The sequence below is a fragment of the Actinoplanes utahensis genome, assembly GCF_016862455.1.
In the GTDB taxonomy this organism is placed as follows: domain Bacteria; phylum Actinomycetota; class Actinomycetes; order Mycobacteriales; family Micromonosporaceae; genus Actinoplanes; species Actinoplanes utahensis.
The window spans coordinates 1-56,695 of sequence record NZ_BOMZ01000103.1 but is presented as its reverse complement, the minus strand read 5'-3'; the positions used below and the strand labels follow the sequence as shown (position 1 = coordinate 56,695).

The window sequence follows — 56,695 nt, the reverse complement described above, 5'->3', positions numbered from 1 at the left end:
GCCCAGCCGGGCGGGATCTACGCCTCTTTCGCCGCTCTGGCCGCGGCTTTGGCTTCCTTCTTGTAGGCGCGGACCTTACCCAGCGACTCGGCGTCGACGATGTCGGCGACGGATCGGTAGGAACCCTCCTCGCCGTATCCGCCGGCGGCCTCCCGCCAGCCCTCGGGCCGTACGTCGTAGAGCTTGCCGAGCAGCGCCACGAAGATCTGCGCCTTCTGCTTGCCGAACCCGGGCAGCGCGAGGATGCGCCGGTAGAGTTCGGCGCCGGTCTTCGCGTCCCACCAGAGGTTGGCGGGGTCGCCGTCGTACTCGTCGGCGATGATCCGGCAGACCTCCTGGGCCCGCACCGCCATGGCTTTCGGGAAGCGGTGCAGGGCGGGCGGCTCGGCGAAGATCGCGATCAGCCGCTCCTGGTCGAAGTCGGCGATCTCGGTGGCGGTGGGCTCGTGCCCGAGCCGCTGGGCGAGCACCCACGGCGAGGTGAACGCCTTCTCCAGGGTGATCTGCTGGTCCAGCACGATGCCGAGGGTCACCGCCAGCGGGTCGCGGTTGAGCAGGTCGTTGGCTTCGGTCGGCACCGGCAGGGAGAACGTCACGGCATCATGATGTCAGGTTCGGCGTCGGCCTCGATCCGGCGGACCGCCTCGTCGGCGAGGCTCTGCAGTTCGCCGAGTTGCCCGGGGGCGAAGTCCCGGGGCCGCACGTCCAGCGCGCACAGCCCGCCGAGGACCAGGCCGTCGCTGGTGATCAGGGGCGCCGCGATGTACGACCGCACCCCCTCGACCGTGACCAGCGGATTGGTCCGGAACCTCGGGTCCTCGGTGAAGTCGTTGACGTGCCAGGCGGCCCGGGTGTGCAGCATCGGGAGGCAGAACGCCCACTCGATCGGGGTGCCGCCGGCCTCGCCGATCCACGCCGGGATCGGGCCACGGCCGGCGAGGAAGACCTGGGCGCCGTTGAGCAGGACGGTGACGACGGCGAACGGGGTCTCGATCCGCTCCGCCGCCGCCTCGACGATCTCGGTCAGGTAGGGCCGCTCGGCCGGCCGGTCGACGCCGATCCGGGCCAGGTCCCGCAGCCGCTGCCGATCACGCAGTTCGGGGTAGTCCATGTCCAGGCTCACGCTTTGACCGTCCGTGCCAGAGCCTCATAGGTGATGATGCGCACCTTGAGGGATCGGCCGGCGACCCGGCTGAGCTCACCGACCTCCATCACGTGTTCGGCGACCCGGCGCAGGTCGGCCGGTGTGGCGATCGGCCGCCGCAGTCCGAGCGCCTGCACGGACAGGGTCCATAGGCCCTCGGCCATCTGCGGCCCGACCAGGTCCGCCAGGGCCTTGACGGCGTCCTGCTCGGTGGGCTGGTCGTTGCCGTAATTCTCGATGCGGGCCATGGCGGCACCTCTCGCTGGCACGGTCAGAACAGTTCGATGAGGGGTTCGGCGTCCTCGTGGGCGGGGCCGCCGGTCTGCGCGGCGTGGGTGGTCCGCTGCCGGGACATGACGTGCTTGGCCCGCAGGTCCTCGATGCTGATGACCCGGGCCAGAAGCTCCTCCTCGGTGAGGGTGCCGCGGGCGTAGGATGCGACGTCCTCGGTCTGCCGGCGGACGTCGGCGACCGCTTCGGCGACGTGTTCGAGCATCTGCCGGCTGATGTCCTGGAACTGGACGTGCCCGACGGCGCCGGTGGTCTCCACGGTCAGGGCGCCCGAGCTGCGCTGGACCTGTTCCGCGGCGCTCACGGTGTCCTTGAGGATGCCGCTGACCATCTCCGACATCTCCCGCTGGGCGTTGGCGATGCCGCCGAGCCGGCGGGTCATCGCCGTCTCCTCCGTCGTCGCCGGAATGTCCTGGTCCCGGTCGAACTCGCTGTCGTCGGAGAGGACCGAGTCCAGCCGGGCTGTCAGGTCGCCGATGCTGGAGCCGATGCCGTGGGCGGCCTCGGCGGACCGTCGCGCGAGCTTGCGGACCTCGTCCGCGACCACGGAGAAGCCCTCGCCGGCCTCACCGGCCCGGACCGCCTCGATCATCGCGTTGAGCGCGAGGATGTTGGTGGCCCGGCTGACCTCCTCGATCTGCTTCACGTGCTGATCGAGATCGCGCATCTGGTCCACCAGCGCCCGGATCTGGTGGTCGCGGTGCAGGAAGTAGGAGATGAGCCGCCCGACCAGCTGATCGTTGCTGGAGCTGACCTGGCTCAGTTCGGTCTCGGTGCGGCTGAGGGTGCCGGCGAGCTGCGCCACGTCGCCGGCCATCACCTCGGCCAGCGAGTCCACCTTCACGAGCTGTTCGACGATCGCCTGGGCGGCGTCCCCGGTCTGCTCGATGACGTCGTGGACGTGGGCGTCCACGACGTCGCAGTACGACGGGACCGGTTCGAGCGCGGCGACCAGCACGTCGGGGCGCAGGCTCTCGTCCTCCGGCTCGGCCGAGGCCTTGCTGAGCTTCCGGAGAATGCTGGGCATGCGTTACCTCCGTTACGGATCTCGGCCGATCAGGCGCCGGGCAGAACCTGCTTGATCACGCCGAGGAGCTGGTCCGGTCCGACCGGCTTCACGAGCCAGCCGGTGGCACCGGCGGCCTTCGCCTCGGCCCGCTTGGTCTGCTCCGACTCGGTGGTCAGCATCAGGATCGGCGTGAACCGCATGCCCGGGGCCTTGCGGGCCTCGCGGGCGAAGGTGATCCCGTCCATCTGCGGCATGTTGACGTCGCTGATGATCAGGTTCGGCTTGACACCCTTGCCGAGCTTGTCGAGCGCCTCCTTGCCATGGCCGGCGGTCTCGACGGTGTAGCCGGCCTTGGTGAGGATCGACTTGAGGCTCATGAGCATGGTGGCGGAGTCGTCGACGAGCATCACAGTGGTCATGGAGGATCGCTTCCCTGCTTGTTGGCTGGGCCACCACTCACTCCGAGTAGTGGCAGCACCTGCGTCGCCAGGAAGGCGTCACTCGGTGCTGAAGAAATCTTCGGACGGAAAAGAAGCAGGGCCTGGAGCGCGCCGGTATGCAGATGGTTGCACCGTCGCAGGCCGACCTTGGGCCGCTTGGCCGTGCGCAGCCAGCCGGTCAGTTGCTCCACCTCGTCGACGGTGACCACCCCGATCAGGTTGGCGGTCTCCTCATGCAACTCGAGCGGCAAGACCGAGCACCTCCTTCATGTTGAGCACCAGCAGGACCAGACCGTCGCCGAGCAGGGCGGTTCCGGAGAACTCGTCGGCGTACGCGAGCAGGCCCTCCATCGGCTTGAGGATCACGTCGACCTCCCGGTGGAACGCCTCGACGAGCAGGCCGATCCGCTGGCCGTTGACGCTCACCACGAGGATGCGCCGGTCCTCGCCCTCGCCGGGGGCCCACGGCATGTCGAGGACCCGGGCGAGGTCGATCACCGGGACCACTTCGCCGCGCATCATCACCACGTCCTGGTGCAGCACCCGGCCCATCTCGGCGACGGGCACCCGGACCGTCTCGACGACCAGGTCGACGGGGATGCCGAACCGCTGCCCGGAGACGCTCACCACCATCACCTGGGTGACCGCCATGGACAGCGGCAACCGCAGCCGGGTGTACGTACCCTGCCCGAACTTCGACTTCATCGTCACGGCGCCGCCGAGCTTCTCCACGCTGGCCCGGACGGCGTCCATGCCGACTCCCCGCCCGGAGAGATCGGAAACCTGGTCGGCGGTGGAGAAACCCGGGCGGAACACCAGGTCGACCGCTTCGCTGTCGCTCAGCGTCTCCAGCTCTTCTTCGGAGATCAGGCCTTTCTCGTACGCCTTGCGCTTGACCCGCTCCGGGTCGACGCCCCGCCCGTCGTCGGACACCTCGACGATGACCGCGTCGCCGTCGGCGACCGCCGCGAGGGTGAGCCGGGCAGCCGGCGCCTTGCCCGCGGCGACCCGTTCGTCGGACGGTTCGATGCCGTGGTCGAGGCTGTTGCGGACCAGGTGGACCAGCGGGTCGCCGAGCGCCTCGATGACGTCCTTGTCGGCCATCGTGTCCTCGCCCTCGGTGACCAGTTCGATGGTCTTGCCGAGCCGGCGGCTGAGGTCGCGGACGAGCCGCGGGAACCGGCCGAAGGCCACCGACAGCGGCAGCATCCGGACGTCCATCACGGCGGCCTGGAGCTCTTCGGCGATCCGGTGCAGGCCGGCGTACTGGTCCTTGATCCGGCGGCTGAGGACCCGGCTGCCGAACTCCTCCTCGGCCGCGTCGGCGAGGAAGGTGAGGCCGTTCTTGGCCACGTTCAGTTCGCCGACCAGCTCCATCAGCCGGTCCACCTTCTCCTGGTCGACCTTGAGGACGCGGGTGCCGACCTGGCCGCCCGGGTCGTCGGCCCGTCTCTCGTCGGCGCGTTCCTCGCGCCGTTCGACCGGCTCGACCGCCACCGCGGCGGGGACCGGGGCCGGCGCGGCCTCGCCGGCCAGCCGCACCACGGCCTCGATCAGCTCGGCCGGGCCGGCCTCGGCCAGGGCGACCGGCACTCCCAGCGCTCCGGCGGCGGCGGTGACCGCGTGCCGGACCGACCGCAGCCGGGTGCCCTCGGTGACGACGCCCTCCATGGTGAGCGCGCGGTGGGCGGCGTGCAGCACGGCCCGGGCGTCGGCGGCCAGCTCCGAGTCGATCATCGGGACGAAGGCGGCGGTGACCGGCTCCTCGACGTGCAGCGGCGGCTCACCGCTGAGGTGCCGGGTGATCGCGTCCGCGTCGAGCTCGACGATCTCGATCTGGTCGGGCACGTAGCGGAAGAGGTACTCCAGCTCGCCGACGGCGGCCCTGGTGGCGACCGCGAAGGAGAGCAGGCAGGCGTACTCGTCGTACTCCTCCGGGGTCGGCCAGGTCTGCGGCTGCACCACGTTGAGCTTGTCCAGGGCGGGCACCTGGCGGATCAGGTGCAGCGGGTCCTCGGCGCGGAAGAAGCAGTCGGTGTCCGGGGTGTACCAGACGAACCGCAGCGTGGACGCGGTGGTGGCCAGCCAGCCGGCGGTCTCGGTCAGCCACTCGGCGTCGAACCAGGCCAGCCACTGCGGCGCCGCGCTGATCACCCGGGCCGGGCCGGCCGACGCGGAGGTCGGGCCGGCCTCCTCGCCGCCGAGCGGGGCGCGCAGGCGGGTGATCAGGCCGGCCGCGTCGTTGCCGGCGCTGGCCGGGAGCCGTTCGTGCGCGGTGACGTGGGCGAGCCAGCCGCGGATCAGGTCGAACGCGGCCAGCAGGTCGTCGGTCATGCCGGAGTCGAGTGCCAGGCGGCCGCCGCGTACCTGGTCCAGCAGGTCTTCGGCGGCGTGGGTGAGCCGGGTCAGCTCCGGGAAGTCGAACAGGCCGGACGAGCCCTTGAAGGTGTGCGCGGCCCGGAACACCTCGTTGACCAGCTCCGGGTCGCCGGGCACCCGCTCCAGTTGGAGCAGGCCCTCGTCGACCGAGGCGAGCAGGTCGTTGGCCTCGGCGAGGAACTGGGACAACAGCGGATTCATGCCGCCTCTTCCCTTCCCGCGGTCAGCATCGTCGCCACCCGGACCAGCCGGTCCCCGGCGACCGGTTTGACCAGGTAGAGGTTCGCGCCCGCCTGGTACGCCCGGTCGGCGTCGCCGGGCCGGTCCTCGGTGCTGATCATCACGACCGGCGCGGCGGTGCCTACCGTCTCCGAGCGCAGTGTCTCGACGCAGGTGTAGCCGTTCATCTTCGGCATGTTCACGTCCACCACGTACAGATCGAACTCGGCGCTGAGCGACGCCTCGACCGCCTCCAGGCCGTTGGCCGCCTCGCTCACCTCGAACCCGGCCTCGCTGAGCAGACTGTTGTGGTAGAGCCGCACCGTGGCGGCGTCGTCGACGACGAGCACCCGGGCTCTGGTCGCGGTATCCGAGGTCATCACTTGGCTCCGGTCGGTCGCTGGTAGACGAGGCCCTCCGGCAGGCGGCTCGGCGTGAAGATCGGCGAGATGCGGCTCATCGACTCCGAGTGGCCGAGGAAGAGGTAGCCGCCGGGACGCAGGGCGGCGTACAGGTTCTCGGCGGCCCGGCGGCTGGACAGCTCGTCGAAGTAGATCAGGACGTTGCGACAGAAGATCACGTCGAAGTCGCGGAACGACCGCATCGACGGGGTGTCGCAGATGTTCACCTTGTGCAGGGTCACGGCGCTGCGGATGCCCTCGTCGACCTGGTAGCGGCCGGCCCCGACCGCGACGAAGTACTTGTTCATCCAGGCTTTCGGCACCCGCTGCACGGACCGCTCCCCGTAGCTGGCGTGGGCCGCCTTGGCGAGGACGTCGCTGTCGATGTCGGCGCCGTGGATCTCGACGTCCACGTGGTCGATCTGGTCCCACTCCTCCAGGAGGCGGAGTGCGATCGAGTACGGCTCCTCGCCGGTGGAGCAGGGCAGCGAGAGGATCTTCACCGGGCCGACGATCCGGTTCACCCCGCCGCGGGCCGCCAGCACGTTCGGCAGCACCGTGCTGAGCATGGCGTCGAACTGGTAGTCCTCGCGCAGGAAGTACGTCTCGTTGACGGTGAGCTGGTTGATCAGGTCCTGCAGCATGCCGCCGGAGTCGGACATCCGCAGGGCGGCGAACCAGCTCGCGAACGTGTCGTACCCGGAGTTGCGGATGCAGGTGTCGATCCGCTTGTCGACGAAGTACCGCTTCCCCGCGGTGAAGTGGATGCCGGTGCGCTTGTAGAAGTACTCACAGAACCGGGTGAAGTCGGCGTCCGAGAGCGCGACCGGGGTGGTGCTCGCCATCACGCCGTCCCGGTCAGCCGGGGAAGCGCCGAGTTCACCGTGAACCGCAGGAACGGGTCGTCGGGGAACCGCGCCATCGCGTCGCGCAGCAGATCGGCGTCATCCTCGGTCGCCGACGGCAGCAGCGCGTCGATGGCCCCGGTGACCACGTTGGGGTGCGGGTCCTGGCAGATCATCCGGACCAGCCAGTCGTGGGCCTCGGGATGTTGCAGGTCGGCCAGGATCATCGCGGTCATCACCCGGACGTCGTGGTCGGGGGCGGCCAGCAGATTCGGCAGCAGCGCCGGCACCGAGCGGGGCATGGTGGCGAGCGCGGCGGCGACTGCGGTGCGCAGGCCCGCCTCGTCGCTGGTCAGATGCACCGCCAGGCCGCCGGCGACGTCTTCGGTGTCGTGCGCTGCGAGCGTGGTCAGCATCGACTCCAGGACCCGCGGATCATCCTCGGTGCCGACCCGGGCGAGCAGGTCCGGCACCGCTGTGGTGATGTCGGCCAGGCCCAGCGCCGCCTCCCGCCGGCAGTCGGGGTCCGGATCGTCCAGCTGGGCCAGAAGCGTCTCCACCGGCGGCCTGTCCGGCAGCGCCTCCTCCGGCTGCTGCGGGGCCTGCTTGCGGACGAGTCCCATGGTGCTCAACCTCTTCCTTGCGCAGGGTGGTCAGCGGACCCAGTCGGCCAGCCGGCTCGCGATCTCGTACGCGGGCAGTACCTCGGTGGCACCGCCCCGGCGGGCCAGCTCTCCCGGCATGCCCCACACCACGGCGGTCTCCTCGGATTCGGCGATGGTCCGGCCGCCGCCCTCCTTGACCGCCGCCATCTCGGTGGCGCCGTCGTCGCCCATGCCGGTGAGCAGGGCGCAGACCAGCCGTTGCGGGTCGATGTAGCGCCGGGCGGAGGCGACCAGCCGGTCCACGCTCGGGTGCCAGCGGTATTCGGCGGCGGCCGGCACGGTCTTGACGATCAGGCCATCGGTACGCCGAGCGACCACGACGTCGGCGTTCCCCCGCCCGATGTAGATGTTCCCCCGCTGCACATTCATGATCCTGTCGACCTCGTGCACCCGGAGGGGGCAGATCTCGTCGAGGCGGCGCGCCAGGGCCGCGGTGAACGACGCCGGGATGTGCTGGGCCACCACCACCGGCGCGCCGAGCGTGGCGGGCAGCTCGGGCAGCAGGTCGGAGAGGAGCGCTGGTCCGCCGGTGGACGATCCGATCAGGAGCAGGTCCACCGAGCCGACCGGGCTCAGCTGCCGCCGGCCCGGCGGTGCGACGGCGGCCCGCTGGGTCTGGGCGCGGAGCCGTGCGCTGAGCCCGCCGGCCCGCTTGACCCGGGACTTGGCGGCGCTGCGGACCTTGCCGACCAGCTCGGTCGCCACGTCGTCGATGTTCAGCGACACGGTGCCCCCCGGCTTCGGCACGTAATCGACCGCGCCGAGCTCCAGCGCCTCGAGGGTGACCAGGGCGTTGTGCTCGGTCAGCGAGGACACCATCACCACCGGTACGGGGTGCTCCTCCATGATCTTCGAAAGGCAGGTGAGGCCGTCCATCTCCGGCATGTTGATGTCCAGGGTCACCACGTCCGGCTGGATCCGGCCGAGCTGCTCGAGCGCGTCCACGCCGTTGCGGGCGGTGTGCACCTCGAAGTCCCCGGCCTCGGCCAGGATCCCCTTGAGCGCACGCCGCATCAGCGCCGAGTCGTCGACTACCAGAACGGAGGTGGGGGGCATCGGGAACTCCGATCAGACGGCGGCGAGTGCCTCTTCGACGAGGTTCTCGCACAGTTCTGCGGCCTGGCCCGCCTGGTCGGCGGCGAGCAGTTGGTCCACCTGGACGAGCAGGAGCATCCGCTGCTGCTCGGGCAGGTTGGCCACCCGGGACACCACCCGGGCCTGCTCGGCCGACAGCTCCGGCGCCGGTTCGAGGACGTTGCGGCCGACCCGGGCCACCTCGGCGACCGAGTCGACGATGAACCCGGTCCGGACCCCGCCGATGATCAGCACCACGATCCGCTGGCGTTCGTCGCGCTCGGAGCGGCCCAGCCCGAGCCGGGTCCGCAGGTCCACCACCGGCAGCACCGTGCCGCGCAGGTTGACCAGGCCCTCCACGAAGTCGAACGACTTCGGCACCCGGATCAGCGCCTCCGGCACCCGGATGATCTCCTGCACCGCGTCGACGTCGACGGCGTACTCCTCGTCGTCGAGGCGGAACACCACGAACAGCTCCTCGTCGCCCCGGCCGTCGTCAGCCAGGCCACCCGGTCCGTCGGCCATCTCGACCTCGTCCTCCCGCCGGTATTCGGCGATCTCGTTGCGTACCTCCGGCGAGTCGAACATCCGGTTCACGCTCAGCACCGAGACGAGGCGTTTGCCGTCCTCGAGCCGGCACACCGACTCCACCTCGGTGCTGCGCCCGTCGCCGGTCACCACGGTCGGCAGCGGGGCGACCAGCTGATGCGGCACCCGCAGCACCTCGCGCACGGTGTCCATCACCACGCCCACCACACCGCCGTCGATGGAGACCACGACGATCCGGTTCTGCGGCTCGAGCGGCGTCACCGGCAGCCCGAACACGTGGCGCATGCTCACGACGGGCAGCAGCCGGCCCCGCAGGTCGATGACGCCGAGGACGCGGCTGCCGGCGTTCGGCACATGGCTCACCGACTCCGGCGCCTGGACGATCTCCTGCACCTGGTCGATCGGGAGCGCGTACTCCTGGCCCTCGACCGCGAAGCTGACCAGCTCGAGGGTGTCGTCGAGCTCGGCGTCGGCGTCCGACTCGGCGGAGACCCGGGCCGCCGCGGCGGCGTCACGCCCGGAACGCTTCTCCGAGAGCCGGGAGAACTGACTGCCGATCAGCTGGTCCACGTCCAGCACGGTGGTCATCTCGCCGCCACCGGACTTGATCACACCGACCAGCACGTCCGAGCGGACCGTCGCCTGCACCGAGTCGGCCGGCTCGACCTGCTGCGGGTCGATGCTGATCACGCTGGACACCCGGTCGACCACGAAACCGAGCGGCACTCCGCCGTCCACCACGATCACCCGCGTGGTCTCGTCGTGCCCGGTCCGGTCCATCGCGCAGCAGCCCCGCAGGCTCACGATCGGCAGCACCCGGCCACGCAGGTTGGCCAGTCCCTCCAGGGACGGTGGGCCGAGCGGCACCTTGACCACCGCGGGCATCCGGATGATCTCCTGCACGCGGCGCATCGGGAAGGCGTACCGCTCCCCCGCCATGTCGAAGGTGACGTAGTCGCTGTTCTCGTCGAACTCGTCGGCGAGTTCCTCGTCGGCGTCCATCGGGTGTCCTCCCCTTCTCGCCGGTCAGGCGGCGTTCTGCAGCTCGTCGGCGAGCGCGGCGATCTCCTCGACCGCGGCCGCGAGCTCCTCAGCGCCCTGCGCCTGCTCCTTGGCGGCGGTGGAGGACTGGGCGGCGAGTTGCTCGGCCTCGTTCGCCGACGAGGCGATCTGCTCCAGGCCGATCTTGACCTCGCCGAGCACGCTCACGATCTGCTGGGCCGACTCGCGCACCTCGTCGTTGCCGCCGCGGACCTGCTGCATGTCGCGTTCGATCTCCTCCAGCCGGGCGGTGGTCGCCTTGGCCGACTCGACCTCGGCCAGCGACAGCCGGCTCGTCTCCTCCAGGTCGGCGCGGACCTCGACGATCCGGTCCTGCACCGCCTTGACCAGGTCCTTGATCCGGTCGGCGTTGTCGGCCGAGTCCCGGGCCAGGTTGCGGATGTCGGTGGAGACCACGGCGAAGCCCTTGCCGAACTCGCCGGCCCGGGCCGACTCGACAGACCCGTTGACCGCGAGCATGTTGGTCTGGATCGACACGTTGGCGATGGCGTCGACGATCTTGTCGATCCGCCGGGAGATCTGCTCCAGCTCGCTGACCTTGCGGACGTTGTCGGCGCCCTCGCGGGCGGCCTGACCGATCGCATTGATCATCGAGTCGACCGATTGCTTATTGGTGGACAGCAGCTCCAGGATCACGTCGGCGCGTTCCACCGCGGACCCGCCACGGTTCGCCGAGAGCTGGGCGCCCTGCTCGATCTGGCCGACCAGCTCGGAGGTCTGCTGGCCCTTCTCAGCCGCCGTCCGCGCCCCGGTGTTGATCTCGTTGATCGCCACGTTGATCTGGGTGGCGGCCCGGTTGATCTCCTCCACCGCCGCGGACAGCTCCTCCGCCGCGGAGGCGACCTCCTCCGCGCTCTTGGCGATGTCGGTGCTGCTCCGCAACGTCTCGGAGACCTCGGCCAGCGCTTCGGCCGCCTGCTCGCTCTGCCGCAGCGCCTGGGTCTGCTGCGCCACCGTCTGCAGCGACTCCTCGCACGCCGCCGACTGCTGCTCGGCCGCCGCGGCGATCTCCTCGGACCGCTGCTTGGCGGTCGCCGCGGCACGTTTCGACTCCTCGGCGGCCTTCGCCATCTCCACCGCGCCGGCCATGATCGTGCCCATGTCGGCCCGGATCGTCTCCAGCTGCGAGGTGATCGTCTTGCCCTTCTCCACCTCGCCCCGGGCCACGTCGGCGGAGTTCTGCACCGCACCGGCGATCTCGGTGACGCTGGTACGCACCTCGTCGATCAGGTCACGGATCTGCCGGGCGCTGCGCTCGCTCGTCTCGGCGAGGGTGCGCACCTCGTCGGCGACCACCGCGAAGCCCTTGCCGTGCTGCCGGGCCCGGGCCGCCTCGATCGCCGCGTTCAGGGCCAGCAGATTCGTCTGATCGGCGATGTGCGCGACCGTCTTGACGATCTCACCGATCTCGTCGGCCTGTTTCTCCAGCTCGGTGATGGTGACGACCGAGGTGGTCTGCCGGGCCGAGGCGCTCTCCACGTTGGCCAGCAGGTTGCTGATCCCGGTGCGGGTCTCGTTGAGCAGGGCCTGCAACGCCTGGCTGAGGTCGGCGACCTGGCGGGTGGTCTGTCCCTGCTGGCCGACACGCTCCTCGATCTGATTCATCGCGGCCAGGCTCTGCTGGGTGGCGCCGGAGGCCTCCTCGGCGCCCGCCGCGATCTGCTGCATCGATTCGGACAGCTGCCGGGACGCCTCGGCGGCCTCGGCGTTCTGCGCGGAGATCTCGGCGGTGGCCGACGCGATCCGCTCGGCAGCCTGCTGCTGTTTCGCCACCGAGCGGGCCTGCCGGCGACTCGCGTCCGGATCGGCGCCACGAGCCGGGCGCGCCGCAGCCGACGACGCGGGCGGCCGGGCCGTCCGGGCCGTGTCGGTGCTGCGCCCGCTGGCGGTGCTGGTGAGGGGCATGGGTGGGTCTCCCATCTGAGTCCGGCCGAACCGGCACGCGAAGGTCGGTCGCCGTGCATACATGGGGGTAGCGCCGGGGTGCTCACCAACGGGAGCTCACATCTCGACAACCCCTCCGACCAGGCAAATCCTGGCACCGCCGGGACCGTGCCGGAGAGATATTCACGTACTTGACAGCCGTGCAGCGGGGTTTGCGCGGGCCGGAGCGGGGCAAACCGGGGCGTTGACACCCCACGAACCGGAAGGTGGACGATGAGCGACCCCCGTACCGAAGGCGAACTGTCCAACACGATTCCCGCCGGAACCGACCCGGAGGAGCTGCGCAACGGCGGGCCGGCCGGCGAGGGCATCATGACCACCACCGGGGGCACGGCGGGCCCGGCGAGCTTCCCGGACCGGCCGCGCACCGGACCGGGCGTGGCGAACACGACGACCGGCGACGCCACCACCGGCGCCCTGCACGTCGAGGACGAGTACACCAGCGACAACGCCGGCTGAGGCGGTCGGCTACCGTCCACACCCATGCGCGCACTGGTACAGACCGTGAGCCGGGCGAGTGTGACGGTCGACGACGAGGTGATCGGCAAGATTGAGGACGGCCTGCTGGTCCTGGTCGGGGTCACGCACGACGACACCCCGGCCAAGGCCGCCGAGCTCGCCCGCAAGACGTGGGAGCTGCGGGTCCTGGACGACCGGTCGGCCGCCGACCTCGGCGCGCCGCTGCTGGTGATCAGCCAGTTCACGTTGTACGGCGACGCCCGGAAGGGCCGCCGCCCGAGCTGGATCGCGGCCGCGCCCGCCGAGACCGCCGAACCACTGATCGACGAGTACGTGACAGCACTGCGCGCCCGGGGAGCGACCGTGGAGACCGGCCGCTTCCGGGCGCACATGCTGGTGGAGTCGGTGAACGTCGGACCGTGCACGGTCCTGCTGGAGCTCTAGAAGATCTAGAAGAACATGCCGCGGCGCTGGGCGGACTGGCGCAGCCACTGGTCGAGGCGGGACACCCAGTCGATCTGGTCGGCGGTCGCGTAGTCGACGTCGAAGCTGCCGAACGCGTCACGCCCCTCGGTGAAGACGCCGCCGCGCTTGTCCAGCTCCAGCACCACCTGCAGTTTCTGCGGGGTCGGCAGGAACGTGAGCTCCAGCTGGTTGATGCCGCTCGCGTACTGCGGGGGCGGGTAGAACTCGATCTCCTGGTAGAACGGCAGATGCTGCTCCACCCCGTAGATCCGGCCCTGCTCCACATCCGCCTTGCTGAACCGGAAGCCGATCTGCAGCAGCGCGTTGAGGATCCGCTCCTGAGCCGGCAGCGGGTGCACGGCGACGGCGTCCAGGTCGGACTTGTCGACGGCGCGGGCCACCTCCAGCTCGGTCGCCAGGCCCATGGTCATGCCGTGCAGGCGCTGCCCGTACAGATCGGTGATCGGGGTCTGCCAGGGGACCTCGAAGCGGAACGGGACGTCGTGGCGGGCGCCGGGCTCCAGCTTGAACGAGCCGGTCAGCCGCTGGCGGTGGAACTCCTGGTTCGACTGGAACTCACTGTCCCCGCTCTCCACCTCGACCCGGGTGGTGAGGCCGATCGCGACGTACTCGATGTCGGTGGCGTGGTCACCGCCGACCACCTGCACCCGGCCCTCCAGGAAACCGCCCGGATAGGTGTTCGGGTTGGTGAGCACGGTGTCGACCGACGGGCCGCCGACCCCGAACGCCTGCATCATTCGCTTGAAGACCACGCTGGCTCCCTTTCCTAGGCCCCCGCACGATATCGAGTTCCGGCAACACGCGCAGGTGACCCGAAGGTCTGAGTTGTCGGCTTGTCGACGTCAGGGTTCTCCCCGATTCATGCCACCTGGACGCTGGCCTCACCTCCGCTTAACGCGCCGCGGACGAAGCTTGCCCTCACACCGGCACGAATGCGGTTGGCACGAACGAGACGTTATCGCGGGGAGGGGACTCAAAGTGGTCCTGGAGATGAAGGCGTCGGATTCCATGACGGTAGAGACCAGCATGACCGACGATGTCGAGCAGCTTGCCGACCTGGACGCCACGGACGAGCGCGGTGTCTCAGCCGACCTGGTTCGCGCCTACCTCAACGGCATCGGGCGCACCCGCCTGCTGACCGCCGTCGAGGAGGTCACACTCTCCAAGCGCATCGAGGCGGGGCTGTACGCGGAGGAGAAGCTCCGCACGGCCGCCGCCGACCTGGCGCCCCTGCTGCGTGTCATCGCCGCCGAGGGCCGCGCCGCCAAGAACCACCTGCTCGAGGCCAACCTGCGCCTCGTCGTCAGCATCGCCAAGCGGTACACCGGCCGTGGCATGGCCTTCCTCGACCTGATCCAGGAGGGCAACCTCGGCCTGATCCGCGCGGTCGAGAAGTTCGACTACACCAAGGGCTACAAGTTCTCCACGTACGCCACCTGGTGGATCCGCCAGGCCATCACCCGGGCGATGGCCGACCAGGCCCGCACCATCCGCATCCCGGTGCACATGGTCGAGCAGGTCAACCGGATGGTCCGCTGCCGCCGCGACCTGGCAGCCAGCCTGGGCCGGGAGCCGGGCATCGCCGAGATCGCCAAGGCCATGGACGTGCCCGAGTTCCAGGTCATCGAGCTGATCTCGTACGACCGGGAGCCGGTCAGCCTGGACCAGGCCGTCGGCGAGGACGGCGAGAGTGCCCTCGGTGACTTCGTCGCCGCCGTCGACCCGAACGTGCCCGGTGAGGGCCACACCCAGGGCGAGCTGCGCAGCGAGGTCGAGATCGTGCTCGCCACCCTGTCCGAGCGGGAGTCCGCGGTGATCCGGCTGCGCTTCGGCCTGGACGACGGCCGGCAGCGCACTCTGGACGAGGTGGGCCGCGAGTTCGGTCTCAGCCGCGAGCGGATCCGCCAGATCGAGAAGGTGACGATGCTGAAGCTGCGTGACCCCGAGCGGGCGTCCCGGCTCGAGGCCTACGCGGTCTGATCACACACTCCGCAATCGCCGGGGGCCGGTGTCCGGCCGGGCCCCCGGATCGCCGAACTCGACGGCCGCGTGCAGCACGGACCAGCCGTCCGGCCGGGCCAGCACCGGGTTCAACGTGAGCGACCGGACCCGCGGCTGCTCGTCGGCGAGGCGGCCCACCCGCAGCAGCAGATCGATCAGGGCGGCCCGGTCCACCGGTGTGGCGCCCCGGTAACCGTGCAGCAGCGGCGCCGCCCGCGGCTCGTCCACCAGGGCCTCGGCGGCCCGGTCGGTGAGCGGCGCGGCCCGCCAGGCCAGATCGCCGAGCAGTTCGCTGGCGACCCCGCCCAGGCCGAAACCGACCACCGGGCCGAACGCCGGGTCCTCGACCGTCTGGACCGTGCAGGCGACGCCCGGCGGCACCATGGTCTGCACCAGGACACCCGGGCCGAACTCGCCGGCCAGTTCGCGGTACGCCGCGCGTACCCCCGGCTCGTCAGCGACCGCGAGGCGCACCGCGCCGAGGTCGATCCGATGCCGCAACGCACCGCCCGCCGCCTTGAGCGCGACCGGATAGCCCAGCTCAGCCGCCGCGGCGACGGCCTCGTCCGCGCTGCCGGCCAGGGTGGACGGAACCACCGGGATGCCGTACGCGGCGAGCAGCGCGGCCGCCGACTCGGCCGCCACCGCCGCCTCCGCGGCGACCGGGTCCACGCCGGAGAGAACCGGCATCACGCCCGGCGGCCGGCGCAGCCAGTCGGCGTAACCGACCACCCGGGACAGCGCGCGGACCGCCTCCTCGACCGACGGATAGGCGGGCACCCGCGGCGGCGCCTGACCGAAGACCATCGTCGCGACAGTCGGTTTCTCACCGGCCAGGGCGACGCTGGCGAGCGCGGCCGTGAAGTCCGCGTCCTCGTCGGCGTGCCGGCCCGGCATCGGTGGCGCGAACACCACCACCAGCGCGTCCACCGACGGGTCGACGGCCGCGTCGGCGAGCGTGTCGGCGAGATCGTGGGCGCCCGCCTCCGGGCCGGTGTCGCGGGGATAGCCGTCGGCCACCTCCAGCCCGGCGGCACGGCAGGCGACCACCGCCAGCTCGGCCAGCGCGGACGAGTTGCCGACCACGGCGACCCGGCGGCCGGCCGGCAGCGGCTGGTGGGCCAGCAGCATGCCGACGTCGAAGAGCTCCTGCACGGTGTCCACCCGGATCACGCCGGACCGGGCGAACAGGGCGGTCACCGCGTGCGCGTCCGGGCCGGGCGAGTCACCGGCCAGGCCCGGCGGGCGGGTCGCCGAGGCCACCGCCACCACCGGTTTGACCCGGCTCATCCGGCGGGCCAGACGGGCGAACTTGCGCGGGTTGCCGAAGGTCTCCAGGTAGAGCAGGACGACGTCGGTGCCGGGGTCGTCCTGCCAGTACTGCAGCAGGTCGTTGCCGGAGACGTCGGCCCGGTTGCCGGCCGACACGAAACTGGACAGGCCCAGGCCACGCCGGTCCGCCTCGGCCATCAGCGCGACACCGAGGGCGCCGCTCTGGCTGAAGAAGCCGACCCGGCCGGCGATCGGCAGGCGTGGCGAGATGGTGGCGTTGAGGCGTACCCCCGGGTCGGTGTTGGCGATGCCGAAGCTGCTCGGGCCGATCACCCGCAGCCCCGCCGCGCGTGCCGCCTCGACCAGGTTGCGCTGCCGTGCGGCGCCCTCGTCGCCGGTCTCGGCGAAACCCGCCGAGACCACCACACCCCCGCCCGCCCCGGCGCGGGCGGCATCCCTCCCGGCCTCCGCGACGCGGTCGGCCGGCACGGCGATCAGGGCCAGGTCGATCGGGACACCGGCATCGGAGGCGTTGCGGTACGCCGGGAGCCCGGCCACCCGTTCCGCGGTCGGATGCACCGGCACGACGTGACCGGTGTAGCCGCCGTCGCGCAGGTTGCCGAGCATGTGGGCGCCGATCCCGTGCCCGGTGGCGCTGGCGCCGTAGATCGCGATGCCGCGGGGCGCCAGCAGCCGGGCGATCGACCGCGCCTCGGTCAGGTGCTCGCGGGACTCCTGCACCTCCCGCGACTTCTCGGTCGGCTCGATCGGGAAGCTGAGATGGACCACGCCGTCGGCGTACCGGCGCTGCACCTGGAACCCGGAGTCGCCGAAGACCCGCAGCATGCCGCCGTTCTCCGGGAGCACCTCGGCGACGAACCGGCTGATCCCGTTCTGCCGGGCCGCGTCGGCGAGATGTTCCAGCAGCACCGAGCCGATGCCCCGGCCCTGGTGCGCGTCCTCGACCACGAAGGCGACCTCGGCGTCCGGCGAGTCGGGGCCGAGCCGTTCGTACCGCCCGACCGAGGTGATCCGGCCGTCGGCGAGGGTGACGAACGCCTCCCGGTCACGGTGGTCGACGTTGACGAACCGCTGCAGGTCACGCTCCGGAATGCGCGGATAGGGCGAGAAGTAACGGAGGTAGCGGGTGCGGTCGCTCATCCGGGAGTGGAAGTCCACGATGGCCGGCGCGTCCTCCGGCCGGATCCGCCGCAGGTGCACGGCGCTGCCGTCGGCGAGCAGAACGTCTGCGCTTCGGTTCACGGCGTCAGTCCCTGGGGTCGTGCGGGTCCAGGCCGTGCAGCGGGAAGACCGCCGTCCGGGTGGCGAGGATCGCCCGGTCCACCGGGTCGTCGCTGGTCCCCGGCCAGGACTCCACCGGTGGCTCGGTCCCGTCGGTCATCGTCTCCGGGACGGTCTCGCCCGGGCGGCGGGCGGCGGCCAGCGCACGCCACTGCAGCGGGGTCGGCGTCCCGGGCGCCAGCGGTTCGCCGGTGGCCACCGCGAGCAGGTGCGACCAGGCCCGGGGCACCACCTCGACGAGCGCGTACCCACCGCCGCCGGTGGCCACCCAGCGGCCGTCGCAGAGCTCGTCGGCCAGCCCCCGCATGGCGATGTAGGCGGCCCGCTGACCGTCCACCGACAGCTTCAGATCGGCGAGCGGGTCGAGCCGGTGGGCGTCGGCGCCGCACTGGCTGACGATGATCTCCGGCGCGAAGGCCCGGACCACCGACGGCACGATCGCGTGGAACGCCCGCAGCCAGGCGGCGTCGCCGGTGCCCGGGGGCAGCGGCACGTTGACGGCGGTGCCCTCGGCGTCCGGCCCGCCGGTCTCGTCGGCGAACCCGGTGCCGGGGAACAGGGCCAGCGGCGTCTCGTGCAGGCTCACCGTGAGCACCCGCGGGTCGTTGTAGAAGGCGGCCTGCACCCCGTCGCCGTGGTGCACGTCGACGTCGATGTAGGCGACCCGCTGCGCGCCCTCGGCCAGCAGCCAGGCGATCGCCACCGCGGGATCGTTGTAGACGCAGAACCCGGCGGCCCGGGCCGGCATCGCGTGGTGCAGGCCGCCGGACACGTTGACCGCGCGCCGGGCCGTGCCGTGCCAGACGGCGCGGGCGGCGGCGAGCGTGGCGCCGCAGATCCGGGCGGAGGCCTGGTGCATGTCGTCGAAGACCGGGTTGTCCGGCGTGTTCAGCCCCCAGCCGCTGAAGAACGGGTCGATCGGGGCGAGGCGGACCGCGTCCAGGTAGTCGGCGCGGTGCACCCGAGTGAGATCGGTCTCATCAGCCTCCGCCGGAGTGATCATCTGCACCCCCGGCCGGTCGAGGATGCCGAGATCCCGGGCCAGCGCCATGGTCAGCTCGACCCGCACCGGATTCAGGGGATGATCGCCCATGTCGTAGTCGAGCAGGGCGCTGTCCCACACCACCGCCGTCGTGTCGTCCGCCATGACCGACATGCTGCCACGGCCGGCTGTCCCCCGGTCGTGGGCGATGCGTGGTTAGCACACGTATTCCGCCGTCGGGTAGGGTCGCCTGGCACTTGTCCGGGGCGGAGGTCAACCCCCCGCAACGCGGTATTATCGCTGCTGGGAGGACCGCATCGTGAACGATCTCGTCGATACCACCGAGATGTACCTTCGCACCATCCTCGAACTCGAAGAGGAGGGTGTGCCCGCACTCCGCGCCCGCATCGCCGAGCGCCTGCACCAGAGCGGTCCCACGGTCAGCCAGACCGTCGCCAGGATGGAGCGTGACGGTCTGCTGACCGTCGAGGGCGATCGGCACCTGGTGCTGACCGACATGGGCCGCAGCAGCGCCGTGGCCGTCATGCGCAAACACCGTCTCGCCGAGCTGCTGCTCGTCAACGTCATCGGGATGCCCTACGAGGAGGCCCACGAGGAGGCCTGCCGCTGGGAGCACGTGATGAGCGACGCCGTCGAGAAGCGGGTCTACGAGCTGCTCAACAAGCCGACCCGCTCGCCGTACGGGAACCCGATCCCCGGCCTCGACCAGTTCGGCGAGCTCGACGACCCCGCCGAGATCCTCACCCAGGGCGAGCGGAACCTCGCCTTCCCCGGGCTGAGCGGCAGTGTCGTCATCCGCCGCATCTGCGAGAGCGTCCAGACCAACTCCGACGTGCTGCGCCAGTTGCACGCCGCCGGCATCAACCCGGGCACCACGGTCACCGTGGCCCAGGAGCGCGACGGGGTCACTGTGGACCGCTCCGGCGACAAGATCCGTCTGCCGCGTGAGGTCGCGTCCCGCGTCTTCGTGGCGGCGCGTTAGCCGTCGGTCGTGTTCAGCGCTTTGGCGAGGTTGAGCAGCTTCGCGTTCATGGCCGTCACCTTCGCCTGATCGGCGCCGCCCCGGGCGAAGGTGAAACGGAGGGTCCGGAGCTGCTTGGCCTGGCTGAGCCAGCCGATCTCCACGGTCGGGCCGTGCTGAGCGGTGGCCTTCGCATTCAGCCGGTACGCGGCCCGTCCCAGCCCGGTGAGCTTCGCCGCGCCCGCCGGCACCCGCTCGCCGAGGAAGATCTCCGGGCCGGCCGTGGTCGTCCGCACCACCGACAGCGACAGGTCCGGCCACGCCTGCCGGTCCGGCTGCACCACGCACGTCGACGTGCCGCCGGCCTGGTCGGAGGCCGCCACCGAGAAACGGACCCCGATCGTCTTCTCGATGACGTCGTAATCCCAGAGGGCGCAGGCCCCGCCGGCCGTCGCGGCGGGCACCTCGGCCACCGGCTCGACGGCCGTGCTGGGCACGGCGACGGGGGCGGGTGCGGCCGTCTCCGCCGCCTCGCTGCAGCCGGAGACGGCGAGCAGCACGGTGGCGCCGAGCACGGCCAGACGCGTGGGCACTATCGATCCTTCCCGGTGCGGGCGCACCCGACCGTACTGGCCGTGCGGGTCCGGCGGAAGAGCCTGATCACGGCTCATCCACGTACGGACAGTGACGGCAGCCGCGGGTGCAGCAGGTGCCGCGATCGGCCAGGAAACCGGCGGTCAGCACGAACAGACCGGTGCCGGGATCCGGATATCCGGCCTGCCCCGCGGCGAGCGCCCCGGCGTGGGCGGCCAGGATCTCCGCCCGGCGCGGATGGTCGGGTGGCAGACGGCTCGGATGCGGCTCGGTGAGGGCGCGGGGCGCCAGCGGGAGACGCTTCACGCCCGGAACCCTATCGGCACCGCCGACTTGACACCTGCTGTCAAGTAGCGGAACGATGGGCCGATGGACCTGGCCGAGCAGTTGCACCGCCTGCTCGACAACCGCCTGCTCGACCCCCTGGAGATCCTCCTCGAGGACGACCGGCCGGTCGGCGCGGTGCGCGACCTGCTGCGGCTCCGGGTGGCCGGCTGGACCCGGACCCTGGAGGGCGGCGACGACGCCGCGGCCGTCCGGCTCATCGCCCGGCTGATCGGCACCCTCTACCCCGGTGACGAAGCCTTCCTGCCACCGGCCGACTGGTGGCGCACCCCGCTCGGGCAGATCGTGGTGCGCCGTGCCGGCCACCCCTATGCGGCCTCGGTGTCCTACGCGACCGCCGGCGCGATGCTCGGCATCACCCGGCAGGGCGTGCACGACCTGGTGCGCCGCGGCCGCCTGCCCCGCCATCCGGACGGCGGCGTCCCCGTCTCCGCCATCCGCGACCGGCTCCGCAACGAGGAGAACCCATGATCAACGACCGTCTGATCGACGCCGGTGAAGTGCAGCTGGCGACCCGCGACTTCGGCGGCGACCAGCCGCCCCTGCTGCTCCTGCACGGCGCCGGCGGCAACCTGGCCCAGATGACCGGCCTGGCCCGGGAGCTGCGGCCCCGGCACCGGGTCGTCACCGTCGACCTGCGCGGGCACGGCCGCTCCGCCGACGGCCCCTGGACGTGGGACGCCGCCCTCGGCGACCTCGCCGCCGTCTGCGTCCAGCTGGAGCTGGAGCGGCCCGCCGTCGTCGGCCACTCGCTCGGCGGCATGCTCGCCGCCCTGTGGGGCCAGCGGCACCCGGAGTCCCCCGGCGTGGTCAGCCTCGACGGCAACCCGCCGCCCACCCACCCCGAGCAACTGCCCGGCCTCGACCCGGAGAAGGCGGCGGCCGAGCTGGCCCGGCTGCACGCGATCTTCGACGGCATGCAGGCGGCCGCCGGGCAGACGATCCCCGCCGAGCAGCTGCCCGACCTGGTGGAGCGGCAGCGGATGGCGGCCCGCGACATGGGCGCCAACGAGAAGGTGTGGATCGAGGGCTTCCGGCGCAACCTGGTGCACGCCGGCGGGGAGACGTCGATCCGGCCGTCCGCGGCGCTCACCGCACAGATGCGCGACGCGATGAACGAGCTGGATCTCGGGCCGGTCCACGCCGCGACGACGTGCCCCCAGCTGCTCGTGCTCGCCACCCGCGACCTGCCCGAGCAGGAGCCGTTCGCCGAGCTGTACGCGGCCTACCGGCGGTACCTGGTGGAGCGGGCGCGTGCGGTGCCGCATCTGCGCCACGTGCAGCTGGCCGACGCCTCCCACGCCATGGTGATCGAGCAGCCCACCGCTCTGGCCGCGCTGATCACCGACTTCCTCGCCTGATCCCCCACCGGGACGTCGGCGGCACCTCCATGAGGCGGTGCGCAGCGGCTATCCCGTCACCGGCCGGACGCACGGCGCTCGACCCTTCACTGGCCGGATGCACGGCGGCCGACCCTTCACCGGGATGGGCGCGCGGCACTCGACCCTTCACCGGGATGGGCGCGCGGCACTCGACCCTTCACCGGGGCGGGTGCACGGCCGCCCGGCCCTTCACCGGGCGGTGCGCAGCCAGACGCCGAACTCGACGGCGGTGCGCACCTCGTGCTCGAGGACCGCGGTGTAGATGTCGAAGCCGCCCACCTCGTCCGGGTACTCCGGCCGCCGATGCCACACCTGCTTGATCGCGAGGATCGCCTGGCGCTCCTCCTCGGTCAGGCGGGCGGCGAGCGCCCGGTGCCACTCGGTCACGTCGGCATGATCGTCGTGCAGCCAGATCGACAGGTCGACCCGCCACGCACCCACCGTCAGGACGACGTGAAAGCGCTCGTCGCGCTGCTTGCCGGTGGGCGACCGGTCCCCACGCTGGTCGGCGACGCTGAAACCGGTCAGGCCCGGGATCGTCACCGCCCGGCCGAGCAGCGCCACGACATCCTCCGGCCGATGATCCGGGCCGCCGGTCAGCATCACGTCGAGATCGCGCCACACCATCAGGCCCGACACGAAGCTGCCGGTGGGCGTCACCGGCCCCAGCGGCTCCAGCAGCGCGAGCACCGTACGCGCCTCCGCCTGAAGGTCCTCCGGGCTGCCCATCCTGCTCTCCTCCCCGACTCGGTCCTGGCCCCGTAGACGCCCATTGTCGGATGCGGCCGAAACGACGAAGCGACCGCCCGGCCCCTGAGGGCCGGACGGTCGCTGTCGTCAGCGCGGCAGGAGTCAGCTGCAGCCGGAGGTGGAGCCGCAGCCCTCGCAGACGTAGCAGCTGCCGGCGCGGCGCATCTTCGTGCCGCAGGTGAAGCAGAGCGGCGCGTCGGCGGCGTGGCCGGTGACGATCTCCAGCAGCTCGGTCGAGGAGCCCGCGGTCACCGGGGCGTCCTTCTCCACGGGAGCCGGGGCCGCCGCCGAGGTCGAGGCCTTGACCTCGGCCACCGTGACGCTCGCCGAACCGGCCGGGGAGACCGGCGCGGACGCGGCCATGCCGGCCAGGTCCACCGCGGCGGCGTCGGCGGCCGCCTCGGCCTGTGCCTGGGCCAGCCGCTCCTTGGCGGTGAAGATGCCCAGCTCGGAGCGGGTCTCGTAGGGCAGGAAGTCCAGCGCCAGGCGACGGAAGATGTAGTCCATCACCGAGGACGCCATGCGGACGTCCGGGTCGTCGGTCATACCGGCCGGCTCGAAGCGCATGTTGGTGAACTTGCCGACGTACGTCTCCAGCGGGACGCCGTACTGCAGGCCTATCGAGATGGCGACCGAGAAGGCGTCCATCACACCGGCCAGCGTCGAGCCCTGCTTCGACATCTTGAGGAAGACCTCGCCGAGACCGTCGTCGGGGTACGACGAGGCGGTCAGGTAGCCCTTGGCGCCGGCGACCGAGAACGACACCGTCTCGGACGAGCGCTTCTTCGGCAGCCGCTTGCGGACCGGGCGGTACTCGACCACCTTCTCCACGACCTTCTCGACGACCTTCTCGATCGCCTTGGTCTCCTCGGCCGCCGCCTCGGTGGCCGCCGGCTTCTTCTTGGCGGCCGACAGCGGCTGGCCCACCTTGCAGTTGTCGCGGTAGATCGCCAGCGCCTTGAGGCCCAGCTTCCAGCCCTGGAAGTGGATCTCCTCGATCTCCTCGACGGTCGCCGACTCCGGCATGTTGACCGTCTTGGAGATGGCGCCGGAGATGAACGGCTGCACCGCGGCCATCATCCGGACGTGGCCGAGCGGGGCGATGACCCGGTCGCCCATGGCGCAGTCGAAGATCGCGTAGTGCTCCGGCTTGAGACCGGGCGCGTCGACGACGTTGCCGTGCTCGGCGATGTGCTCGACGATCGCCTCGACCTGCTCCTCGGGGTAGCCGATGCTGCGCAGCGCCCGCGGGACGGTCTGGTTGACGATCTGCATGGAGCCGCCGCCGACCAGCTTCTTGAACTTGACCAGGGCCAGGTCGGGCTCGATGCCGGTGGTGTCGCAGTCCATCATCAGGCCGATGGTGCCGGTCGGCGCGAGAACCGAGGCCTGCGCGTTGCGCCAGCCGTTCTTGGCGCCGATCTTGTTGCCGTTCTGCCACTGACGGGTCGCCTCGCGGACGATCTCGCCCGCGACCGGGCCCTGCGGGCGCAGCTCGTCGTTGGCGGCGGCGTGCTTGCGCATGACGCGCTGGTGACCCTCGGCGTTACGGGCGTAGCCGTCGTAGGCGCCGACGACACCGGCCAGTTCGGCGGAGCGCCGGTACGCCGTACCGGTCATCAGCGAGGTGATCGCCGCGGCGACGCTCCGGCCACCCTCGGAGTCGTAGGGCAGACCGGACGCCATCAGCAGGGCGCCGAGGTTCGCGTACCCGATACCGAGCTGACGGTAGGCGCGGGTGGTGACCCCGATCTTCTCGGTCGGGAAGTCGGCGAAACAGATCGAGATGTCCATCGCGGTGATGATGAACTCGACGCTCTTGACGAACTTCTCCACCTCGAAGCCACCGTCGGCCTTGAGGAACTTCATCAGGTTCAGCGAGGCCAGGTTGCAGGACGAGTCGTCCAGCGACATGTACTCCGAGCACGGGTTGGACGCGGTGATCCGGCCGGTCTCGGGGTTGGTGTGCCAGTCGTTGATGGTGTCGTCGTACTGCAGGCCGGGGTCGGCGCACTCCCAGGCGGCCTGGGCGATGTCGCGGAACAGCTTCTTGGCGTCGATCTCCTCGATCACATCGCCGTTCAGCCGGCCGCGGAGGCCGAACTTCGTGCCCTCCTCGACGGCGCGCATGAACTCGTCGCTGACCCGTACCGAGTTGTTGGCGTTCTGGTACTGCACGCTGACGATGTCGGCGCCGCCCAGGTCCATGTCGAAGCCGGCGTCCCGCAGCGCGCGGATCTTGTTCTCCTCGCGCGCCTTGGTCCAGACGAACTCCTCGACGTCGGGGTGGTCCACGTCGATGATGACCATCTTGGCCGCGCGCCGGGTGGCGCCGCCGGACTTGATGGTGCCCGCGCTGGCGTCGGCACCGCGCATGAAGCTGACGGGGCCGCTGGCGGTGCCACCGGAGGAGAGCAGTTCCTTGGAGGAACGGATCCGGGAGAGGTTGACGCCCGAGCCGGAGCCGCCCTTGAAGATCAGGCCCTCCTCCTTGTACCACTCGAGGATGGAGTCCATCGAGTCGTCCACGGAGAGGATGAAGCAGGCGCTGACCTGCTGCGGCGACTTGGTGCCGACGTTGAACCAGACCGGCGAGTTGAAGCTGAACACCTGGTGCAACAGCATCCAGGTCAGCTCGTGCTCGAAGATCTCGGCGTCGGCGGAGGTGGCGAAGTAGCCGTAGTCGTCGCCCGCCTTGCGGTACGTCGTGACGACCCGGTCGATGAGCTGCTTGAGCGACCATTCCCGCTCCGGCGTGCCGACCGCGCCGCGGAAGTACTTGGTGGTGACGATGTTCGCCGCGTTCACACTCCAGAACGCGGGGTACTCCACACCGCGCTGCTCGAAGTTGATCGAGCCGTCGCGCCAGTTGGTCATGACGACGTCGCGGCGTTCCCACTCGACCTCGTCGTACGGGTGAACGCCCTCGGTCGTCCAGACCCGCTCCACTCGCAGCCCCCCGGCCGCCGCGCCGTTGCCGCCGTTCGTCCGGCTGCGCTGGCGACCTGCAGTGATGCCGTCTCCGGCCATATGGATGTGCTCCCCCTCGTAGGTACCGCTACAGGTGTGTCGGTAAGAAGTGCTCTCGGCTTAGGCCGTCCGCCATGGCGCCTCAGCCGTTGAGCTTGGGTGCGCGTCCCCCGGACCGTGGCGCGACGGCGTGTCGCGTCCCGGTTTCCCGGACGGGGCCGGCATCGCGCAGCGCGGCGATCTCCTTCTCGAATTCGTCGAGAGAGTCGAACGACTTGTACACGCTGGCGAATCGGAGGTAAGCCACCTGGTCCAGCTCACGCAGTGGCGTGAGGATGGCCAGGCCCACCTCGTGGCTGGGGATCTCGGCGGCGCCGCGTGCCCGGACGGCCTCCTCGACCCGCTGCGCGAGCAGGGCGATGGAGTCCTCGTCGACCGGCCGGCCCTGACAGGCCTTGCGCACGCCACTCATGATCTTCGTCCGGCTGAACGGCTCGGTCACGCCGCTGCGTTTCACGACCGCGAGAACAGCTTCCTCGACGGTGGTGAACCGCTTGCCGCACTCGGGGCACGAGCGGCGGCGACGGATCAGCTGACCGTCGTCGGCCTCTCGTGAGTCGACCACGCGCGAATCGGCATGGCGACAGTACGGGCAGCGCACCGAGATCTCCCTCCGGGCCCTGCTCGACGGGATCCGGGCACGGCAAAACGCAGCGCGACCATTGCGAAGACAACGGGCTGCGCTGTGGATGACGTGTGGATAACCGGGGAGAAGGAACCCCAACCTGTGGACGACTTACATCCGTGTAACCACTAGATGTTGGGGTAGACGCTAGGCCCCGGCGGACGCCGACGCAAGTTCACCGGGATGCCGACGCGCCGTATTTCTCACCTCACCACCCGAGGTGATGACACGATCACGCGGAGCGGCCGGATCGCCGCCTCGACGCGCCGGGGAATCGGTCGGAGCACCCGACGGAGATCAACCCGGGAGGACCGGAACAGGCCCGGTCAGACGTGCGAGGCGGTCACGAAGAGGATCACACTGGCCGTCGCCGCCAGGGCCAGGAAGAGACCGCACAGAACCGTGCGACCACGGCGGGTGAGGCGCACCGGCGGCTCGGCGTGTCGCGCACCACTGACCGTCATGACAGACTCCTTTCGGACACCCGTTCGATAGAACGCCCGTACGACGGTCTATCAGAACACAGGTACGGAAGTCGAGCACCGGAGAGCGACACGCCGGGGAAATCTCGTACAGATGTTTGAATATGTCGGACCTGCACACTAGGTTTTCCGTCAAGAGGGGTCAGCCGGACGTTCGCCATCCCCACGGCACTGTCCGGCTCCGCGACGCACCACGTGCCGACGAGGCACTGGCCGACAGGGAGGGCGGACGTGTCGACCGACGACCGGACGAGCCGACAGCAGCATCAGACCAGGAAGCCCGAAGCCGCCCGGCGCCGCACTACGGGCCGTTCGCGCGGCACCGACGCACCCCAGTTACGAGCCGTGACACCGGTCAGCCACCTTCCCGAAGTGGTCGCCGCCGACCTGACCGCCCGGCAGCGGCGCATCCTCGAGTTCATCCGGGACTGGGTGGAGCGCTACGGCTATCCGCCGAGCGTGCGCGAGATCGGCGAGGCGGTGGGCCTGGTCTCCCCCTCCAGCGTGGCCTACCAGTTGAAGGCCCTGGAGTCCAAGGGCTACCTGCGCCGTGACCCCAACCGCCCCCGGGCTGTGGACGTCCGTGCGCCCGGGGAGCTGGTCGACGACGAGAGCCTGCGGGCCGCCCGTCCGCAGCCCGCCTACGTGCCTCTGGTCGGGCGGATCGCCGCCGGTGGGCCGATCCTCGCCGAGCAGGCCGTCGAGGACTTCTTCCCCCTGCCGCGCGAGCTGGTCGGCGAGGGCGACGTCTTCATGCTCGAGGTCAAGGGCGACTCGATGATCGACGCCGCGATCTGCAACGGCGACTGGGTGGTCGTGCGGCAGCAGCCGAACGCCGAGGCCGGCGACATCGTGGCCGCGATGATCGACGGTGAGGCGACCGTGAAGAGTTACCGCCAGCGGGACGGGCACGTCTGGCTGATGCCGGCGAACCCGGCCTTCGACCCGATCCCGGGCGACGACGCGACGATCATGGGCCGCGTGGTGGCGGTGCTGCGGCGGGTCTGAGGACCCACGGACACGAAAGGCCGGTTCCGTCGCAACGGAACCGGCCTCTCACGGTCGTCACAGACGGCCGGACGGACCTCCGCCGTACACCCCGCCGCCCTGCTGCGGGCCACGGCCGGACGGCGGTTGCTGCTGGCCGCCGTAGACCCCGCCACCCTGCTGCGGGCCGCGACCGGGCGGCGGTCCCTGCTGGCCGCCCCGGCCGGGCTGCTGCTGTTGCGGGCCACGCGGCGGCTGCGGGCTGCGGGGCGGCTGCGGGCTGCGGGGCGGCTGCGGGCTGCGGGGCGGCTGCTGCTGGGGCCCACGTGCGGGCTGCTGGGGGCCCCGGCCCGGCGGCGGGCCTTGCTGACCGCCACGGCCCGGCGGCTGCTGCTGACCGCCACGCCCCGGCGGCGGGCCTTGCTGACCGCCACGCCCCGGCGGCGGACCCTGCTGACCGCCACGGCCCGGCGGCGGACCCTGCTGACCGCCACGGCCCGGCGGCTGCTGCGGACCGCGCGGAGGCTGCTGCGGATTACGCGGAGCCTGCTGCGGATTACGCGCGGGCTGCTGCGGGCCACGGGCGGGCTGCTGAGGTCCGGCCGGTCGCCCGTACTGCCCACCGGGCTTGTTGCCGCCGGGACCACCCGGGCCACCAGGCTTGGCGCCCCCGGGACCGCCGGGCTTGGCGCCGCCGGGACCGCCGGGGCCACTGGGCTTGGCGCCGCCCGGACCGCCGGGCTTGGCGCCACCGGCGCCGTAGACCGGCCCGTTGCCACGCTGCTGACCACCGGACGCCGGACCGGACTGCGCTCCGTAGACCGGGCCGCCGCCACCCGGACGGCCGGATCCGTAGGAGGCGCCGCGCTGCGGCAGCCCGCCGACCCCGATCAGCTCGGTCTCCGGATCGTCCACGTTCAGCTTGCCGGGCTCGGCGTCGTCGCCGTCCGCGGCCAGCGCTGCCGGCGACCGCCGGAACCGCACGATGCCGAAGACGCCGGCGGCCACCAGGATCAGGCCGAACACGCCGACTCCGCCGATCGCGTAGGCGAGGTTGTCGGTGTCCAGGTACCACGGGCTGCCGGTGTCGCCGTTGCCCTGCTTGTCGGAGATCTTGGCGACCGTGGTGGCCGGCGTGTACTCCCGGATGTGGTTGGCGTCCTTCGTGACACCGCTCATGTCGGAGACGGTGTAGAACAGCTTGCCGTCGGGGCTGTAGGCGATCGCCTCGCCGAGCGTCTCGTTGGGCAGGCCGGTGGTGCGCGGCTCCTTGGCCAGCGCGCCCAGCACGTCACCGCCGGAGACGTCCCACTCGAGCGCGTCGGTGTAGGTGCGCAGCACCACCTTGGTCAGGCCCTGGGTGACCGCGCCGCCGGTGACCGTCTTGTTGCCGATCCGGGCGTACGCGTTACCGGCCGTCTCGGTGGCCCGCAGGGTGATCTCGCCGACCCGCTTCAGCGGCACACCGGTCTCGTTGTCCTTCTTCAGCGCCGCGGCCGGCTTGTAGATCCCGGTCGGGCCGCCGATCTCCTTCGTCACGATGAGCGGGACGCCGTCACCGTCGAAGATCAGCGCCTCGGCGTCGTGATAGTCGCCCTTGGGGTAGGTGAGCCGGTGCAGCACCGCCTCCGCATCCGACTTGGCGTCCACCGGCAGACTCCAGAGCACCACCGACGGCCGCGGCTCGGGCGGCGAGGTGCGGACCCGGTTGTCGCCGGTGTCGGCGATCCACAGGGTCTTCCCGTCCGGGGAGAGGACGATGTCCTCGGGGTCACGCGGGTCGGAGCCGAACTTGACCTTCTTGGTCACGTTGCACTGCCGGTCGAGGAAGTAGATCCGCGCCCCGCTGTTGTCTTCCTTGCCGTCGTTGACGACGATGAAGCCGGTCTTGGTGGCGACCAGGCCGGAGACCTCGGCGAGCGCCGGGTCCGCGATCTTGCAGAGCTTCTTGCCGGGCGTCGCCTTCGCGCTCACCGTCGGCGCGGGTGTCGGATCGTCAGCCGACGCGCTGGAGGAGCCGACCATTACCAGACCGATGGCCACGATGGTCGGAAACACGAGACGCCGCATCCGCACAGTGTCGCACGCAACGTCTCATGCCGGTATCACGTGTGGATCAAAGCACGGCGGCGGGGAAGCCGTGGATCAGGGCAACCGCAGAGAAAGGCCGCGACCAGCCCCTTTCGGGACCGGCCGCGGCTTTTCGCATCGACGCGGAGATCAGGCCCGGAAGCCGGACAGCTCCGCGGCGAACTGCTCGTCGACCCGGACGGTCAGCTCGGTGCCGTCGTCCAGGTGCCGGGACTGCAGCACCTGGCCGGATCGGTGGATCCGGGCCACCAGGTCGCCCCGGTCGTACGGAATCAGGATCCGCATCTCGACCGCGGGCCGCGGCAGCCGGTCGGCGATCGCCTTGTGCAGCTCGGCGATCCCGGTCCCGGATCGGGCGGACACGAAGACCGCGTCCGGCCAGGCCCGCTTCAGCCGGAGGACGGTCTCCTCGTCGGCCGCGTCGACCTTGTTGATCACGAGCAGCTCGGGCAGCCGGTCGGCGCCGACCTCGCCGAGCACCTCGCGGACCGCGCTGACCTGACCCTCCGGGTCCGGGTGGGCGCCGTCGACGACGTGCACCACCAGGTCCGACTGGGCCACCTCCTCCAGCGTCGAGCGGAACGCCTCGACGATCTGGTGCGGCAGGTGCCGGACGAAACCGACCGTGTCGGAGAGGGTGAAGACCCGCCCGTCCTCCGCGGCGGTGCGCCTGGTGGTCGGGTCGAGGGTGGCGAACAACGCGTTCTCCACCAGCACGCCCGCCTGCGTCAGCCGGTTCAGCAGGCTCGACTTGCCGGCGTTCGTGTAACCGGCGATCGCCACGGCCGGGATCCCGTTGGCGACACGACGGGAGCGCTTCGTCTCCCGTACCGTCTTCATGGCCTTGATCTCACGCCGCAGTTTCGCGATGCGGGTGTTGATGCGCCGGCGGTCGGTCTCCAGCTTGGTCTCACCGGGACCACGCGTGCCGACGCCACCGCCGCCCGAGCCGCCACCCGCGCCGCCGCCCTGACGAGACAGCGACTCACCCCAGCCGCGCAGCCGGGGCAGAAGATATTGCAGCTGGGCCAGCTCGACCTGGGCCTTGCCCTCGCGGCTCTTGGCGTGCTGGGCGAAGATGTCGAGGATCAGGGCGGTCCGGTCGACCACCTTGACCTTGACCTGCTGCTCCAGGTTGCGCAGCTGGGACGGCGACAGCTCGCCGTCGCAGATGACCGTGTCCGCGCCGGTCATGACGACCACGTCGCGGAGCTCGTCGACCTTGCCGCGGCCGATGAAGGTGGCCGCGTCGGGCTGCTTGCGGCGCTGGATCAGACCCTCCAGCACCTGGGATCCGGCGGTCTCGGCGAGCGCCGCCAGCTCGGTCAGGGAATTGTCGGCATCTTCCACACTTCCTTCGGTCCACACTCCGACCAGCACGACTCGTTCGAGCCGCAACTGCCGGTACTCGACCTCGGTGACGTCGGTCAGCTCGGTGGAAAGACCGGCCACCCGCCTGAGCGAGTGCCGCTCCTCGAGCTCCAAATCCCCGGTCGTGGGATCCAGCTCGTCAAGGACGGGTGTCTGGTACGTGTTTCGCAAAAGTGACCTCCTCCGCACGATCGTGGCACGTCGTGCGGGCGCTTGCATCCAGATAACGGGGCCTAACTCACGGGTAACCACCGCGAGGGGATCGAACATTCCGCGCGAGCGACAATTCACTCTGCTCATCACCCACCAACGTCGGAGGGAAAACCGTGGTGACCACCCGCCTGCCCAGCGCAGGATTCTCGATCACGATCCGTATCGCTGTGACCGCGGACGCCTCGTCCATCGGCCGGCTCACCACCTGTGTCGGCGAGGCCGGTGCGATCGTGACGGCCCTGGACGTGGTGGACTCCGACGCCACCCATGTGATCGTCGACCTCACCTGCGACACCGCCGACGCCGCGCACGCCGACCAGGTCGTCAAGCAGCTCGAGGACCAGGACGGCGTGGACGTCCGGAAGGTCTCCGACCGGACCTTCCTGCTGCACCTGGGCGGCAAGATCGAAGTGTCGTCGAAGGTCGCGCTGCGTAACCGGGACGAGCTGTCCCGGGCGTACACCCCGGGGGTCGCCCGGGTCTGCATGGCGATCGCGGAGAACCCGGCGGACGCCCGCCGTCTCACCATCAAGCGCAACACGGTCGCCGTGGTCAGCGACGGCTCGGCCGTCCTCGGACTGGGCAACATCGGCCCGGCCGCCGCGATGCCGGTGATGGAGGGCAAGGCCGCGCTGTTCAAGCGGTTCGGCGGGGTGGACGCCTGGCCGGTCGTGCTGGACACGCAGGACACCGACGAGATCGTGGCGATCGTGAAGGCGATCGCCCCGGCCTACGGCGGCATCAACCTGGAGGACATCGCGGCGCCGCGGTGCTTCGAGATCGAGGCGCGGCTGCGCGAGCTGCTGGACATCCCGGTCTTCCACGACGACCAGCACGGCACCGCGATCTGCGTGCTGGCGGCGCTGACCAACGCGCTGCGGGTGGTCGGCAAGCGGATGGAGGACGTCAAGGTGGTGGTCTCCGGCGCGGGCGCGGCCGGCACGGCGATCATGAAGCTGCTGATGCGGCAGGGCGTGGGCGACATCATCGCGTACGACCGGAAGGGCGCCCTGCACCGCGGGATGCCCGGCCTCAACGAGTCGATGCAGTGGCTGGCCGACCACACCAACAAGGAGAACTACTCCGGCGACCTGCCCGGCGCGATCGTCGGCGCGGACGTCTTCATCGGCGTCTCCGCGCCGAACCTGCTGACCGGCGACGACATCGCCCGGATGGCGGACAGGTCGATCGTGTTCGCGATGGCCAACCCGGACCCGGAGGTCGACCCGCGGGAGGCCCGCAAGCACGCCGCGGTCGTCGCCACCGGCCGCTCCGACCAGCCCAACCAGATCAACAACGTGCTCGCCTTCCCCGGCGTCTTCCGCGGCATGCTGGACGTCAGCGCCGAGGAGTTCACCGAGGAGATGGCGCTGGCGGCGGCCCGCGCGATCGCCGACGTGGTCGGTGAGGACAAGCTCAACCCGACGGTGATCATCCCGAGCGTCTTCGACGCCCGGGTCACCCCGGCGGTGGCGGCGGCGATCCGGGCGGTGGTCAAGGGTGGTCAGGCCCCGGCCAACCCCGCCGCGGTTCCGGAGAGCGAGCTGGCGCAGGCCCCGGAGACGACCTTCTGAGACCTTTCGGGGGTACGGGTGCGAGCGCTCGTACCCCCCGCGGTCGTCAGAGAACCGCGTCCGGATCCACGTCGCCCTCGGCGACCAGCACCGCCGGGCCCTCCAGCCACCAGGACCCGTCGGGCTCGCAGGTCACCACGAGCCGGCCGCCGAGCACGTCCACCGCGACCGAGCCGGTGGTCAGGCCGGCGTCGCGCAGCGCGACCGCGCCGACGGCGAGCGCGCCGGTGCCGCACGACTGGGTCTCGCCCGACCCGCGCTCATGCACCCGCATCCGGACGTGCAGGTCGAGGCCGTTGAGCGGCTCGGCGGGCTCGACGAACTCGACGTTGACCCCGGCCGGGAAGACCGCGAGGTCGTGCAGCGGCGCCCGGGTGAGGTCGAGGGCCGCCAGCGCCACCCCGTCGTGCAGGCCGCAGACCAGGTGCGGGTTCCCGCAGTCGACGGCGACGCCGGGGACGGTCAGGGCTCCGATGGTGGCGGTGCTTCCGGCGTACACCCGCGGGGTCGTCAACCGGGTGCGGATCGTGCCGTCACCGATCTCGGTGCGCAGCACCCCCGCCCTGGTCGCCACCGGCAGGCCGGACGGGCCCGGCGTGGCGAGGCCGTGGGTGAGCAGGTAGCGGACGAAGACCCGCAGGCCGTTGCCGCACATCTCGGCGATCGAGCCGTCGCTGTTGCGGTAGTCCATGAACCACTCGGCCTCGGCGGCCTGCTCGGCCGCCTCCGGGTGCTTGGCGCTGCGCACCACCCGGATCACGCCGTCGCCGCCGATGCCCTTGCGGCGGTCGCAGAGCGCCGCGACGAGGCCGGGCGTCAGCTCCAGCTCGCCGTCGGGATCCGCGACGACGACGAAGTCGTTGCCGGTGCCGTGCCCCTTGGTGAAACGCATCGGACCATCATCGCGCAAGCCGGAGAGCGTCCGCCACGAGCTTCTCGTCGCCTCCGTCCAGCCAGGTGATCGAGGGGTCACGGCGGAACCAGGAACGCTGGCGGCGCACGAACCGGCGGGTGCCCTGGACGGTGTCCGCTTTCGCCTGCTCCTCGGTGAGCAGGCCGTCGATCTGGGCCAGCGCCTGCTGGTAACCGAGCGCCCGGGAGGCGGTCCGGCCGTCGCGCAGGCCGTCCAGGCCACGGACCTCGCCGATCAGGCCGGCCGCCCACATGAGATCGACCCGCAGCGCGATCCGCTCGTCCAGGACGGCGGTCTCCCGGTCCACGCCGATCTGCACCGTGTCGTAGACCGGCCGCGGATCCGGCAGGCTGGCGGTGAACGGCCGCCCGGTCAGCTCGATGACCTCCAGCGCGCGGACGATCCGGCGGCCGTTGGACGGCAGGATCCGCTCCGCGGCGTCGGGGTCGCGCTCGCGCAGCCGGTCGTGCAGGACCGCCGGGCCGGTCACGGTCAGCTCCTCCTCCAGCCGGGCGCGGACCGCGGGGTCGGTGCCGGGGAACTCGAAGTCCTCACACACCGCCCGCACGTACAGCCCGGATCCGCCGACCAGCAGGGGCACCCGGCCCCGGGCGAGGATGCCGTCGATCGCCGCGCGGGCCAGCCGCTGGTACTCCGCGACCGCCGCGGGCTCCCGGACGTCCCAGATGTCGAGCAGATGATGGGGGATTCCCTCGCGCTCGGCGGGGGTCAACTTGGCGGTGCCGATGTCCATGCCCCGGTAGAGCTGCATGGAGTCGGCGTTGACCACCTCCCCGCCCAGCTCATGGGCGAGCGCGATGCTCAGCGCGGACTTGCCGGCCGCCGTCGGGCCGACCACCGTGACGACTCGCTGACCTGTCCGGAACGACACCGGCCAACCGTAGGACACCGTTTCGTCACGGTCGTCAGCGGGAGCTTTCCCCTGACCGGGTTGGACCTGTGACAATGCGCGAGAAAGAATGCCGGTTGGAGATTGGCATTCAGACTGCGCTATGGCGGTTGCCGCGGGCCCGGGCTCCGGGTCGTGACGCCGGGAAGAACGAGGATGAGCTCATGAACGACTGGACGGCCTTCGGGCGCGTGGATGCCGACGGCACCGTGTACGTGAAGACCGCCGAGGGCGACCGGGTGGTCGGCTCGTGGCAGGCCGGCACCCCCGAGGAGGGCCTGGCCCACTTCGCCCGGCGATTCGAGGACCTGGTGACCGAGGTCGACCTCGTCGAGGCTCGCCTCAAGTCGGGCGCGGCGGACGCGGCCCATTCCCTGACCAGCGTCAAGCGGCTGCGCACGACGCTGGACGAGGCGCACGTCGTCGGCGACATCGACGGTCTCGCCACCCGGCTGGAGAAACTGGCCGCCCTGGCCGAGGAGAAGGCCGGTGAGGCCCGGGCCGCTCGCGAGGTCGCCCGCACCGAGGCGCTCGCCCGTAAGACCGCCCTGGTCGAGGAGGCGGAGACGATCGCCGCCGAGGCGACCGGGTGGAAGACGGCCGGCGACCGCCTCAAGGAGATCCTCGACGAGTGGAAGACCATCCGCGGCGTCGACAAGAAGACCGACGGCGAGCTGTGGAAGCGTTTCGCCGCCGCCCGGGACGGCTTCACCCGCCGCCGCGGCGCCCACTTCGCCACCCTCGACGGCCAGCGCAAGCAGGCGCAGACCGCCAAGGAGGAGCTGGTCAAGGAGGCGGAGAGCCTGGCGTCCTCGACCGAGTGGTCGAGCACGGCGAACCGGCTCAAGGACCTGATGACCGAGTGGAAGGCGGCGCCGCGCGCCGCCAAGGAGGCCGAGCAGCGTCTCTGGGAACGCTTCCGGGCCGCTCAGGACGCGTTCTTCACCCGGCGCAGCGAGGTCTTCTCCGCCCGTGACGCGGAATACCAGGGCAACCTGGAGAAGAAGCAGGCCATCCTGGCCGAGCTCGAGGCCGTCGACGTGGACGCGGACGCCCGCGCCGCGCAGAACAGGTTGCGCGACGCCCAGGCCGCCTGGCACGAGGCCGGCCGCGTGCCGCGGGAGGCGTCGGCTTCGCTGGACCGCCGCTGGCGGGCCGCCGAGGAGCGGATCCGGGTCGCGATGGACTCGGCGTGGCGCAAGACCGCACCACAGGACAACCCGCTGCTGCGCCAGATGCGCGACCAGGTGGCCGAGGCCGAGCAGCGGCTGGAGCGGGCGAAGGCCGCGGGCGACGCCCGGCGGATCAAGGAGGCCGAGCAGGCGCTCGCCTCGAAGAAGCAGTTCCTCGCCCTGGCCGAGCAGGCCAACTGACGCGAGTCGAGTCGGCGAGACGAAGGCGGTGGCCCGGTGGGCCGCCGCCTTCGGCGTTCACGGGGTACACCGTGGGCTTTTCCGGGGCCCCTCAAGGGGTCGGCGGAACGGCTCGATCCGCTTGCCGCACATCTGGTCCGTTTTGCGGATAGTGGCAGGTATTCGCCCTCAGTAGATGATCTTGAGGGCAAATCACGGCTCTGTCTCATTCTGTGCATCACGCGATCCGGTCGTGCCCGTTCGGTCGTTTGCTTGACTGATGCGCCATCATGGGTTCGTCGGCCGGTTTGTCGGCCATCGGCACCGACCGCCAAGAGTTTCCGCCTCAGCTCCGCGGCCGGCCGACCCGACGGCACGTCGGGACACCCTCGGTATTGCCCTGTAGTCAGCGGAGATGGTGGTGCGCCCCGGTGAGGATGGAACCGCGCGAGCATCTGCTCGAGATCTGGCGAGCGACCGCCCGTTCGTGCTGGCGGGACGGCGAATGGCACTGGGGCGGCCGGGACGGCTCGAACTCGATCAGTGACGCCGAGCAGTTGCTCTGCGTGCTGCTGCCCGCCACCCAGATCCCCAGCTTCGGCCTGGACCGGCCGGACACCACGGTGGAGAGCATGCTCGAGGCGCTGCGGCCGCTGGGCGACGAGAAGACCATCCCGATGGAGCTGGTCCGGATCGCCACGCAGTACTTCTCGCGGTACTCCGAGAAGGAGACCGGGCGCCCGATCTTCGCCGGCGGCAGCTACTACACCACCCTGACCGACGGCGAGATCCTCACCGCGGAGCAGCGCGACCGGGACATCGTCGACTCGTACGCGATCTCGGTGACCCTCTCCCTGGCCACCATCGGTTTCGTCCGGATCTTCCGGCAGGCGGTCTCCCGCGAGGAGCGCCGGCGCGAGCTGCGACGGCTGGAGCGGTTGGCCAGCGCCCGGCTCACCGCCGCCATGGTCGGCCTGCTGCGCAGCTTCTCCACCCACGTCTTCGAGCCCGAGGACGATCCGGGCCAGGTCCTGCTCCGCACGCTCAACCGCACCGGCGAGCCGACCAAGACGGTGGTCCGGCGGTTCCGCGACGCCCTGCAGGAGACCATCGCGTCGTTCGGCGAGGTGCTCATCGGATCGGGGCAGACGAAGGAGCTGGAGAGCGGCAACCGGCTCTTCGAGTGCGGCTGGTCCTGGAGCGTCGTGCGCGACGCCCCGGAGGTCGAGCTGGAGCAGAAGAAGACCGAGCCGACCGGCCCCGACGACGTCGGCCAGGAGATCTACGACGAGATCGGCGAGCAGCCCTCCGGCATCGCCGAGAACAAGCCGTACCTGTACTTCACCGTGGTGGCGGTCGACGCCATCGCGGACCTCTTCTCCGAGCGGACCCGTGTGCTGGGCCTGCTCAACGAGGAGCAGCAGCGGCTCTCCCGCGCCCTCCAGCTGCGCTGGGACCTGACCCTCAGTTACTGGGCGACGGTCGCGACCTTCGGTGACGGGCAGGTCTGGCCGCTGGAGGACCCGCCCTGGCAGACCACCGACCGACTGCGCAGCGAGTACTACACCCTCCTGGTGACCTCCATCGTGGTCAAGGACCTGGAGCGCCGCCGTGGCGCGGACAACCTGCTCGCCCGGATCGGCACGGTCCTGGCCGACCTGGCCAACGAGGGGCGGGTGACCCGGCAGTCCCGGGACAGCGACTCCGGGATCCGGCTGCACTCCCCCGGCCTGCTGGTCCCGCTCGAGCGGGGCGACGAGGACCAGCCGAACGGCAAGGTCAAGAAGGGCGAGGTCCAGCCGGTCTGGCTGGTCACCGAGTTCGCCTCGCTGCTGCTGCAGCGCGCGATCGTGATCGCCGGCCTGCTCACCGACGTGGAACAGCGCGCCGTCCTGATGCGACTCGCCGACCGGATCTGGGACCACCTCGTCCGGCGCCGGCTGACCGGGCCCGCCCACCTCAACCTCTGGGATCAGCCGTCCAACGTCTTCGAGGGAATCTCCGACTTCAAGGAGCCCTCCTGGTACTACACCGAGCGCGTGGTGCAGGGACTGGTCAGCACCGCGAACCTGCTCAGCCGGGAGCCGCTCGTCAACGATCGTTCGGTGATCCGCAGTTACGACCTGCTCTACGAGGCGGAGCACCTGTACGACATGGAGCTCATGAGGGGCTCCTCGGAAGCCAGCCCCCGAGTGAAGGACACCTTGACCAATATCCGGAGCAGATTAGAGCGGGCGCGCAGGATCATCGCGATTCGCCCGGGTTCCGCCGGGGCCCTCGCCACCGGCATCCTCCAGGACCTCGACGGACTCGACGCGGTCCGCCGGACGGACGGCACGGGGTTCTGATGTTCATCTTCGCCGCGTCCGACAAGGGCGGCACCGGGCGGTCGGTGACCAGCAGCAACCTGCTGTACCGGAGCGCCCTGCAGGGCAATGACGTCTGCTACCTCGACTTCGACTTCGGTTCACCGACCGCGGGCGCGATCTTCGGGATCGAGCGTGCCGAGAACGGCATCACCGACGGCACCGGCATGCACAGCTACCTGCAGCGCACCGTCTACCAGCCCGCCAAGATCGACGTCTGGGCGGAGACCGACCGGCCCGCTGTCCGGCACCGCCCGGCCGGCGCCGGCCGGCTCATCCTGCTGCCCGGCGACGTCGGCGGCGGTGACTTCGTCGACGTCGGCGGCGACGCGGTGAGCGTCAAGCGGCAGGCCCTGGTGGACCAGTGTCTCGACCTGTTCCTCAAGCTGAACGCCGAGTTCAGTCTCTGCCTCATCGATCTGAGCGCGGGCCGCAACCTGGCGGTCGAGCTGGCCCTCCGGGTCACCGCGGCGCCGGCCATGCGCAACATCACCAGCCGGTGGCTGGTCTTCCACCGGTGGACCCGGCAGCACGTGGTGGCCGCCGGCAACCTCGTCGCCGGCCCGCGGGGCCTTCGGGAGAGCGCCGAGAAATTCGGCCACGACCCGGAGGAGTTCATGGACAATCTGCGATTCGTGCGGACCGCCATCATCGACCCCACGACCGAGACCCAGCGGGGCCTGAGCGCCAAGCAGGGCATCTGGCTGCACGACAGCAACGAGCGACTGAACAAGCTGGCCGGCGATCACCACGTCGGGCGCAGTCGCCTGTTGGGCTCCGTGCCTCTCGATCCCATGCTGCAATGGCAGGAGCAGTTGATTACGGACAGCGAGGTGGCGGACGGTATCGCCAACCCGAAGACGCGGGACGCCTTCAACGAGCTGGCCGGCCGCATCGTGGAGCAGAAGGCCTGGGAGACACTATGACGACGATCACAGCCCAGCCGTTGGTCACCTTCCGTGAGAAGAGCGCCGGGGAGGCTCCCCAGTCGGTCCCCTTCTCCCACCTGTCGCTGGAGGTGGGACACCTCTACATGGAGGACTTCGCCCTCGGGCGCAAGCATCTCGACGCGTACTTCAAACGGGTCGCCCGCTGGGTCGACGCGGCCCGGGACATCGGCGCCGACCGGCACGGCAAGAGCCGCCCGCGGATCTCCACCTGCTTCCTGATCGACGACTACTTCAGCCAGCTCGGCACCCCGGCCGACCTGATCGAGATGGTCCTCGCGGCCGCCGGCGAGAACGGGCTGACCATCGACTACCTGGCCCGGGAGTCGGCCTGCGCCAAGGCCGGCGACATCGACCTGGCCCGGCTGGTACGCGACCAACTGGTGGCCGAGCCGATCCCCGGGGCGAACGGCAGCCGCCCGCCGCTGATGGACACCGGATGGCTCTCCAACGGCCAGAACTCCTCGGTCCTGGAGAGCCCGCTGGCGATGTCGGCCAACCGGTGGCGGCCCGCCCTGCAGAACGCGGTGAACCGGCATTCGATCTTCGTCGACGTCGAGCTGTGGGACGACGAGAACATCTGGTCCTGCGCCTACCTCGCCGCGGTCTGGCAGTTGCTGCGCCTCGGCGTGCTGCGCAACAAGGACCGTCAGGTGGTCGAGCCGGTGCGGATGCCGGCGTCCCTGCCCCGGGACTGGACCGAACTGCCGGCCGTGATGCAGGTCAACGAGCGGGCCACCCCGTTCACCGCGTACCGCACCTTCTCCATCCTGGGCAGCCGGTTCGTGGAGACCGAGGTCGCCACCCGGGTGGTCCTCGGCCAGGTCCCGATCGCCGAGAAGGTGATGAACCAGGTGCTCACCCGCAGCCGGGCCGAGGGCATCGACCTGCCCAAGGACATCCTGGAGCGCACCGAGTACCTCTTCATCAGCGACTGACCCACCCCCGCCGGGCTGCCGGGGGACGGGCTCAGACCGCGTCCCCCGGGCGCCCGCCGAGCAGGCGCTTGGCGGTGGCCCGGACGAAATGGTCGGTGTCGTCGGTCCGCTCCGCGAGCACCGCGCGGACCTCGGGCAGGTCGGCCACCACGGTGAGCGCCTCCACGGCCGCCCGGCGCACCTCACGGTTCTCCGTCCGCGCCTGCCGCAGCACCGCGTCGCGGCCCTCCTCGTCGGTGGCCAGGCGGGCGGCGAGCAGCCGGATGATCGTGCACCGCAGATGCGCGTCCGCGTCGTCCAGCCGCGGGATGAGCAGGCGCGGAACCTCGTCCATGCCGAGCGCCAGACCCGCCTGCGCGGCCGCGACGACCACCTCGGTGTCGCCGTCCCGGCGCAGCCGATCCTGGATGATCTCCTGCGCCCCGGCGAACCCGGCGGCCGAGGCGAGCAGGGCCACCGCGGCCGAACGGACCTGCGGATTGGGGTCGTCGGCGGCCCGGGCGGCGATGATCGGCCACAGTTCCGCGGCGCCGCCGGAGTGCGCGAGAGCGGCCACCGCGGCGGCGGCGAACACCTCGCCCACGGTGTCGCTGGTGGTGCGGTCCTGGAAGACGGCGACCAGGTCGATGCCGCGTGGCCGGCTCTCCTCGAGCGCCTCCACCGCGGCCAGCCGGATCTGCGGGTGGTGCCGGGCCGCGGTCAGCTCGACCAGTCGCCGCCCGACCGTCTCGTCGAGGTCCCGGCCGGCCAGGCCGCGGGTGGCGGCGGCCCGGACCCGCATGTCGGTGTCCACCATCGGGACCCGGGCCAGGATCGCCGTGGCGGCCAGGTCCGGATCCCGGCTGAGCGCCTGCACGGCGACCAGCCGGACCTGCGCCGACGAGTCGTGCGTGACGATGTGGCCGAAGACCGCGCGCCCCCGGTCGCCGGGCGAGCGGCTGCTGAGCGCCTCGGCGGCGGCCAGCCGCACCGCCGGGGCCGAGTCGTGCTGGGCGGCCACGGCCAGGACCTGATCGGTACGCCGGTCGGTCTGGCACACCTCGTTGAGCATCCGCACGACGACCAGCCGGATCACTTCGTCCGGCTCGCTCTCCCATCGGTCCACCAGGGCACCGCAGAGCGCGGTGTACGGCCCGTCGACGCGCGCGCCGAGCACCCCGGCGGCCTCCCGCACCACCGCGCCGTCCGGGTCGCGCCGAACGCGTTCGACCAGCTCCGGTTCGTGCCCGAACTGCCCGAGCAGGCGGACCGCGACCCGGCGCACGCCGCCGGCCGGATCGTCGCCGAGCCGCTCGGCCAGCACCCGGCGCACCTGGTCGGTGACCGCCCGGCGGGGTAGCAGCGCCCGCGCCGCCAGCTCGACCACCTCGGCGTCGTCGTCCCCCCGCACGGCGGTGAGCAGCGCGGTCTCCACCGGCGTGCGGATCTGGCGGTCCCGGGTGAGGACCTGGACCGCGGCCACCCGCACCGCGGTGTGCCGGTTCTCGTGCAGCAGGCCGAGCAGCACGTCGTCGGTCTCCCGGTCGGCGTGGAAGCGGTCGCCGAGGGCCTGCACGGCGGCCAGCCGGGCGTCGGCGAAGCTCTCCTTCAGGACCATCTGCAACAGCACCGCGTGGATCTTCGGGTCGGTGCCGGCGACGGCGCCGAGCGCCCTGGCCGCGGCGAGCCGGACCACCGCCCGGGGATCGGCGCGGTCGCCGCTGGCCGTCTCGATCAGGCGGCGTTTCGCCAGCGTGACGTCCACCCGGTACTCCCCGCGGTAGGAGCGGCGGACCAGTTCGCCGAGGCCGGCCACCGCCGCGCACACCACCCGGACGTCGTCGGCGGTGTCCATCAGGTCGGTGAGCACCTCGTCGATGCGGTCCTCCTGACTCGCCATCATGGCGGCGACCCGGGCCGCGTACGACGCCGCGGGGTTCACCACCAGACGGCAGCCGTACTCGGCGTACCAGGCCAGGTAGGTCTGCGCCTGGCGGGCCGGCCACTGCGGGCCGATCGCCTCGATCGCGGGCAGGATCTCCTCGCCGAGCAGGGCGATCGCCGCCGGGTCCTGGGCCCGGGCACAGTAGTCGATCACCTTGATGATGTGATGCAGGGTCAGCTCCACGGCCCGGCCGGTCTGGCTCAGCGGGCGGATCACGGCCAGGCACTGCACGGCGAGCGCGACGTTCCACGGCGGCGGGGGCGGGTCCTGGGCGGCGGTGGTCCGGGGCGGCCACTCCGGGTAGGCGCCGGTGACCAGGAACCGCACCAGATCGGCGGCGAGCGGGGCGTGCAGCTCACCGGCCACCAGCCGGAGCACCTCCCGCCACGCCGGGTCGTGCCAGCGCTCTTGGAAGAGCTGGACCACCCGCTCGAACGACCACTCGCTGGTGTGCTGCACCTTGCGGACGATCGCCCAGGCGCAGAAGAACTCCAGGAAGGTACGGTGCACGAAGCCGTACCCGCCGTCGGTGTACCGGCTCAGGATGAAACTGCGCTCGCGGAGCTGGCCGATCACCACGACGGCCGCCTCGACCGCGGCGGTGGTCCGCAGGTTGTAATGGTCCTCCAGGTAATCGGCGAGGCGCCGTTTCAGCTGCTCACGGCCGACGTAACCGGCGTTCAGGCCGTCCAGGCCGAACTGCATCGCGTAGGCGAGCTGGCGCAGCACCTCCCGCTTGTCCTCGGCGTCGACGAACGCCGCGCCGGGCACCCGGTCGTCCAGGTGCCGGATGTTGTCCCACCGCTCGACCAGCGCGTTGGCCGCCTGGTTGTAAAGCTGCCAGCGGTGTTTCGGCAGCATCCGGTGCTGGCCGATGATGGCCAGGATGCTCAGCAGCATCGGGTTGCCGGCCAGCTCGGTCAGCTCGCGGGACTGCCGGATCGCGGCGCCGACCAGGTCCCGGCGGCGGGCCGCCTCCACCGGACGGTCCGGCTGGGTCAGCCGGAACCAGCGGTCGAGGAACTCCGAGGTGTGCCGGGAGTCGAAGTCCTGCAGCGTGTAGTGGGCGAAGCCGGCGCCGCTGAGGATGCGGCGCTGGTACTCGGCGAGGCGGGAGGTGACGATGATCCGGGCCCGGGGGAAGGTCCCGGCGAACGCGGCGATCTGGCCGGCGATGTCGTCGCGGACCCGAGCGTCGAGGATCTCGTCCAGCCCGTCGAAGATCACCACGGCCGGCTCGTTGCGGCTCAGATGGTTGCGCAGCGCCTCCGGCTCGTGCTGGTAGCCGTCGGTGTCGGCGCGCCGGGCCAGGTAGTCCAGGAAGGTCCGGCACTCACCGGAGGAGTACGCCGCCGCGTAGAGCCGGACCTCGACCAGGATCGGCAGGTGCCCGGCCAGGTGCCGGAGCCGGTCGTCGGGGCGCTCCCAGGTCAGCGCGAGGGCGAGGTAACGGACCACCGCCGACTTGCCCGCGCCGGGCTCGCCGAGCAGCACGAACCGCTGCTGCTCCACGCCGGGCAGCACGTCCAGGACCAGTTGCAGGGGCCGGTTCTGGTACGCCGTGTAGAAGCGCACCAGGTCGGCCACCTCCGGGTCCTCGGCGACGGCGCCGCGCCCGCGGACCGTGGCGTCCAGCTCGTGCCGCAGCGGGCGGGGCAGCTCCGGCGGCTGTTCGGCCCGGACGTACGGCTCCACGAAGACCGAGGAGAGCTGGGCCCGGGCGTACCCGTCCGGCTGGTTCTCGGAGAGGGCGTCCAGGTCGAGGTCGCCGTACTGCTGGCGGAGCCGTTCGAAGTAGCGCTCGCGGGACTCGTCGTCGAGCCCCTCGCCGGGAACCGGGCCGGGCGGGAGCGCCGGCTCGGGCACGGCGTGCGAGAGATAGCGGGTGACCGCGGCGACCACCTGGAGGGCCAGGTTCTCGTCGTTGGTGAAGAAGCTGCACAGGTGGTCACGGGCGACGGTCTTGCGCAGATCGGCCACGGCGGCCGCGTCGGCGCCGCGGTCCACGTATTTCACCGGCCACAGTGCATCCTCGTCGAGGAGGAAGATCAGGCACTGTTTGCCGAGGTGGACAGCGTGCTCGTACTCCAGGTGGGTGATCGATTTGGTGTGGCCGGGCGGGCGGTAACCGTACCGCCAGGCGAAGATGCCGATGTAGAGGTCGCATCCGGCGACGTCCTCCAGGCAGCGCTCCAGCGGGGCCCGGCCCTCGGCGACGTACACCTCCATCGTCCGATAGTTCATCTCCAGCTGGGAGAGGGCGGACTGGACCGCGGCCCGGCATTCCCGGAGATCCTCGAACGTGGCGGAGATATACGCTCTGGTCAACCGCTTCCCCCCTCGGCGGAGCACACGCGAGTCCAGCGTATGCCGCCTGCGCCAGGATCGGGGACCGTCATCGCCGTCGATGCATGGCTCATGCCACGCGGGACCACACGGCATGCTCCTCCAGCAGCGCCGCGACCTCGTGGGCGCATCCCCAGGAGACGGTCACCCCGCCACCGCCGTGCCCGTAGTTGTGGATCACCAGGTGACCGTCCACGACGGCCGGCTCCACCCGGATCCGGCGGCGCATCGGGCGGTACCCGGCACGGGATTCGAGCACCCGGGCGTCGGCCAGGCCCGGTTTGATCGCCGCGCACCGGGCGATGATGCCGTCGACCACCTCGGGAGCCGGGCGCTGCGGCTCACCCGGCGGCTCCAGCGTGCTGCCCAGCACCACCCGGTCGCCGTGCGGGATGAAGTAGGTGAGGTCGGGGGCCTCGCCGTGCTCCGCGAAGAACTCCTTGATGCCCGGGTTCTCCACCACCACGATCCGGCCGCGCATCGGGCGCACCTCGTCGTCGGCGGCCAGTGTGCGGGCGCCGCCGCCACTGCAGTTCACGATCACCCGGGCCCGGCCGTACAGCTCCCGCAACGACCGGATCGCGGTCCGCTCGATCCGGCCGCCGGCGTCCCGCAGCCGGGCGAGCAGATAGCGCGAGTACACCGGCATGTCGGTGGCCGCCGTGGTGTAACGCCAGCCCGAGCGGAACCCGTCGGGAAGCTGCGGCACGTCGCAGACCTCCAGGTCACCGGTGTACCGCAGCCAGGAGTGCGGGCGGATCTCCGCACGGGCGGCCTCGATCCCGCGCACCATCGTCACCCCGGACGCCGGGTCGGCGGCCAGCTCCCGGAACACCGCCAGGGACTCCCGGGCCCACCGCTCGGCGTCGGTGTGGTCGACCAGGAACGGCCCCCACATGGCACCGGCCGCGCACGAACTGGTGGCCGGGGGGAACTCGCGGGCGACGACGGTCACCTTCACTCCGCGCCACGCCAGACACAGCGCGGTGGTGAGGCCACAGACGCCGGCGCCGACCACGATGGCATCGACGTTCGTATAGGTCACTCCATGACACTAGATGGTTACTCCACCGCGGGGGTACTGCCCAAATTTCGCCCCTCCGGCTGACCCTCCCACCGCCTGCGGTGGCCAGCGCTTATGCTCCCTTGCGCGGAATCGCGCCCGGCCAGGCCCTGTCTGATCCGCGTTTGCCCCGCCGGGTCCGGGACCGTCACGATGGAACCGGCGGCCGCCTGCCCGGCGCTCCATCGCCGTACGCGGAGGAATCATGTTGGCCTTCGGAGAAGTCCAGACCGGACTCCTGCAGCACTCGACGCCGCTGTCCCGCGAGCGCACCGGCGAGATCCTCGACCTCGTGATGGGCGAACGGGTCCGGCTGTCCGACCGCCCCATCGCCTACGCCCTCTCCCCCGACCGGCTGCACGGCGTCGACTGTCCCCTCCCGACCGTGCCCGGCAGCCGCACCCGCGCCGTCGGCACCGTCGTCGCGCACGCCACCATCGTCGGCGGGCATGTCGCCCAAGGCTCGTCGTACGCCCGGGTCACCGCCTCCTCGACGACCCGCCGCCTGGCCTGGTCGCACTATCTGGCGAACCCGGGCCGGATCGAGACGATCGGCCGGTTCCGCCAGCCCGCCCTGGTGGCGGGCGTGCTCAACCCGGCCGAGGGCAGCCCGGCGCTGGACGTCGGCGCGGTCGCCGGCCGGATGCTGGACACCGTGCAACGCTCACCGCTGCTCGACCACCGGCCCGCCGTCCGCGCCCCGCGGGTCCGCCTGCGCTGGGTGGCCGAGCTCGATCAGAGCGAGATGAGCGGCACGTACACCATCGACGCCGACGACTTCCGCACCCTGCACATCACCACACCGGGTGACGACCTCGCCTCGGTGGTCGCGCTCTGTGAGGACCTGGCGCTGCACGACTGGCTCCTGACCACCCTGGTGAGCCTGCTCGACTCCACCCTGACCAGCCATCGCAGCCGGGCCCAGAAGATCGCCCGGCTCCAGCCCGCGGTGGATCACCTGCTGCACCTCTGGATGCCCGCCGCCCGGGTGGCCGACCATCTGGCGCCGATGTGGGAGGCGCTGGAGCACCGGCCGGGCTTCTCCCGGCAGTGGGAGGCGTCGGTGACGCGGGTCCGGGATCAGCTCACCATGAGCGCGCTGACGATGCTGCGCCCCTCGGGCGGCTACGTGGATCAGCCGACCGGGACGGGCGCCACGGTGACCCCACGCCGGGCGCCGGCCGGCCAGACCACCTGAACCGGCTTGTCCATGGCACGGGCCCAGGCCACCGTCTCCGCGGTGCCGCCGCGCACCCCGGCGGAGGTGCCGTCCCAGACGGCGATCAGCAGGTCACAGCGCTCCACCACGATGCTGCTGGCGATCTCATAGGACGCCTCGGGCGGGCCCGGCTCGGCCACCCGGGTGACATCGCGGGCACTCGCCAGCAGGGATCGCAACTCTCGATCGGACTCCGGGTCGGGCAGGTCCGCGGGCACCGGGAGCACCACGTCGAACGTGCCGCCGCAGGCCTGGAGCGCCTCGGCGAAGAGCCGGTCGGAACCCTCGGCCAGGCAGGTGACACCGTGCGGGGCTGGTTGGGCGGAGAGCAGGCGGACCAGCTCAGCGAGAACCAGCCGGGGGGTGGGGGGCCGCAGCCGGATGTGGCCGGTGATGCCGATCGTCGTCACAGGGGCTCCCGCCGTCGTCCTGCCGGGTTCATCGCCCGGTTCCCTCCAGTGTCCGTCAGGCGCACCACCCGGAACCCGGCGTCCCTCAGGATCTGCGGAATCTCCAGCACCGCGGCGCGACATTTGGCACGCCCCTCCGGCCCGAGGTCCTCCCAGGCGACCAGATCGGGCGACTCACGGCGTACCGGATCATGCTTGTCGCCGCGCACCCACCCGTTGCCGCGCGCCGACGCCGACCACCGCTCCTGCTCGCGCCGGGCCAGCATCTCGACCTCCGCCTCGGTGAAGGAGAAGTCGTCGTCCGCGCCGTCGGCGGGGACGACGGCGCACCCGGCCAGGTGGAGTTTCGTCCCGAAGTCACCGGCCTGCAGACGGTTCGAGCGGCGCAGCTCCCCGGTCAGCTCGGACCACGGGCGCAGCGCCGGGGTGCTGCCCAGCTCGGCGCCGCGGCGCAGGCAGTCGTCGACGAACCGCTCGTGGATCAGCCGGCCCAGCCGCTCGGAGAGGTCGTCGGCGATCAGCTCCGGATCGCAGCCGGCCGCGACCGCCGAGAAGAGCTTGACCCGACCGTCGATCGGATCCAGCAGGGGGTGCCCGCGCTGGTGGCGGCTGAACGCCTCGGAGATCGAGGCGAGCGCGTCCACCACCACGACGATGTCGCCGGAGACCCGGCCCCACAGCCGATGCTCGCGCAACGCCAGCTCCAGGCCCTCCCGGTCGTCGTCGAAGCAGAGGAAGGCCCGGTCGTAACCGGCCCGGCCCGGATCGTCGAGGAGGGCGGTCACCTCGGTCTCGTAGGCGTTCACCCGGCAGCCGTCCAGCACCACCTCGTGCCGCCGGGTGAGCCGGTCCCGCAACCGGATCGCGTCCCGGGAGACCAGATCGACGGCGACCCGCTGTTGCGGGGTGGACCGCCGCAGCCGCCAGTGCCGGGCGATCTCCACGATCAGCGACTGCACCAGCGAGGAATCGCCGGTGACCAGGATCCGGGGCACCCGGTCCGGCCGGCTCGGCAGCGGCTGCTGGTCGAGCAGGACGTGCACGGCCAACTGGTCCAGGTGGAAGAAGTCCAGCCGCTGGCCCGGCACGTGCGGCACGCCGAGCCGCCGGGCCTGCAGGGTAAGCGCCCAGTCCGGCTCGTGGATCTGGGCGTAGATCCCGATGTCGTTGCGGGGCAGGGCCATCCGGGCGGCGGCCGCGGCGATCTCCAGATTGGCCGCGCTGGTCTCCGCGCAGGCGTAGAGCAGCGCGGCCCGCGGCACACCGGCGCCGCGCAGCACGTCCGGGTCACGGGCGTCGCCGTTCACCCCGAGCAGGCCACGGCGGCGCAGTTCGAGCGGGCCGATCGGCTGCGCACGCACCACCACCACCCGCTCGCCGCTCAGGTGCAGGCGGTGCGCCAGGGTCCGGGCCACCGACGAGTCGCCGCAGACCACCACGTGCCCGCGGGACCGGCGGGCCCGCAGCCGGCGCATCTCCGCGGCGAGCAGGACCCGGGCCGCCTCGGCGAACGCGTACAGCGTGACGATCGGGGCGACGAACCGGGCCACCTGCAGGGCGGGCGGGAACTCGGTGCCGCCCTCGAGCGGGTCGGAACCGAGGACGAAGAGCTGCAGCGTGCCGTAGAGCAGGTTCAGCGGGTCCCGGTCGGCGACTCCCTGACCGGCGAGGTACTGATCCAGGCCGATGAAACCCAGCACCAGCGCCAGCACGCCGGCCAGCGCGAACAGGGCCCGCGTCACGGTGACCGCGGGCTGACCCGGATCGTCGCGCAGGGACAGCGGCGCGCGGGGAAAGGTGGCCATCGATCCACGATGGCACACCCCTTTTACAGCGCGCACCCCTCCGTGGCGGGCGGCAGCGGGGCAGGGACGCCGATGCTCGGCAGGCCGAGCGCAACCCCTTTGAGCTTGGGGGTACGGCCGGACTCCCACACGTCGCCCGCGCGGGTCCGCCGGTGGCTGAGCGGGTCACCGTCGGCGTTCAGGTGGTGCGGGGCGGCGTACGTGATGACGGTCTCGACGATGTCCCCCGGACGGGGAGCCAGGCCACCCGTCGAGAAGTGCACCAGACGGCCGTCACGGGCCCGCCCGCTCATCCGGCCGGTCCGCTCGTCCTTGCGGCCCTCGCCGACCGCGACCAGGACCTCGACCTTCTCCCCGACGAGCTTCTTGTTCTCCGCCCAGGTGATGTCCTCGAGGGTGGCGATCAGACGCTCGTACCGCGCTTGGACGACCGCCTTCGGCAGCTGATCGTCCATGGTGGCGGCGGGGGTGCCGGGACGCTTCGAGTACTGGAAGGTGAAGGCGCTGGAGAACCGGGCCTGGCGGACCACCTCGAGGGTCTGCTCGAAGTCCTCGTCGGTCTCGCCGGGGAAACCGACGATGATGTCGGTGGTGATCGCGGCGTCCGGCATGGCGGCCCGGACCTTCTCGATGATGCCGAGGTACTTCTCCTGGCGGTAGCTGCGGCGCATGGCCTTGAGCACCCGGTCGGAGCCGGACTGCAACGGCATGTGCAGCGAGTGGCAGACGTTCGGCGTCTCGGCCATCGCGGCGATCACGTCGTCGGTGAAGTCCTTCGGGTGCGGGCTGGTGAACCGGACCCGCTCCAGGCCCTCCACCTCGCCGCAGGCGCGCAGCAGCTTGCCGAAGGCGAGACGATCACCGAACTCGACACCGTAGGAGTTCACGTTCTGCCCGAGCAGGGTCACCTCCAGGACGCCCTCGGCGACCAGGGCACGGACCTCGGACAGGATGTCGCCGGGACGGCGGTCCTTCTCCTTGCCGCGCAGGCTCGGGACGATGCAGAAGGTGCACGTGTTGTTGCAGCCCACCGAGATGGAGACCCACCCCGCGTACGCCGACTCGCGCTTGGTCGGCAGCGTGGAGGGGAAGACCTCGAGCGACTCGAGGATCTCGACCTGCGCCTCCTCGTTGTGCCGGGCGCGCTCCAGCATCGCCGGCAGCGAGCCGATGTTGTGGGTGCCGAAGACGACGTCGACCCAGGGCGCCTTCTTGACGATGTCGCCCTTGTCCTTCTGGGCGAGGCAGCCGCCGACCGCGATCTGCATGCCGGGATTCTTCAGCTTCGTCGGGCGCAGATGGCCGAGGTTGCCGTAGAGGCGGTTGTCGGCGTTCTCCCGGACGGCGCAGGTGTTGAAGACGACCACGTCCGGCGCGTCGGCGTCAGTGGCGCGCACATAGCCGGCGTCCTCCATCAGGCCGGAGATCCGCTCGCTGTCGTGCACGTTCATCTGGCAGCCGTACGTGCGCACATCATAGGTGCGAGCGGCGCCCTGCATCTCGGTAGTCATGGCAATTGACCAGGCTACCCGCTAAGCGGCGGCGGGCCGCTCCGGTGTCGGGTCGGGTTTCCAGCGCGACCGGTCACAGCCGGCCGTGGTGGCACAGGCCGGGTCGGCGCCGGTGCACGGCCGGATGTGCCGTCGCTCCGGGCCGTCGTCGGTCTCCACCTCCTCGACGTGCACGGCCCGCAGCGTCCCGTCGGGCTCCGCCAGCACGTACCGCGAAGGGTTGAGGGTGTCGTCGGGCAGCAGCACCGCGGACCGCAACCGGACCGCCACCGCGCTCGCGACGGTCTCCTCGGCGACGCCGGACGGCGCCAGGTAGACATCGATCAGGGTGGGGAAGTCCCCTCCGACGTGATAGACATCGCAGAGCAGGTCGGCGCCGGGAACCAGGTCGTGCACCGGCCGTTCGAGGGCCCCGGCCAGAGCGCCGCGCACTCGATCGGGATCGATCCGTCCGGCGGCACACCAGTTCCACGGGCCTTCAGCCATGAACTCCATGGTGTGGACCTCTCCCTCCCCGCACGGCACGCGTTATCGCTCCGTGACCATTCTCGACACAATCCGATACGGACCTGCCCCTAGGGTGTGTCCATTCGAGTGAACCGACAACGAGCGGATGGACCAGGGGTGACAGGCGAGGCTCTCATCGTCCTTGAGAACGTCAACAAGTGGTTCGGGCCCTTGCACGTGCTGCAGGACGTTGACCTGTCCGTCGCGCGTGGCGAGGTGGTGGTGGTGATCGGGCCCTCCGGGTCCGGCAAGTCCACCCTGTGCCGCGCCATCAACCGGCTGGAGCCGATCGACTCCGGCACCATCGTCTTCGACGGGCGGGTGCTGCCGGCCGAGGGTCGTGGGCTGGCCAAGCTGCGCAGCGAGGTCGGCATGGTGTTCCAGTCGTTCAACCTCTTCGCGCACAAGAGCATCCTGCAGAACGTGATGCTCGGGCCGGTCAAGGTGCTCAAGCAGAAGCCGGCCGAGGTCCGCGACCGGGCCATGGCGCTGCTGGAGCGGGTCGGCATCGCCAACCAGGCCGAGAAGTACCCGGCCCAGCTCTCCGGCGGTCAGCAGCAGCGCGTCGCCATCGCGCGGGCGCTCGCCATGCAGCCCAAGGCGCTGCTCTTCGACGAGCCCACCAGCGCGCTCGACCCGGAGATGGTCGGCGAGGTGCTGGAGGTGATGACCTCACTCGCCCGTGAGGGCATGACCATGGTGGTCGTCACCCACGAGATGGGTTTCGCCAAGCACGCGGCCGACCGGGTCGTCTTCATGGCCGACGGTCAACTCGTCGAGCAGGCCACACCCGAGGAGTTCTTCGCCAACCCGCAGAGCGACCGGGCCAAGGACTTCCTCTCCAAGATCCTCACGCACTGAGCGCCTCGCGGGCCTGTCGCACGACGGCGGGCCTGATCCCAGAAGGAGTAGAGACATGCGATTCACTCGCGTAGCCGTACTGGCCACCGCCGCGGCTCTTACGTTCGGCCTGTCCGCCTGCGGCCAGGAGGGCACGCCCACCCCGAGCGGGGACGGCGGCGCCAGCGGCGCGGCGCCGGCCGGCGGCGACACCTGTCAGAGCTCGGGCACCACCTTCACCGCCGACACCGCGGCCGCGGTCGCCGGCAGCCCGACCTTCGACAAGATCAAGAACGCCGGCAAGGTCGTCATCGGCGTCAAGTTCGACCAGCCGAACCTGGGCTACAAGGACACCGCCGGCACCCGCTGCGGCTTCGACGTCGAGACCGCGCAGTACATCGCGTCGAAGCTGGGCATCGACCCGGCCAAGATCGAGTACAAGGAGATCCCGTCCGCCAACCGGGAGACCGCGATCAAGGGTGGCGAGATCGACTACTACGTCGGCACCTACTCGATCACCGACAAGCGCAAGGCCGACGTCTCCTTCGCCGGGCCGTACTTCGTCGCCGGCCAGGACCTGCTGGTCCGCAAGGACGAGACCGCGATCACCGGCAAGGACACCCTCAAGGGCAAGAAGGTCTGCTCCGCCACCGGCTCCACGCCGATCCAGCGGGTCCGCGACGAGAAGCTGACCGAGCCGGAGAACATCGTCGAGTTCAAGACCTACTCCGAGTGCGTCTCGCAGCTGCTCGACAAGAAGGTCGACGCCGTCACCACCGACGACGCGATCCTCAAGGGCTACGCCGCGCAGAGCCCGAGCGACCTGAAGGTCGTCGGCCAGCCGTTCAGCACCGAGAAGTACGGCATCGGCCTGCCGCGTGACGACAAGGCGTTCCGCGACTTCGTCAACGACAAGCTGGAGGCCGGCTTCAAGGACGGCACCTGGCAGAAGATCTACGACGGCACGCTGGGCAAGTCCGGCTCGCCGGCCACCCCGCCGACCCTCGAGCGCTACTGATCGACTTCGTTCCGGCCGGCGTCGGGTGGTCCGCCACCCGGCGCCGGCCGGTCCAGTTGAAGGACGGGCATGACGGAATTCTTCAGCGTACTGACGGACAACTGGCAACTGTTCCGTGACGGCTTCACCATGACGGTGCAGCTATTCCTCATCAGCGCGGTGGGCAGCCTGCTGCTCGGTACCCTGCTCGGCGCGTTCCGGGTCTCGCCGGTCCCCGCGCTGCGCTGGTTCGGCGCCGCCTACGTCAACCTCGTGCGCAACACCCCCCTGACGCTGGTCTTCGCGTTCCTGGTGTTCGCGGTACCGAAGCTGGACGTCAACCTCGACTATCCCCAGGCGGCCTTCACCGCCCTCACGGTCTACACCGCGGCGTTCATCTGCGAGGTCGTCCGCTCCGGCATCAACACGGTCGCCCCCGGCCAGGCCGAGGCGGCACGCGCCCTCGGCATGACCTTCCCCCAGGTGCTCGGCCAGATCGTGCTGCCGCAGGCGCTGCGGGCGATGGTGCCGCCGCTGGTCAGCGTCGAAGTCGCGATGTTGAAGAACACCACGGTGGCGGCCGGCTTCTCCGTGCTCGAGGCGGGAGCCATCCCGGCGTACATGGCCGAGCGTGGTGAACCCCAGTTCTACGTCCTGCTGTGGATCACCATCGGCTTCCTCATCCTGATCAGCCCGCTGGTGTTCCTGCAGCGGACCCTCGAGCGCAAGTGGGCGGTGGCGCGATGACCTCGGTGCTGTACGACCTGCCCGGCCCCAAGGCCCGGCGCCGCAACCTGATCATCGGCGTGGTCGCCAGCCTGGCGATCCTCGGCCTGCTCGCCTTCGTGGTCTACCGGTTCTGGGAGACCGGCCAGTTCGAGGCGCGGCGGTGGGACCAGTTCAAGTACGAAGCCGTACAGCTGGAACTGCTCAACGGCGTCTGGTTCACCCTCAAGGCGGCAGGCATCGCGACCGTGCTCGCGCTGCTGTTCGGCGCGGTCTTCGCCGCCGGCCGGCTCAGCGACCGCGCCGCCCTGCGCACCCCGGCGACAGCCGTGGTCGAGCTGTTCCGGGCCATCCCGCTGCTCATCCTGATCTTCTTCGGCTACTACGTGCCACTGCAGTACGGCTGGCCGATCGACAAGATGTGGGCGCTCATCATCGGCCTCACCCTGTACAACGGCTCGGTGCTCGCGGAGATCTTCCGCGCCGGCATCAACGCCGTGGCCAAAGGGCAGTCCGAGGCCGCGTACGCCGTCGGCATGCGCAAACACCAGGTGGTGCGGCTGATCCTGCTGCCCCAGGCGTTCCGGGCCATGCTGCCGGCCATCGTCAGCCAGCTCGTGGTCCTGCTCAAGGACACCGCGCTCGGCTTCATCATCACCTACCCGGAGCTGCTGACCGTCGGCAAGACGATCGGCGGGCGGCTCGCGTTCGGGCTCCCCTACGTTCCGGCGTACCTGGTCGTCGGGGCCATCTATCTCACCCTCTGCGGGCTGCTGTCGGTGCTGGCCTGGTGGCTGCAGCGGCACCTGACCCGCCTGCCCACGGCGAAAGCCGCGAAAGCGCTGCCGCTGACCGACGTGACCCGTCAGATCTGACGATCCGTCACCGGGCCAGCTCCGTCACCCTGGACTCACGTACCACGGTGACCCGGATCTGGCCCGGGTAGGTCAGCTCCTCCTCGATCTGCTTCGCCACATCACGGGCCAGGACCGCGGCACCGATGTCGTCGATGTCGTCCGGCCGCACCATGACCCGGATCTCGCGGCCGGCCTGCATCGCGAAGACCTTCTCCACCCCGGACTTGCCGCCGGCGATCTCCTCGATGCGTTCAAGCCTTTTGACGTACGCCTCCAGACTCTCCCGCCGGGCGCCCGGCCGCCCCCCGGAACACGCGTCCGAAGCCTGCGTCAGCACGGCCTCGATGGTCTGCGGCGGCACCTCGTTGTGATGCGCCTCGATGGCGTGCACGATGTCCTCGTGCTCGCCGTACTTACGGGCGAGATCCGCGCCGATCAGAGCGTGACTGCCCTCCACCTCGTGCGTGAGCGCCTTGCCGATGTCGTGCAGGAAGGCGGCCCGCTTCATCGTCGGCACGTCCAGGCCCAGCTCGGCGGCCATGATCCCGGCGATGTGCGCGGTCTCCACCAGATGCTTCAGGACGTTCTGCCCGTAACTGGTGCGGTACCGCAGCCGGCCCAGCAGCTTCACCATCTCCGGATGGATGCTGGTGATGCCCACATCGACCAGAGCCTCCTCAGCCGCCCGGTCACAGAGCCGCTCCACCTCGTTACGGGCGCTGTCGAAGACCTCCTCGATCCGGTGCGGGTGGATCCGGCCGTCCAGCACCAGCTTCTCCAGCGTCAGGCGACCCACCTCGCGGCGCACCGGATCGAAGCAGGACAACAACACCGCCTCCGGAGTGTCGTCGATGATCAGGTTGACGCCGGTGGTCGACTCGAACGCCCGGATGTTACGGCCCTCACGGCCGATGATCCGGCCCTTCATCTCGTCACTCGGCAGATGAAGCACGCTGACCACGCTCTCCGCGGTCTGCTCACTGGCGATCCGCTGAATCGCGTCCACCACGATGTGCCGGGCCCGGGTGTCGGCGGTGTTCCTCGCGTCCGTCTCGATGTCCCGAACCAGGATCGCGGCCTCCCGCTTCGCCTGACCCTCGATCGCCTCGATCAACTCGCCCTTCGCGGTGTCCGCGGTCAACCCGGCGATCCGCTCCAGCTCCCGGCGCTTCGCGGTCTCCGCCGCCTCCACCTGCGCCTCACGGCTCTTCAGCACCGACTCCCGCTTCGCCAGCTCGGTCTCCAGAGCGGCCAGGCGGCGCTCCCGCTCCACCAGGCGCTCCACCTCCTCGCCGTGCAGACGCTCCCGCTCGTCGATCCGGGCGGCGCGGCGCTCCACCTCAGCGGACTGCTCCTTCACCGTGGCATTGAGCAGGGCGATCTCGCGCTCACCCGAACGGCGGGCGGCGGCACGAACCTGCTCGGCATCCGCCTCGGCCTGCCGGTGGGCGTGCTCCAGAATGGTGTCGGCCTCGCTGTGCGCGGCCTCCAGGACACGGCGGGCCTCGGCCCGGGCGGCGCTCGCCTCAGCCTTCGCGGCGGCGGCCTCGGCACGTACCGAAGCGGCCTTGGCATTGGCGTCGGCAACCTTCGCCTGGGCGTCACCGACCGCCTGGTCCTGGCGATCCTGGGCGTCCTGACGGTCGGCGCGCAGCTGACGCAGCGCACGCGCCCCGAGAACCATCCCGCCTATCACCGACGCGCCGAGCACGATGATCGCAATCACGAGCACCCAGTCCAGCGGGGTGGTCATCTCGCCGCGTCTCCCTTCGCCGCCGGCGCGGTGCACACGCGCGCGGGCATCTCTGCGGGATGCCCGACCAAGGCAGCAGACCGCGGGCGGCACCGGCCCGGGGAGTACGCGCTCCGCCTTCGGCCACCCCGCGCCTCCAGTCTCCGTCCGAACGACACCGGCCGGTCCGTGCATCCGCCCGGCCGGGCAGCCTGCCGCTGGGCTGATCGCGGAGAAACCCGCGTCCAGCCCGGCCGTTCGAGGCGGCGCTTCACCGATTCGGCTGGTCACCGCCGTTTCGGCGGTCACCTTCCGGCTGCCGCCTTCCAGGCTCGGCTGGCGCCTTGCGGCTTCGGCCCTCCGGTTCCGGCTACCGCCTTCG

49 protein-coding genes and 1 pseudogene are annotated in these 56,695 nt (G+C 71.0%); 17 read left to right on the top strand and 33 right to left on the bottom strand.

Going from position 1 to position 56,695, the window contains the following annotated elements; all coding sequences use genetic code 11:
- Nucleotides 1-17: 17 nt before the first annotated feature.
- The 13 genes from Aut01nite_RS36250 to Aut01nite_RS36190 are packed head-to-tail and all read right to left on the bottom strand — an operon-like array spanning nt 18 to nt 11,983.
- Nucleotides 18-596, bottom strand: coding sequence for an HhH-GPD-type base excision DNA repair protein (locus Aut01nite_RS36250; RefSeq protein ID WP_043528894.1), 579 nt, complete (start codon nt 594-596; stop codon nt 18-20).
- A complete protein-coding gene (locus Aut01nite_RS36245) occupies nt 593-1,123 on the bottom strand; it encodes a GAF domain-containing protein (RefSeq protein WP_236642930.1) in 531 nt (176 codons plus the stop codon). Before Aut01nite_RS36245 ends, Aut01nite_RS36250 begins: the two co-directional genes overlap by 4 nt.
- Entirely contained in the window at nt 1,120-1,392 is a 273-nt protein-coding gene (locus Aut01nite_RS36240; RefSeq protein WP_043528892.1) for a hypothetical protein, read from the bottom strand. The genes Aut01nite_RS36245 and Aut01nite_RS36240 overlap by 4 nt, the downstream gene beginning before the upstream one ends.
- 23 nt (nt 1,393-1,415) lie before the next feature.
- Nucleotides 1,416-2,462, bottom strand: coding sequence for a methyl-accepting chemotaxis protein (locus tag Aut01nite_RS36235; protein WP_043528890.1), 1,047 nt, complete (start codon nt 2,460-2,462; stop codon nt 1,416-1,418).
- A gap of 29 nt (nt 2,463-2,491) precedes the next feature.
- Entirely contained in the window at nt 2,492-2,863 is a 372-nt protein-coding gene (locus Aut01nite_RS36230; RefSeq protein ID WP_043528889.1) for a response regulator, read from the bottom strand.
- Nucleotides 2,860-3,135: a hypothetical protein gene (locus tag Aut01nite_RS36225; RefSeq protein WP_043528888.1), complete on the bottom strand. Its 276-nt coding sequence runs from the start codon at nt 3,133-3,135 to the stop codon at nt 2,860-2,862. Before Aut01nite_RS36225 ends, Aut01nite_RS36230 begins: the two co-directional genes overlap by 4 nt.
- Entirely contained in the window at nt 3,116-5,464 is a 2,349-nt protein-coding gene (locus tag Aut01nite_RS36220; protein ID WP_043528886.1) for a chemotaxis protein CheA, read from the bottom strand. The genes Aut01nite_RS36225 and Aut01nite_RS36220 overlap by 20 nt, the downstream gene beginning before the upstream one ends.
- Nucleotides 5,461-5,862: a response regulator gene (locus Aut01nite_RS36215; protein WP_043528885.1), complete on the bottom strand. Its 402-nt coding sequence runs from the start codon at nt 5,860-5,862 to the stop codon at nt 5,461-5,463. The genes Aut01nite_RS36220 and Aut01nite_RS36215 overlap by 4 nt, the downstream gene beginning before the upstream one ends.
- A complete protein-coding gene (locus Aut01nite_RS36210; protein ID WP_043528883.1) occupies nt 5,862-6,728 on the bottom strand; it encodes a CheR family methyltransferase in 867 nt (288 codons plus the stop codon). Before Aut01nite_RS36210 ends, Aut01nite_RS36215 begins: the two co-directional genes overlap by 1 nt.
- Nucleotides 6,728-7,351 (bottom strand): HEAT repeat domain-containing protein, encoded by a 624-nt coding sequence (locus Aut01nite_RS36205; RefSeq protein WP_043528881.1) that lies wholly within the window; start codon nt 7,349-7,351, stop codon nt 6,728-6,730. The genes Aut01nite_RS36210 and Aut01nite_RS36205 overlap by 1 nt, the downstream gene beginning before the upstream one ends.
- 30 nt (nt 7,352-7,381) lie before the next feature.
- On the bottom strand, nt 7,382-8,449 hold the full coding sequence (cheB, locus tag Aut01nite_RS36200) for a chemotaxis-specific protein-glutamate methyltransferase CheB (protein WP_043528880.1): 1,068 nt from the start codon (nt 8,447-8,449) through the stop codon (nt 7,382-7,384).
- A 12-nt stretch (nt 8,450-8,461) separates the two neighbouring features.
- Nucleotides 8,462-10,018: a chemotaxis protein CheW gene (locus Aut01nite_RS36195; RefSeq protein ID WP_043528878.1), complete on the bottom strand. Its 1,557-nt coding sequence runs from the start codon at nt 10,016-10,018 to the stop codon at nt 8,462-8,464.
- Between the two features lie 24 nt (nt 10,019-10,042).
- A complete protein-coding gene (locus Aut01nite_RS36190) occupies nt 10,043-11,983 on the bottom strand; it encodes a methyl-accepting chemotaxis protein (RefSeq protein WP_043528877.1) in 1,941 nt (646 codons plus the stop codon).
- 306 nt (nt 11,984-12,289) lie between these two features.
- Between Aut01nite_RS36190 and Aut01nite_RS36185 the strand changes: the two are divergent.
- Together Aut01nite_RS36185 and dtd are read left to right on the top strand one after the other, a co-directional pair.
- A pseudogene (locus tag Aut01nite_RS36185) lies at nt 12,290-12,481 on the top strand (hypothetical protein); the annotation flags it as partial.
- A gap of 24 nt (nt 12,482-12,505) precedes the next feature.
- Complete coding sequence (gene dtd, locus Aut01nite_RS36180; protein ID WP_043528875.1) at nt 12,506-12,925, top strand: D-aminoacyl-tRNA deacylase; 420 nt, start codon at nt 12,506-12,508, stop codon at nt 12,923-12,925.
- Between the two features lie 5 nt (nt 12,926-12,930).
- Here dtd and Aut01nite_RS36175 read toward each other — a convergent pair whose 3' ends face one another.
- Complete coding sequence (locus Aut01nite_RS36175) at nt 12,931-13,719, bottom strand: sporulation protein (RefSeq protein ID WP_043528873.1); 789 nt, start codon at nt 13,717-13,719, stop codon at nt 12,931-12,933.
- Nucleotides 13,720-13,975: 256 nt separating this feature from the next.
- Here Aut01nite_RS36175 and sigB point away from each other — a divergent pair, with 256 nt between their 5' ends.
- On the top strand, nt 13,976-14,947 hold the full coding sequence (gene sigB / locus Aut01nite_RS36170; RefSeq protein ID WP_043528944.1) for an RNA polymerase sigma factor SigB: 972 nt from the start codon (nt 13,976-13,978) through the stop codon (nt 14,945-14,947).
- On the opposite strand, the gene Aut01nite_RS36165 is transcribed toward sigB, so the two are convergent.
- A complete protein-coding gene (locus Aut01nite_RS36165; RefSeq protein WP_043528871.1) occupies nt 14,948-17,503 on the bottom strand; it encodes a bifunctional acetate--CoA ligase family protein/GNAT family N-acetyltransferase in 2,556 nt (851 codons plus the stop codon). It abuts the gene before it with no gap.
- Between the two features lie 4 nt (nt 17,504-17,507).
- Nucleotides 17,508-18,689 carry an acetoin utilization protein AcuC gene (locus Aut01nite_RS36160; RefSeq protein WP_043528942.1) on the bottom strand — a complete coding sequence of 394 codons (1,182 nt, stop codon included), beginning with the start codon at nt 18,687-18,689 and terminating at the stop codon, nt 17,508-17,510.
- A 151-nt stretch (nt 18,690-18,840) separates the two neighbouring features.
- Between Aut01nite_RS36160 and Aut01nite_RS36155 the strand changes: the two genes are divergently transcribed.
- Nucleotides 18,841-19,527, top strand: a complete 687-nt coding sequence (locus Aut01nite_RS36155) for an iron-dependent transcriptional repressor DtxR (RefSeq protein WP_043528870.1) — start codon at nt 18,841-18,843, stop codon at nt 19,525-19,527.
- On the opposite strand, the gene Aut01nite_RS36150 is transcribed toward Aut01nite_RS36155, so the two are convergent.
- Both Aut01nite_RS36150 and Aut01nite_RS36145 read right to left on the bottom strand, forming a co-directional pair.
- On the bottom strand, nt 19,524-20,099 hold the full coding sequence (locus tag Aut01nite_RS36150; RefSeq protein ID WP_043528868.1) for a hypothetical protein: 576 nt from the start codon (nt 20,097-20,099) through the stop codon (nt 19,524-19,526). The two genes, Aut01nite_RS36155 and Aut01nite_RS36150, sit on opposite strands and share 4 nt — an antisense overlap.
- Before the next feature lie 67 nt (nt 20,100-20,166).
- Nucleotides 20,167-20,406: a DUF5522 domain-containing protein gene (locus Aut01nite_RS36145; protein WP_236642929.1), complete on the bottom strand. Its 240-nt coding sequence runs from the start codon at nt 20,404-20,406 to the stop codon at nt 20,167-20,169.
- Between the two features lie 63 nt (nt 20,407-20,469).
- Here Aut01nite_RS36145 and Aut01nite_RS36140 point away from each other — a divergent pair, with 63 nt between their 5' ends.
- Both Aut01nite_RS36140 and Aut01nite_RS36135 read left to right on the top strand, forming a co-directional pair.
- Complete coding sequence (locus tag Aut01nite_RS36140; RefSeq protein WP_043528866.1) at nt 20,470-20,916, top strand: hypothetical protein; 447 nt, start codon at nt 20,470-20,472, stop codon at nt 20,914-20,916.
- Nucleotides 20,913-21,806, top strand: coding sequence for an alpha/beta fold hydrolase (locus Aut01nite_RS36135; protein ID WP_043528864.1), 894 nt, complete (start codon nt 20,913-20,915; stop codon nt 21,804-21,806). Before Aut01nite_RS36140 ends, Aut01nite_RS36135 begins: the two co-directional genes overlap by 4 nt.
- 210 nt (nt 21,807-22,016) lie before the next feature.
- Here the strand turns inward: Aut01nite_RS36135 and Aut01nite_RS36130 are convergent, their stop codons facing one another.
- From Aut01nite_RS36130 to Aut01nite_RS36115, 4 genes are all read right to left on the bottom strand, one after another.
- Nucleotides 22,017-22,556 (bottom strand): hypothetical protein, encoded by a 540-nt coding sequence (locus tag Aut01nite_RS36130; protein WP_043528862.1) that lies wholly within the window; start codon nt 22,554-22,556, stop codon nt 22,017-22,019.
- Between the two features lie 123 nt (nt 22,557-22,679).
- Entirely contained in the window at nt 22,680-25,607 is a 2,928-nt protein-coding gene (locus Aut01nite_RS36125) for a vitamin B12-dependent ribonucleotide reductase (protein WP_043528860.1), read from the bottom strand.
- An 82-nt stretch (nt 25,608-25,689) separates the two neighbouring features.
- Nucleotides 25,690-26,208 carry a transcriptional regulator NrdR gene (nrdR, locus tag Aut01nite_RS36120; RefSeq protein ID WP_043528858.1) on the bottom strand — a complete coding sequence of 173 codons (519 nt, stop codon included), beginning with the start codon at nt 26,206-26,208 and terminating at the stop codon, nt 25,690-25,692.
- Nucleotides 26,209-26,558: 350 nt separating this feature from the next.
- Complete coding sequence (locus tag Aut01nite_RS36115; RefSeq protein ID WP_161790698.1) at nt 26,559-26,696, bottom strand: hypothetical protein; 138 nt, start codon at nt 26,694-26,696, stop codon at nt 26,559-26,561.
- 249 nt (nt 26,697-26,945) lie between these two features.
- On the opposite strand from Aut01nite_RS36115, the gene lexA reads away from it, so the two are divergent.
- Nucleotides 26,946-27,722, top strand: a complete 777-nt coding sequence (gene lexA / locus Aut01nite_RS36110) for a transcriptional repressor LexA (protein WP_043528856.1) — start codon at nt 26,946-26,948, stop codon at nt 27,720-27,722.
- Between the two features lie 57 nt (nt 27,723-27,779).
- Here the strand turns inward: lexA and Aut01nite_RS36105 are convergent, their stop codons facing one another.
- A complete protein-coding gene (locus Aut01nite_RS36105) occupies nt 27,780-29,771 on the bottom strand; it encodes a YncE family protein (protein WP_043528854.1) in 1,992 nt (663 codons plus the stop codon).
- 150 nt (nt 29,772-29,921) lie between these two features.
- Entirely contained in the window at nt 29,922-31,334 is a 1,413-nt protein-coding gene (gene hflX, locus Aut01nite_RS36100) for a GTPase HflX (RefSeq protein WP_043528852.1), read from the bottom strand.
- A gap of 155 nt (nt 31,335-31,489) precedes the next feature.
- On the opposite strand from hflX, the gene Aut01nite_RS36095 reads away from it, so the two are divergent.
- Entirely contained in the window at nt 31,490-32,950 is a 1,461-nt protein-coding gene (locus Aut01nite_RS36095) for an NAD-dependent malic enzyme (RefSeq protein ID WP_043532477.1), read from the top strand.
- Nucleotides 32,951-32,996: 46 nt separating this feature from the next.
- Here Aut01nite_RS36095 and dapF read toward each other — a convergent pair whose 3' ends face one another.
- Together dapF and miaA are read right to left on the bottom strand one after the other, a co-directional pair.
- The gene (gene dapF / locus Aut01nite_RS36090; RefSeq protein ID WP_043532479.1) at nt 32,997-33,842 is read right to left on the bottom strand and encodes a diaminopimelate epimerase; all 846 of its coding nucleotides are present in this window, start codon (nt 33,840-33,842) and stop codon (nt 32,997-32,999) included.
- Between the two features lie 7 nt (nt 33,843-33,849).
- Nucleotides 33,850-34,755 carry a tRNA (adenosine(37)-N6)-dimethylallyltransferase MiaA gene (miaA, locus tag Aut01nite_RS36085; protein WP_043532711.1) on the bottom strand — a complete coding sequence of 302 codons (906 nt, stop codon included), beginning with the start codon at nt 34,753-34,755 and terminating at the stop codon, nt 33,850-33,852.
- A 182-nt stretch (nt 34,756-34,937) separates the two neighbouring features.
- Here miaA and Aut01nite_RS36080 point away from each other — a divergent pair, with 182 nt between their 5' ends.
- From Aut01nite_RS36080 to Aut01nite_RS36065, 4 genes are all read left to right on the top strand, one after another.
- Nucleotides 34,938-36,146 carry a DUF349 domain-containing protein gene (locus Aut01nite_RS36080; protein WP_043532482.1) on the top strand — a complete coding sequence of 403 codons (1,209 nt, stop codon included), beginning with the start codon at nt 34,938-34,940 and terminating at the stop codon, nt 36,144-36,146.
- Between the two features lie 416 nt (nt 36,147-36,562).
- Nucleotides 36,563-38,473, top strand: coding sequence for an SCO2524 family protein (locus Aut01nite_RS36075; protein WP_052164523.1), 1,911 nt, complete (start codon nt 36,563-36,565; stop codon nt 38,471-38,473).
- Complete coding sequence (locus tag Aut01nite_RS36070; protein ID WP_043532486.1) at nt 38,473-39,417, top strand: SCO2523 family variant P-loop protein; 945 nt, start codon at nt 38,473-38,475, stop codon at nt 39,415-39,417. The genes Aut01nite_RS36075 and Aut01nite_RS36070 overlap by 1 nt, the downstream gene beginning before the upstream one ends.
- Nucleotides 39,414-40,376, top strand: a complete 963-nt coding sequence (locus Aut01nite_RS36065) for an SCO2522 family protein (protein WP_043532488.1) — start codon at nt 39,414-39,416, stop codon at nt 40,374-40,376. Before Aut01nite_RS36070 ends, Aut01nite_RS36065 begins: the two co-directional genes overlap by 4 nt.
- 31 nt (nt 40,377-40,407) lie before the next feature.
- On the opposite strand, the gene Aut01nite_RS36060 is transcribed toward Aut01nite_RS36065, so the two are convergent.
- Both Aut01nite_RS36060 and Aut01nite_RS36055 read right to left on the bottom strand, forming a co-directional pair.
- Nucleotides 40,408-44,628, bottom strand: coding sequence for a HEAT repeat domain-containing protein (locus tag Aut01nite_RS36060; protein ID WP_043532490.1), 4,221 nt, complete (start codon nt 44,626-44,628; stop codon nt 40,408-40,410).
- A gap of 88 nt (nt 44,629-44,716) precedes the next feature.
- Complete coding sequence (locus Aut01nite_RS36055) at nt 44,717-45,691, bottom strand: FAD-dependent oxidoreductase (RefSeq protein WP_043532492.1); 975 nt, start codon at nt 45,689-45,691, stop codon at nt 44,717-44,719.
- A gap of 223 nt (nt 45,692-45,914) precedes the next feature.
- Between Aut01nite_RS36055 and Aut01nite_RS36050 the strand changes: the two genes are divergently transcribed.
- Nucleotides 45,915-46,907 carry an SCO2521 family protein gene (locus Aut01nite_RS36050; RefSeq protein ID WP_052164524.1) on the top strand — a complete coding sequence of 331 codons (993 nt, stop codon included), beginning with the start codon at nt 45,915-45,917 and terminating at the stop codon, nt 46,905-46,907.
- On the opposite strand, the gene Aut01nite_RS36045 is transcribed toward Aut01nite_RS36050, so the two are convergent.
- Genes Aut01nite_RS36045 through Aut01nite_RS36030 form a run of 4 tightly spaced genes read right to left on the bottom strand, consistent with a single transcriptional unit; the run spans nt 46,844 to nt 51,140 of the window.
- Entirely contained in the window at nt 46,844-47,338 is a 495-nt protein-coding gene (locus Aut01nite_RS36045) for a TIR domain-containing protein (RefSeq protein ID WP_204037875.1), read from the bottom strand. The genes Aut01nite_RS36050 and Aut01nite_RS36045 overlap by 64 nt on opposite strands.
- Nucleotides 47,335-49,143 (bottom strand): NAD-binding protein, encoded by a 1,809-nt coding sequence (locus Aut01nite_RS36040; protein ID WP_043532496.1) that lies wholly within the window; start codon nt 49,141-49,143, stop codon nt 47,335-47,337. Before Aut01nite_RS36040 ends, Aut01nite_RS36045 begins: the two co-directional genes overlap by 4 nt.
- A gap of 23 nt (nt 49,144-49,166) precedes the next feature.
- Nucleotides 49,167-50,654 (bottom strand): tRNA (N6-isopentenyl adenosine(37)-C2)-methylthiotransferase MiaB, encoded by a 1,488-nt coding sequence (gene miaB / locus Aut01nite_RS36035; RefSeq protein WP_043532498.1) that lies wholly within the window; start codon nt 50,652-50,654, stop codon nt 49,167-49,169.
- 21 nt (nt 50,655-50,675) lie between these two features.
- Nucleotides 50,676-51,140, bottom strand: coding sequence for a hypothetical protein (locus Aut01nite_RS36030; RefSeq protein ID WP_236643143.1), 465 nt, complete (start codon nt 51,138-51,140; stop codon nt 50,676-50,678).
- 138 nt (nt 51,141-51,278) lie between these two features.
- Between Aut01nite_RS36030 and Aut01nite_RS36025 the strand changes: the two genes are divergently transcribed.
- From Aut01nite_RS36025 to Aut01nite_RS36010, 4 genes are all read left to right on the top strand, one after another.
- Nucleotides 51,279-52,022, top strand: coding sequence for an amino acid ABC transporter ATP-binding protein (locus Aut01nite_RS36025; protein WP_043532503.1), 744 nt, complete (start codon nt 51,279-51,281; stop codon nt 52,020-52,022).
- 55 nt (nt 52,023-52,077) lie between these two features.
- Nucleotides 52,078-53,019, top strand: coding sequence for a glutamate ABC transporter substrate-binding protein (locus tag Aut01nite_RS36020; protein WP_043532505.1), 942 nt, complete (start codon nt 52,078-52,080; stop codon nt 53,017-53,019).
- Between the two features lie 69 nt (nt 53,020-53,088).
- The gene (locus Aut01nite_RS36015) at nt 53,089-53,745 is read left to right on the top strand and encodes an amino acid ABC transporter permease (RefSeq protein ID WP_043532507.1); all 657 of its coding nucleotides are present in this window, start codon (nt 53,089-53,091) and stop codon (nt 53,743-53,745) included.
- Nucleotides 53,742-54,599: an amino acid ABC transporter permease gene (locus tag Aut01nite_RS36010; RefSeq protein WP_043532715.1), complete on the top strand. Its 858-nt coding sequence runs from the start codon at nt 53,742-53,744 to the stop codon at nt 54,597-54,599. Before Aut01nite_RS36015 ends, Aut01nite_RS36010 begins: the two co-directional genes overlap by 4 nt.
- 7 nt (nt 54,600-54,606) lie before the next feature.
- Here Aut01nite_RS36010 and rny read toward each other — a convergent pair whose 3' ends face one another.
- Complete coding sequence (gene rny / locus Aut01nite_RS36005; protein WP_043532509.1) at nt 54,607-56,334, bottom strand: ribonuclease Y; 1,728 nt, start codon at nt 56,332-56,334, stop codon at nt 54,607-54,609.
- Nucleotides 56,335-56,695: the final 361 nt, after the last annotated feature.

Bases quoted from the DNA above. Each gene is read 5' to 3' on its own strand.
- Aut01nite_RS36240 (WP_043528892.1), bottom strand. From the start codon at position 1,392: ATGGCCCGCATCGAGAATTACGGCAACGACCAGCCCACCGAGCAGGAC.
- Aut01nite_RS36235 (WP_043528890.1), bottom strand. From the start codon at position 2,462: ATGCCCAGCATTCTCCGGAAGCTCAGCAAGGCCTCGGCCGAGCCGGAG.
- Aut01nite_RS36230 (WP_043528889.1), bottom strand. From the start codon at position 2,863: ATGACCACTGTGATGCTCGTCGACGACTCCGCCACCATGCTCATGAGC.
- Aut01nite_RS36220 (WP_043528886.1), bottom strand. From the start codon at position 5,464: ATGAATCCGCTGTTGTCCCAGTTCCTCGCCGAGGCCAACGACCTGCTC.
- Aut01nite_RS36215 (WP_043528885.1), bottom strand. From the start codon at position 5,862: ATGACCTCGGATACCGCGACCAGAGCCCGGGTGCTCGTCGTCGACGAC.
- Aut01nite_RS36210 (WP_043528883.1), bottom strand. From the start codon at position 6,728: ATGGCGAGCACCACCCCGGTCGCGCTCTCGGACGCCGACTTCACCCGG.
- Aut01nite_RS36205 (WP_043528881.1), bottom strand. From the start codon at position 7,351: ATGGGACTCGTCCGCAAGCAGGCCCCGCAGCAGCCGGAGGAGGCGCTG.
- cheB (WP_043528880.1), bottom strand. From the start codon at position 8,449: ATGCCCCCCACCTCCGTTCTGGTAGTCGACGACTCGGCGCTGATGCGG.
- Aut01nite_RS36195 (WP_043528878.1), bottom strand. From the start codon at position 10,018: ATGGACGCCGACGAGGAACTCGCCGACGAGTTCGACGAGAACAGCGAC.
- Aut01nite_RS36190 (WP_043528877.1), bottom strand. From the start codon at position 11,983: ATGCCCCTCACCAGCACCGCCAGCGGGCGCAGCACCGACACGGCCCGG.
- dtd (WP_043528875.1), top strand. From the start codon at position 12,506: ATGCGCGCACTGGTACAGACCGTGAGCCGGGCGAGTGTGACGGTCGAC.
- sigB (WP_043528944.1), top strand. From the start codon at position 13,976: ATGACGGTAGAGACCAGCATGACCGACGATGTCGAGCAGCTTGCCGAC.
- Aut01nite_RS36160 (WP_043528942.1), bottom strand. From the start codon at position 18,689: ATGGCGGACGACACGACGGCGGTGGTGTGGGACAGCGCCCTGCTCGAC.
- Aut01nite_RS36140 (WP_043528866.1), top strand. From the start codon at position 20,470: ATGGACCTGGCCGAGCAGTTGCACCGCCTGCTCGACAACCGCCTGCTC.
- Aut01nite_RS36135 (WP_043528864.1), top strand. From the start codon at position 20,913: ATGATCAACGACCGTCTGATCGACGCCGGTGAAGTGCAGCTGGCGACC.
- Aut01nite_RS36130 (WP_043528862.1), bottom strand. From the start codon at position 22,556: ATGGGCAGCCCGGAGGACCTTCAGGCGGAGGCGCGTACGGTGCTCGCG.
- Aut01nite_RS36125 (WP_043528860.1), bottom strand. From the start codon at position 25,607: ATGGCCGGAGACGGCATCACTGCAGGTCGCCAGCGCAGCCGGACGAAC.
- Aut01nite_RS36115 (WP_161790698.1), bottom strand. From the start codon at position 26,696: ATGACGGTCAGTGGTGCGCGACACGCCGAGCCGCCGGTGCGCCTCACC.
- Aut01nite_RS36105 (WP_043528854.1), bottom strand. From the start codon at position 29,771: ATGCGGCGTCTCGTGTTTCCGACCATCGTGGCCATCGGTCTGGTAATG.
- dapF (WP_043532479.1), bottom strand. From the start codon at position 33,842: ATGCGTTTCACCAAGGGGCACGGCACCGGCAACGACTTCGTCGTCGTC.
- Aut01nite_RS36080 (WP_043532482.1), top strand. From the start codon at position 34,938: ATGAACGACTGGACGGCCTTCGGGCGCGTGGATGCCGACGGCACCGTG.
- Aut01nite_RS36075 (WP_052164523.1), top strand. From the start codon at position 36,563: ATGGAACCGCGCGAGCATCTGCTCGAGATCTGGCGAGCGACCGCCCGT.
- Aut01nite_RS36070 (WP_043532486.1), top strand. From the start codon at position 38,473: ATGTTCATCTTCGCCGCGTCCGACAAGGGCGGCACCGGGCGGTCGGTG.
- Aut01nite_RS36065 (WP_043532488.1), top strand. From the start codon at position 39,414: ATGACGACGATCACAGCCCAGCCGTTGGTCACCTTCCGTGAGAAGAGC.
- Aut01nite_RS36050 (WP_052164524.1), top strand. From the start codon at position 45,915: ATGTTGGCCTTCGGAGAAGTCCAGACCGGACTCCTGCAGCACTCGACG.
- Aut01nite_RS36040 (WP_043532496.1), bottom strand. From the start codon at position 49,143: ATGGCCACCTTTCCCCGCGCGCCGCTGTCCCTGCGCGACGATCCGGGT.
- miaB (WP_043532498.1), bottom strand. From the start codon at position 50,654: ATGACTACCGAGATGCAGGGCGCCGCTCGCACCTATGATGTGCGCACG.
- Aut01nite_RS36030 (WP_236643143.1), bottom strand. From the start codon at position 51,140: ATGGCTGAAGGCCCGTGGAACTGGTGTGCCGCCGGACGGATCGATCCC.
- Aut01nite_RS36020 (WP_043532505.1), top strand. From the start codon at position 52,078: ATGCGATTCACTCGCGTAGCCGTACTGGCCACCGCCGCGGCTCTTACG.
- Aut01nite_RS36015 (WP_043532507.1), top strand. From the start codon at position 53,089: ATGACGGAATTCTTCAGCGTACTGACGGACAACTGGCAACTGTTCCGT.
- Aut01nite_RS36010 (WP_043532715.1), top strand. From the start codon at position 53,742: ATGACCTCGGTGCTGTACGACCTGCCCGGCCCCAAGGCCCGGCGCCGC.
- rny (WP_043532509.1), bottom strand. From the start codon at position 56,334: ATGACCACCCCGCTGGACTGGGTGCTCGTGATTGCGATCATCGTGCTC.